Origin of the sequence: Pseudotabrizicola formosa, assembly GCF_002900965.1 — a bacterium.
Classification (GTDB): domain Bacteria; phylum Pseudomonadota; class Alphaproteobacteria; order Rhodobacterales; family Rhodobacteraceae; genus Pseudotabrizicola; species Pseudotabrizicola formosa.
Map to the genome: position 1 here is coordinate 1 of NZ_PJOM01000008.1, position 57671 is coordinate 57671.

Annotated in this window: 50 protein-coding genes and 3 pseudogenes (1 of these 53 running past the window's edge); 26 read left to right on the forward strand and 27 right to left on the reverse strand. The window is 62.3% G+C overall.

Annotated elements, in window-relative coordinates; translation table 11 throughout:
* Both CXR43_RS17205 and CXR43_RS17965 read right to left on the reverse strand, forming a co-directional pair.
* The coding region (locus CXR43_RS17205) for a transposase (RefSeq protein WP_146036551.1) at nt 1-175 on the reverse strand (175 nt) is incomplete at its 3' end.
* Nucleotides 176-300: 125 nt separating this feature from the next.
* Nucleotides 301-468: a hypothetical protein gene (locus tag CXR43_RS17965; protein WP_168219880.1), complete on the reverse strand. Its 168-nt coding sequence runs from the start codon at nt 466-468 to the stop codon at nt 301-303.
* Nucleotides 469-1257: 789 nt separating this feature from the next.
* On the opposite strand from CXR43_RS17965, the pseudogene CXR43_RS17210 reads away from it, so the two are divergent.
* Nucleotides 1258-1377, forward strand: a pseudogene (locus CXR43_RS17210) (IS5/IS1182 family transposase); the annotation flags it as partial.
* A gap of 101 nt (nt 1378-1478) precedes the next feature.
* Here CXR43_RS17210 and CXR43_RS17215 read toward each other — a convergent pair.
* The 3 genes from CXR43_RS17215 to CXR43_RS17225 all read right to left on the reverse strand — a co-directional run bounded on the left by CXR43_RS17215 (nt 1479) and on the right by CXR43_RS17225 (nt 4580).
* Nucleotides 1479-2684 carry a hypothetical protein gene (locus CXR43_RS17215; RefSeq protein WP_103336390.1) on the reverse strand — a complete coding sequence of 402 codons (1206 nt, stop codon included), beginning with the start codon at nt 2682-2684 and terminating at the stop codon, nt 1479-1481.
* Nucleotides 2685-2775: 91 nt separating this feature from the next.
* On the reverse strand, nt 2776-3144 hold the full coding sequence (locus tag CXR43_RS17220; protein ID WP_103336393.1) for an EamA family transporter: 369 nt from the start codon (nt 3142-3144) through the stop codon (nt 2776-2778).
* On the reverse strand, nt 3144-4580 hold the full coding sequence (locus tag CXR43_RS17225; RefSeq protein ID WP_168219881.1) for a UbiA family prenyltransferase: 1437 nt from the start codon (nt 4578-4580) through the stop codon (nt 3144-3146). Before CXR43_RS17225 ends, CXR43_RS17220 begins: the two co-directional genes overlap by 1 nt.
* A 210-nt stretch (nt 4581-4790) precedes the next feature.
* Here CXR43_RS17225 and CXR43_RS18275 point away from each other — a divergent pair, with 210 nt between their 5' ends.
* On the forward strand, nt 4791-5009 hold the full coding sequence (locus CXR43_RS18275) for a hypothetical protein (protein ID WP_103336399.1): 219 nt from the start codon (nt 4791-4793) through the stop codon (nt 5007-5009).
* A gap of 90 nt (nt 5010-5099) precedes the next feature.
* On the opposite strand, the gene CXR43_RS17235 is transcribed toward CXR43_RS18275, so the two are convergent.
* From CXR43_RS17235 to CXR43_RS17970, 5 genes are all read right to left on the reverse strand, one after another.
* The gene (locus tag CXR43_RS17235; RefSeq protein WP_146036552.1) at nt 5100-5342 is read right to left on the reverse strand and encodes a hypothetical protein; all 243 of its coding nucleotides are present in this window, start codon (nt 5340-5342) and stop codon (nt 5100-5102) included.
* A 301-nt stretch (nt 5343-5643) separates the two neighbouring features.
* Nucleotides 5644-5997 carry a CcdB family protein gene (locus CXR43_RS17240; protein ID WP_246831443.1) on the reverse strand — a complete coding sequence of 118 codons (354 nt, stop codon included), beginning with the start codon at nt 5995-5997 and terminating at the stop codon, nt 5644-5646.
* Nucleotides 5998-6020: 23 nt separating this feature from the next.
* Entirely contained in the window at nt 6021-7265 is a 1245-nt protein-coding gene (locus CXR43_RS17245; RefSeq protein ID WP_168219882.1) for an acyltransferase family protein, read from the reverse strand.
* 244 nt (nt 7266-7509) lie between these two features.
* Entirely contained in the window at nt 7510-8304 is a 795-nt protein-coding gene (locus CXR43_RS17250) for a metallophosphoesterase (RefSeq protein WP_103336407.1), read from the reverse strand.
* 15 nt (nt 8305-8319) lie between these two features.
* Nucleotides 8320-8469, reverse strand: coding sequence for a hypothetical protein (locus CXR43_RS17970; protein WP_168219883.1), 150 nt, complete (start codon nt 8467-8469; stop codon nt 8320-8322).
* A gap of 215 nt (nt 8470-8684) precedes the next feature.
* Here CXR43_RS17970 and CXR43_RS17255 point away from each other — a divergent pair, with 215 nt between their 5' ends.
* Nucleotides 8685-9896 carry a glycosyltransferase family 4 protein gene (locus CXR43_RS17255; RefSeq protein ID WP_103336410.1) on the forward strand — a complete coding sequence of 404 codons (1212 nt, stop codon included), beginning with the start codon at nt 8685-8687 and terminating at the stop codon, nt 9894-9896.
* A 9-nt stretch (nt 9897-9905) separates the two neighbouring features.
* Here CXR43_RS17255 and CXR43_RS17260 read toward each other — a convergent pair whose 3' ends face one another.
* From CXR43_RS17260 to CXR43_RS17270, 3 genes are all read right to left on the reverse strand, one after another.
* Nucleotides 9906-10631 (reverse strand): trypsin-like serine peptidase, encoded by a 726-nt coding sequence (locus CXR43_RS17260; protein ID WP_168219884.1) that lies wholly within the window; start codon nt 10629-10631, stop codon nt 9906-9908.
* A gap of 22 nt (nt 10632-10653) precedes the next feature.
* Nucleotides 10654-11688 (reverse strand): ParB/RepB/Spo0J family partition protein, encoded by a 1035-nt coding sequence (locus CXR43_RS17265; protein ID WP_103336417.1) that lies wholly within the window; start codon nt 11686-11688, stop codon nt 10654-10656.
* Nucleotides 11689-11849: 161 nt separating this feature from the next.
* A complete protein-coding gene (locus CXR43_RS17270) occupies nt 11850-13256 on the reverse strand; it encodes an AAA family ATPase (protein ID WP_103336509.1) in 1407 nt (468 codons plus the stop codon).
* Nucleotides 13257-13728: 472 nt separating this feature from the next.
* On the opposite strand from CXR43_RS17270, the gene CXR43_RS17275 reads away from it, so the two are divergent.
* Nucleotides 13729-14745: a replication initiator protein A gene (locus CXR43_RS17275; protein ID WP_103336419.1), complete on the forward strand. Its 1017-nt coding sequence runs from the start codon at nt 13729-13731 to the stop codon at nt 14743-14745.
* Between the two features lie 257 nt (nt 14746-15002).
* Complete coding sequence (locus CXR43_RS17280) at nt 15003-15623, forward strand: hypothetical protein (protein WP_103336421.1); 621 nt, start codon at nt 15003-15005, stop codon at nt 15621-15623.
* A 69-nt stretch (nt 15624-15692) separates the two neighbouring features.
* On the opposite strand, the gene CXR43_RS17285 is transcribed toward CXR43_RS17280, so the two are convergent.
* From CXR43_RS17285 to CXR43_RS17305, 5 genes are all read right to left on the reverse strand, one after another.
* Nucleotides 15693-16736 carry a glycosyltransferase family 2 protein gene (locus CXR43_RS17285; RefSeq protein WP_103336423.1) on the reverse strand — a complete coding sequence of 348 codons (1044 nt, stop codon included), beginning with the start codon at nt 16734-16736 and terminating at the stop codon, nt 15693-15695.
* 20 nt (nt 16737-16756) lie between these two features.
* Nucleotides 16757-18157, reverse strand: a complete 1401-nt coding sequence (locus CXR43_RS17290) for an O-antigen ligase family protein (protein WP_146036553.1) — start codon at nt 18155-18157, stop codon at nt 16757-16759.
* Nucleotides 18135-20264 (reverse strand): PKD domain-containing protein, encoded by a 2130-nt coding sequence (locus CXR43_RS17295; RefSeq protein WP_103336427.1) that lies wholly within the window; start codon nt 20262-20264, stop codon nt 18135-18137. Before CXR43_RS17295 ends, CXR43_RS17290 begins: the two co-directional genes overlap by 23 nt.
* 288 nt (nt 20265-20552) lie before the next feature.
* Nucleotides 20553-21107, reverse strand: coding sequence for a CatB-related O-acetyltransferase (locus tag CXR43_RS18205; RefSeq protein ID WP_103336430.1), 555 nt, complete (start codon nt 21105-21107; stop codon nt 20553-20555).
* A gap of 285 nt (nt 21108-21392) precedes the next feature.
* The gene (locus CXR43_RS17305; protein ID WP_103336433.1) at nt 21393-22766 is read right to left on the reverse strand and encodes an oligosaccharide flippase family protein; all 1374 of its coding nucleotides are present in this window, start codon (nt 22764-22766) and stop codon (nt 21393-21395) included.
* 377 nt (nt 22767-23143) lie between these two features.
* Between CXR43_RS17305 and CXR43_RS17310 the strand changes: the two genes are divergently transcribed.
* Both CXR43_RS17310 and CXR43_RS17315 read left to right on the forward strand, forming a co-directional pair.
* Entirely contained in the window at nt 23144-24319 is a 1176-nt protein-coding gene (locus tag CXR43_RS17310; protein ID WP_103336436.1) for a polysaccharide pyruvyl transferase family protein, read from the forward strand.
* A complete protein-coding gene (locus CXR43_RS17315; protein ID WP_246831444.1) occupies nt 24312-25169 on the forward strand; it encodes a glycosyltransferase family 2 protein in 858 nt (285 codons plus the stop codon). Before CXR43_RS17310 ends, CXR43_RS17315 begins: the two co-directional genes overlap by 8 nt.
* A 1-nt stretch (nt 25170) precedes the next feature.
* Here the strand turns inward: CXR43_RS17315 and CXR43_RS18210 are convergent, their stop codons facing one another.
* The 6 genes from CXR43_RS18210 to CXR43_RS17345 all read right to left on the reverse strand — a co-directional run bounded on the left by CXR43_RS18210 (nt 25171) and on the right by CXR43_RS17345 (nt 31695).
* Nucleotides 25171-25713 carry an acyltransferase gene (locus tag CXR43_RS18210; protein ID WP_103336442.1) on the reverse strand — a complete coding sequence of 181 codons (543 nt, stop codon included), beginning with the start codon at nt 25711-25713 and terminating at the stop codon, nt 25171-25173.
* 121 nt (nt 25714-25834) lie between these two features.
* Nucleotides 25835-27937, reverse strand: coding sequence for a hypothetical protein (locus CXR43_RS17325; protein ID WP_103336444.1), 2103 nt, complete (start codon nt 27935-27937; stop codon nt 25835-25837).
* Nucleotides 27937-28200, reverse strand: coding sequence for a spike base protein, RCAP_Rcc01079 family (locus CXR43_RS17330; RefSeq protein WP_103336446.1), 264 nt, complete (start codon nt 28198-28200; stop codon nt 27937-27939). The genes CXR43_RS17325 and CXR43_RS17330 overlap by 1 nt, the downstream gene beginning before the upstream one ends.
* 169 nt (nt 28201-28369) lie before the next feature.
* A complete protein-coding gene (locus CXR43_RS17335; protein WP_103336449.1) occupies nt 28370-29206 on the reverse strand; it encodes a CpsD/CapB family tyrosine-protein kinase in 837 nt (278 codons plus the stop codon).
* Between the two features lie 32 nt (nt 29207-29238).
* Nucleotides 29239-30804, reverse strand: a complete 1566-nt coding sequence (locus CXR43_RS17340) for a GumC family protein (RefSeq protein WP_103336452.1) — start codon at nt 30802-30804, stop codon at nt 29239-29241.
* 3 nt (nt 30805-30807) lie between these two features.
* Nucleotides 30808-31695: an ExeA family protein gene (locus CXR43_RS17345; protein WP_103336455.1), complete on the reverse strand. Its 888-nt coding sequence runs from the start codon at nt 31693-31695 to the stop codon at nt 30808-30810.
* A 65-nt stretch (nt 31696-31760) separates the two neighbouring features.
* Between CXR43_RS17345 and CXR43_RS17785 the strand changes: the two genes are divergently transcribed.
* The 13 genes from CXR43_RS17785 (at nt 31761) to CXR43_RS17400 (ending at nt 49681) form a co-directional block, all read left to right on the forward strand.
* Complete coding sequence (locus CXR43_RS17785; RefSeq protein WP_146036554.1) at nt 31761-32120, forward strand: hypothetical protein; 360 nt, start codon at nt 31761-31763, stop codon at nt 32118-32120.
* Nucleotides 32121-32236: 116 nt separating this feature from the next.
* On the forward strand, nt 32237-32929 hold the full coding sequence (locus CXR43_RS17350) for a sugar transferase (protein WP_103336458.1): 693 nt from the start codon (nt 32237-32239) through the stop codon (nt 32927-32929).
* 126 nt (nt 32930-33055) lie between these two features.
* Complete coding sequence (locus CXR43_RS18200; RefSeq protein ID WP_146036555.1) at nt 33056-35488, forward strand: tetratricopeptide repeat protein; 2433 nt, start codon at nt 33056-33058, stop codon at nt 35486-35488.
* A 197-nt stretch (nt 35489-35685) separates the two neighbouring features.
* Nucleotides 35686-36291: a polysaccharide biosynthesis/export family protein gene (locus CXR43_RS17360; RefSeq protein WP_103336512.1), complete on the forward strand. Its 606-nt coding sequence runs from the start codon at nt 35686-35688 to the stop codon at nt 36289-36291.
* 12 nt (nt 36292-36303) lie between these two features.
* The gene (locus CXR43_RS17365) at nt 36304-37542 is read left to right on the forward strand and encodes a porin family protein (RefSeq protein ID WP_146036556.1); all 1239 of its coding nucleotides are present in this window, start codon (nt 36304-36306) and stop codon (nt 37540-37542) included.
* Nucleotides 37543-37944: 402 nt separating this feature from the next.
* Complete coding sequence (locus CXR43_RS17370; RefSeq protein ID WP_168219885.1) at nt 37945-38517, forward strand: VPLPA-CTERM sorting domain-containing protein; 573 nt, start codon at nt 37945-37947, stop codon at nt 38515-38517.
* Nucleotides 38518-38723: 206 nt separating this feature from the next.
* Nucleotides 38724-40313: a VPLPA-CTERM-specific exosortase XrtD gene (gene xrtD / locus CXR43_RS17375; protein WP_103336469.1), complete on the forward strand. Its 1590-nt coding sequence runs from the start codon at nt 38724-38726 to the stop codon at nt 40311-40313.
* A 119-nt stretch (nt 40314-40432) separates the two neighbouring features.
* A complete protein-coding gene (locus tag CXR43_RS17975) occupies nt 40433-40591 on the forward strand; it encodes a hypothetical protein (RefSeq protein WP_168219886.1) in 159 nt (52 codons plus the stop codon).
* A gap of 397 nt (nt 40592-40988) precedes the next feature.
* Entirely contained in the window at nt 40989-41810 is an 822-nt protein-coding gene (locus CXR43_RS17380; RefSeq protein ID WP_103336472.1) for a glycosyltransferase, read from the forward strand.
* Nucleotides 41811-42033: 223 nt separating this feature from the next.
* A complete protein-coding gene (locus CXR43_RS17385) occupies nt 42034-43899 on the forward strand; it encodes a type I secretion system permease/ATPase (protein ID WP_103336475.1) in 1866 nt (621 codons plus the stop codon).
* Nucleotides 43896-45224 carry an HlyD family type I secretion periplasmic adaptor subunit gene (locus tag CXR43_RS17390; RefSeq protein ID WP_103336478.1) on the forward strand — a complete coding sequence of 443 codons (1329 nt, stop codon included), beginning with the start codon at nt 43896-43898 and terminating at the stop codon, nt 45222-45224. The genes CXR43_RS17385 and CXR43_RS17390 overlap by 4 nt, the downstream gene beginning before the upstream one ends.
* 168 nt (nt 45225-45392) lie before the next feature.
* The gene (locus tag CXR43_RS17395) at nt 45393-46856 is read left to right on the forward strand and encodes a TolC family protein (protein ID WP_103336481.1); all 1464 of its coding nucleotides are present in this window, start codon (nt 45393-45395) and stop codon (nt 46854-46856) included.
* Between the two features lie 125 nt (nt 46857-46981).
* Nucleotides 46982-49681: a PKD domain-containing protein gene (locus CXR43_RS17400; protein ID WP_210402122.1), complete on the forward strand. Its 2700-nt coding sequence runs from the start codon at nt 46982-46984 to the stop codon at nt 49679-49681.
* Nucleotides 49682-49802: 121 nt separating this feature from the next.
* Here the strand turns inward: CXR43_RS17400 and CXR43_RS17405 are convergent, their stop codons facing one another.
* Nucleotides 49803-50435, reverse strand: a complete 633-nt coding sequence (locus CXR43_RS17405) for a VPLPA-CTERM sorting domain-containing protein (RefSeq protein WP_103336487.1) — start codon at nt 50433-50435, stop codon at nt 49803-49805.
* 545 nt (nt 50436-50980) lie between these two features.
* Between CXR43_RS17405 and CXR43_RS17415 the strand changes: the two genes are divergently transcribed.
* From CXR43_RS17415 to CXR43_RS17425, 3 genes are all read left to right on the forward strand, one after another.
* A complete protein-coding gene (locus CXR43_RS17415; protein WP_103336492.1) occupies nt 50981-52150 on the forward strand; it encodes a nucleotide sugar dehydrogenase in 1170 nt (389 codons plus the stop codon).
* A 114-nt stretch (nt 52151-52264) separates the two neighbouring features.
* On the forward strand, nt 52265-52933 hold the full coding sequence (locus tag CXR43_RS17420) for a rhomboid family intramembrane serine protease (RefSeq protein WP_103336494.1): 669 nt from the start codon (nt 52265-52267) through the stop codon (nt 52931-52933).
* Between the two features lie 444 nt (nt 52934-53377).
* Complete coding sequence (locus CXR43_RS17425; protein ID WP_103336497.1) at nt 53378-53572, forward strand: hypothetical protein; 195 nt, start codon at nt 53378-53380, stop codon at nt 53570-53572.
* 196 nt (nt 53573-53768) lie between these two features.
* On the opposite strand, the gene CXR43_RS17430 is transcribed toward CXR43_RS17425, so the two are convergent.
* Together CXR43_RS17430 and CXR43_RS17435 are read right to left on the reverse strand one after the other, a co-directional pair.
* Complete coding sequence (locus CXR43_RS17430) at nt 53769-54980, reverse strand: response regulator (protein WP_146036558.1); 1212 nt, start codon at nt 54978-54980, stop codon at nt 53769-53771.
* Nucleotides 54981-55184: 204 nt separating this feature from the next.
* Complete coding sequence (locus CXR43_RS17435; RefSeq protein ID WP_103336503.1) at nt 55185-55574, reverse strand: hypothetical protein; 390 nt, start codon at nt 55572-55574, stop codon at nt 55185-55187.
* Nucleotides 55575-55855: 281 nt separating this feature from the next.
* Here CXR43_RS17435 and CXR43_RS18280 point away from each other — a divergent pair.
* The 3 genes and pseudogenes from CXR43_RS18280 to CXR43_RS17445 all read left to right on the forward strand — a co-directional run.
* Nucleotides 55856-55921, forward strand: a pseudogene (locus CXR43_RS18280) (hypothetical protein); the annotation flags it as partial.
* An 82-nt stretch (nt 55922-56003) separates the two neighbouring features.
* Nucleotides 56004-56477, forward strand: a pseudogene (locus CXR43_RS17440) (IS3 family transposase); the annotation flags it as partial.
* Between the two features lie 170 nt (nt 56478-56647).
* Nucleotides 56648-57671 carry the 5' portion of a tyrosine-type recombinase/integrase gene (locus CXR43_RS17445; protein ID WP_103336506.1) on the forward strand. 269 nt of this gene lie beyond the right edge of the window, so the window shows 1024 of its 1293 coding nt (coding positions 1-1024); its start codon is at nt 56648-56650; its stop codon lies off the right edge, out of view.

Here is a 57671-nt window from a genome sequence, read left to right on the forward strand (position 1 = left end):
GACCCTTCAGCCGCTTCGCCTCGCTGACATCCATCCCGCCATACTTGGCTTTCCACTTGTAGACCGTCGCATCGCTGACGCCGTGCTTGCGGCACAGATCGGCGACGGAAATCCCGGCCTCATGCTCCTTCAGAATGCCGATGATCTGATCTTCGGTGAACCTGCTGCGCTTCATCTCTGGTCCTTTCAGATAGGCCAGAGTCTATCTCAAACTGGATTAGGCGGAGGGGGCAACGTCACAACCCCTGCGCGATCTGCGCCGCACCGAATCCGCCTGACATAACACCCGTTGACGGAATCTCAGCTATCAGAGGCTGAATCGCGCTTGTCCTGAAGCCGCTCGGCCAGCAGACGGCGGGCCTCAATGGTAAGGCCATATCTGAAGGCATAAAGCGCCAGCTCCGCCTCTAAGGCCGCGATATGTGCTCGAAGCTGCGCCAGGTCCGAGGAGGTGGCGTTCTGTTGCATGTCGCGAACTTAACAAGTCCGCAAAAATTTTTGAGGACGATTAAGTATAGGCAAGGATCGCGCGAGATCGCCTCAGCCACCCCGCACGAGGGTAAGGGCGTCCACATACTGCGGACGCCCCTGCTTCTTATCTAACGGCGTGGTTAGTCTCCGCCACCCTCTGACTGGGTGTTGCCGCCTGATGTAGATGCAACACTTACAGTCACCGGATCGTCAGCGTCGAGACCGGCGCGCACCAATTCCTTAGTCGAGTAAATCACGCTTGCAGGCTCCTGAGTCGCGGATGCACCAGCAGCTCCGAGCGCTGGCGACGCGTTGTTCATTTGATTGACTTGAGCTGATGCTGCACCTGCAAAAAGGGCCAACACAGTTGAAGCTGCGATAATGATAGTCCCCTTGGTTTGTGGTCGAGAGTTGGTACAATCAAACCGCCTTGATCCGATGCAGATGAAATGGGCGCGAACTGATCGGTTGGAAAATCACGGATTTTTCACGCGACCTCACTCAAAAATATTGAGCCGCTGCGCAACTGTTCTAAAGGCCGAAAAATTACGTCAAACTGTTGAAAATCGGACTTCGACGGGTGAGTTTTGGGCTGTCATCTTTAGATGAACGCCTTCTGCGCATCCGTGAAATTGCTCGCTTTCATCCGATCCCGCTCCTCTCCCAGCCAGAAAAACGTAGCGGAAAACTCCAACCTCAAACGGTCCAGTTTGCGGGGATCAGATCAGGAGGCATCTGCGTCTTTGCAGAACTCTGATTGTGAAGCCAGGTGGTTGGAGGGGTGGCATAAGCAAGCTTTCTCCCGCCTGCTACTGCACAATGAACTGGTTCACCTATACAGCGGCGCTGCGCAGGCACGGGTCACTGCTGATCTGGCTGGACAAGAACATGACCTGGCTCGCGCCGTTAAAGGAAACTGCCCCAAAGTCTGCCAAGAGCGGCATGGGTGGTCCAATGATGTTGCGGCCGATTGTCATGGATCGGCTCCGGCCCGTGATGGGGACAATTCAGGAGCCTACCGTCAGACCCAGAAGGGTTTCGGCCATATCCAATGCCACCAGATAGGACATCGCATTGCTGATCATTGCCAGAACCACCACCGCCGCCACCAGCAGCCGCGCCCGGATCCAGCCCTGCATGAGCACTGGGGCCACGATGACCAAGACCAACGGGCCAACAAAATGCGCGAGATAGAGAAAGACCGTCTTACCATAAATCAGATGCAGCATGGTGTTCAGACCTAGAAAACCCACCGCTGTCAGCCAGATACGCCGCGCTGCCTCTTGGCCGACCAATGGGTTGCGGATCAGGGCCCAGCCGGCCCAACCGATCAGACCCAGCCATCCCACCATGGCGCTCTGACCCACCATGCCCATCGGCCAGCGGCCATCCGCAAGAAGCGCCGCATTCGCAACGCCCATATTGTTCAGGCCGATCTGACCGGGCATCACGGGAGAGCCAGCGACCACAGGCTGTAGCCAAAGGGTCTGCAAGCGCTGGATCAGGCTGCTGGCGTCGCTTTGGCCTACGAACTGGATCTCATTGGCCAGCGAAAAGGGGTTGAAGAACAGCCCCGCATCTCCAAAGAACGCATCTTGGAGCAGCGCCACCACCACGAGCACGCTCAGACCCAATGCTCCGCCCAAAAGCAGCGACGGGATCAGCTCGCGCCAACGAGACCCGGCGAGGACCAGTGCGACGGCACCCCCAGCCACAACCATTAGGATATTGGTAATTGTCATGCTCATGGCAAGCATGACCCCGGCGGCCCAAGGCATGGCCTGCGCCCATCGGCCAACCGGAGCCGGGACCCGGGTGATGATATATAGCGCCGCCATCAGGGTGGTAGCGCCAAAGGGAAAGGTTTCCGGCATCGGCAGCCAGAAGACAAAACCAGCTCCGGCGAGGCAGAGCGCCAGCAGCAAGGCCCGGTCCAACGGGCGCAGTCCCATCCCGTGACCCGTGCGGTCCATCAGAAAGGCAAAGAGCCCTGCATTGACCGCCAAGATCAGCGCCAAAGCCTGGTGCAACGACAGGCCTAGCGCCAGCAGGGCCCGGGTGGGCGGCAAAAGCACAATGGAAAAGATCGGATGCTTGAAGGTGGCGTTGTGGCCCTTTTCAATGATGGTCATATTGTTCACGACCCGGCCCACATCAGCGTCAAACCACAGGTTGACGGCGCTCCAGCCATAAAGGTCCGGCGCTATCTGCAAATTTAGCACTATGCACCACAGCCCTGCCAGGATTACCGCCGCCGCCGTCACTCGGTCACCCCAGCCACCCTGATCCGGTTGTGTTGGCCGTCTATCCACGCGTCACCATCACAATTCCTGTCAATATCAGCCCACAGCCCATTATCTGTCCCAGTTTCACCGTTTCACCCAACACAAGAACGCTCAGCCCTAGTACCACAACAAAGCTCAGACCCACCATCGGATAGGCCACCGACAGATTGACCTTGGACAGGACATAGATCCATACAAAGGCCGAACTGCCATAGAATAGCAGCCCCAGACTCAACTGCCACGTCATGATAAAATCACGCAGGAGCCCAAGCACCCCATCTTGGCGCGGCATGGCAAACAACCGTGTGGCCCCAAGTTTGAGGAACAATTGCCCCGTTGCCCCCAAGACGATGCTCAACAGCGCTGCGGCTAGGATTTCAATACGCATCAAGTCACCGCCGCTGCCACAAAGGTAAGCAGCATCAATCCACTCGCGATCTGGCTTTTTCGTTCAGTCAAGGCAAAGACGATGGGGTCTGCATGCATTTCGTTGCGCCGGACCGTGATCCACAGATGGCTTTGCCAATACAAGAGTAGCACGCAGACCAGGATCAAGAGCCGCGGCTCTCCATAAAGCTGCAGAGTCGCTGCATCCTGCAGATAGATCATCAACACGATGACAGCTGAAAAACCCGCTGCCACTCCGATCGCCGTCATAACCTGCAGATCGGCCACCTGGTACCCGCGCCGACTACTCATCTCGCGGTTGGCAGACAGATGCGTCACCAGTTCAGCGCAGCGCTTGGCGCAGGCCAGCGACAGGAAAATCAGGATGCAGAAGTTCAACAGCCAGGTCGAGATATCAATCCCCGTCGCTGCCGCCCCGCCAACAACACGGATCACGTAAAGCCCGGCCAGCCAGACCACATCCATTCCGGCCAGGGTCTTGATCCGTAGCGAATAGGCAAATGTCGCCGCGACATAGATCACCAGCGGCACGAGCAATGCAGGCACCAGCAACAGTGTCAGCGTCAATGAAGCCACCATCAGCGCAGCAGCTACCCCTGCTGCCCGATCTGCTGCCAGCGTTCCTGCCGCAATGGGACGAAACCGCTTCTTGTGATGGTGTCGGTCATCCTCAATGTCCAGCAGATCATTGACCAGATAGACTGCCGAAGCACACAGCGAGAAGGCCACAAAGGCCAACAAGGCCTCGCCGATCAGTGCCATCTCTCCCCAACGATGCGCCGCCAGAAACGGCAGAAATACGAGAAGGTTCTTGACCCACTGATGCGGCCGCATCGCCTTCAGCAGATGGCGTGGCGCATTCTGGGAAAAGTCAAACCGCTGCACCGGACGGCCTGCGAGGTGTCGCTGCACGCCAGAACGCGCATTCACTGTGCCCACCTCAGTTGCTCCCGCCCAGATCGGCAGATCGGCCGCGCTGTCACCCACATAGACAAAGTCGCGTGAGCCAAGTTCATGTCTGATCGCGGCCAGTTTAGCCGCGCCCTTCAGATTGACCTCAGCTGTGCTGCCCAAAACACCGGCAAACAGGCCCAGATGCTCGGCTATCGGCCGGACCACGCTCAAAGGCGAGGCTGATGCCAGATAAATTTTTCGTCCCTTGACGGCCTCACCGTGCAGCCAGTCCAGCAGCGTCTTGTTGTAAGGTAGCGTCGCAGGGTCAATGCGAACCTTTTCAAAAACTGTCTCTTTCAGTTGTTCGGGATGGCGATACTGAGCCAAAAGCGTACCTAAGGCCTGGAGCACCGACTGGCCCGCCAACTGGCACAGGCCCTCGACCAGCATATCGGTCTTAATCAGCGTACCGTCCAGATCTACTACGATGTCAGAAAGATCTGACTGGTTTTCATCATGCACCAAAACAGTCCCTCATTACATCACCATGAAATGGTTTTTGAAATCTGCGTGTTTCATATGAGGTTTCACACATTAGATCAAAGATTTCTAGCCAGGCGGTTGAGCTAGAGTGAGCTACCCCAAAAAAAATCGAATAGTGACGGAAGTTCCGATCTGAGGTCTGTTGATCCCCAAGACGAGGAGATCAGAACTTGTCGAAACGCAGGAACCATGACGCGGATCAAGGCGCGGGTTGCGTTGGAGGCTTTGAAGGGCGAGCGCACAGTGTCGGAACTGGCGACCGCTTACGAGGGCCATCCGACGATGATCCATCAGTGGAAGAAGGCGCTGTTGGAAGGTACCACGGGCATTTTTGAGCGTGGCGGTCAGGCTGTGGCCGTCGCCAACGATTTTTTGTCACGAAAGCTCAAGCCTTGGACCGGAAAGTGAGGCGCAGGATGATCGAACGAATTCATCCCAAACTGTCGGTCGTGGCGCAGTGCCAGCTTGGCGCATCTCCAACACACTGGAGGTCGAGTTCTACCTCGAGGCGCTGAACGAGACTATCCACGAGTTCGGACCGCCCGAGATCATGAAAACTGACCAGGGCTCGCAGTTCACATCCTTCGACTGAACCGACCGGCTGAAGCGGGCAAAATCAAGATCTCGATGGACGGCAAAGCCCGCTATCTGGACAACATCTTCATCGAGCGCCTCTAGCCTGCTGCCGGTTTCGTGAGCCTGCACCGCTAGTTCTGTCATGAACTTGGCGAAAACGTCCATCGGCAACATCCCACCCTCAGAAGCCGAAGCAAGCTTCTACAACGCTCTGGAAACTGAACCCATGGCCGCGTCACCAATGTCCAATCAGCCTCTAGAAAACCAGGCGCGGTTCACCTCTATGAGATAATTACGCCCGTAGAAACAGTGAAGTAGACTTGACACGCCGGATCAATCAGGCATGGACGGGCAGACTGCCCAATGCCATTGTCACCCTGCGATACTGGGTAGGAAATTCTTATGTCAAAGAGGCCAAACAGCAGGCCTCCTACCAGACTCATACGGCGCTTATGCCCAGATATTCTCACAGAAAAGGCCGCCGTGATGTGTCCCTAGTAGTGTCCGATAATCTTGCATTATCGGACATAAACCAGTGTGTGAAAAGGCAGGTGCCTATCTTGCAAATGCCATCGATCAGAATAGCCTGCGAAGGCTTCAATGCATCGCGATGCGGGATCAGCGTTCCGATCCGCTGGCTCATCTCTGGTGCGGACACCGCAGCCAGTTCCTGAACCCGGACAATCCATGCAGCCCCTTCTGCCTCGGCCATCGGGGGCGGCCCCGGAAAAGCAGCATAGCGCAAGGGTGCCACGATGCGCGACGCATCACTCCCAATCAGAGCAGTCTGGAGATCGACGACAGCAGCGCCAGTCAGCATGCATCGCCCTTGAAATCGGACGATTAAAGGGGGGGTAGAATGCGTCTGGAGGCAGAAGTTTGTTCTGGCCCTGTCTCAACAGGGACAGGGCGGAGTTTGACGCGGTGCAGCCCGAGGGCGAGGAGGAGAGTCACCACAAGTGTGGCCAGCGCGAATGTCGTGCTTTTCTCTGGAATCGACGTTGTCCTGGTAAGGATTGCCATGACCATAGGATGCGCAAGATAGATGGTGAGCGATAGATCGGCGCTCAAGCGAGCAGCACCGCTGTCAGAAAGGGCAAGGGCGAAGCAAAGCCAGAGTGCGCCAGCAGCGATTGCAAGCTGCGCCACCCCCGGCAGAAAGCCGCTGAAAGCAATTGCGGCCAGCATCGCCACCAAAACTGCACCCGCCGTCAGAAAACTGCCTCGTGGAGGTGTCTGTATCAGCGCAAACGCCACCCCTAATAGCACGGCAGGCAAGGCATAGGCCCATTGCGCGACAGGTATTGGCAGATTGACGCCCTGTCGCGCAAGCAGAGCGATGAGAGAGAGGCCCACACAGCCCGCCCCCAGACCAAACCGCGACCGTTCATTCATTCCCGCTGCGGCCTGAGCCAATGGCCAGAGCGCAAGACAGGCCGCTACGGCGAAAGGCAGAAACCAAAGATGGATCGCCGGACCTGTGAGCCACATCCAAGGCTCGAACTCCGTGGTCAGCGGTTCGCCCTTGACGGCCCCTTCTGCCAGTTTCAGCGCGCCATAAACTGCCGACCAGACGATCCAAGGACCCATCAATCGGCGGATGCGTCCGCCTGCATAGGCCCCTGCGGTTTCCCGCTGTGCTGCGGGCCAAGCAAGACAAATGAGCAGCATGAGAAAGAAGGGTAGCGCCGCGTAACCAATCCATGCTCCGGGCGCACCGGAGTGGAAAAACAAAATGCCGACGGCCGCGACAAGGCGCGCATAATCAAACGTCGCGTTGCGTGGTCGCTGTACGTTCAAGGAGATCGTGGCAGGGGACAGGTCGGATGTGGGCTCTATGTGCCGGACCAAGGATCTACGACGGAGGCTCATGCCATCCCTTCCACGATTTTGCATTTGCGCACTATTGTCAGCGTGACTGCTGGCTCGCCTCAAATCAATGACTACATACTTCCCCAGCGATTGGACCCCAAGAAGATCCGCAACTTTGCGGTCCAAAGTGGCTAATTTCCAGTGGCCTGCAGCCTGGCTCGTCAAAGTGATTATCTGGTTAGCAAAGCCGGTGCCACCCTTGCCGAAGCAGTCCATGGCGCGGCCTGTGCGGTCAACTGTCCCGCCGCGCGCTGCGCGCGCCCTCAGACCCATTCAACCAGCACGTCGCGACAGGATCGAAGATCTGCGTGCCTGCCCCGGCCACAATGTTTCGCGCGCGAAACATTTCGGTCATTGGCGGCCCATCCCCGGACAGGATGACAGGACCAGCGCAAGGTCTGTGCAAGCAGAGGTATTACCGAGCGGCAGCAGTGTCCTCTGGCTGCAGGGTTCAGTGGCGTCAGGGCTCTTCAGGCGGAGGGGTGGAGATGAACCGCAGGCCATCGGCGGCAAGGCGGGCGGCGGTCAGACAGCCCGTCTGCCAGGCCCCGGTATCCACCGCGATCCGGCCGGTGCGGGCCTCCGGGGTGCGGGTGATCACATGACCATGCGCCACCCAGAGCCCGTCGCGGCGCGGGCGGGTCAGGAAGGCGCGATGCCCCCAGAGCAGGCTGGTGTCCGACTGGGCCTCCATCGGACTGTCGGGGTCTGCGCCGGCATGGGTGATGACCAGCGGCCCGTCTTGCCAGATCAGCGGCCGCGCCCGGATCCAGTCCTGCAAGCCCTCGGGCAAGGCCGCCAGAAGATCATCGCGCAGCGCCACAAGCGCGCTGTCGGCGGTGCTGTCCGGCGGGCGGCGGTGCGGCGACAGGCCAAAGCTTTCCAGGGTCGCCTCCCCGCCATGCGACAGCCAGTGCGGCCCCTGTGTCACCGGGTCATCCAGAAAATCCAGCATCATGCGTTCATGATTGCCCATCAGGCAGTCCACCGCGGCAAAGGGCGCGGGGGCGTCACACCAGTCACGCACACAGGCCAGAACCCCGGCGCTGTCCGGTCCGCGGTCGATCAGATCGCCGACCAGGATCACCCGGGTCCGGCCCAGATGGGGGGCGCAGCACAGCTGCCGGACCAGAGTATCCAAAAGATCAGACCGGCCGTGAATGTCCCCGATGATGCAGATCGGGTCTTTCGGGGCAGGCAGGTCGGGATAGGGGGGCTGCGGCCTGAGCCGCTTCAGAAAACGCGAGATCGCCATGCCTGCTCCATGCGATCAGAACCCCACCCGGGCCCGGGGCAGCCGCAGGGGCCGCAGCTGTGCCAGCCCCCCGACCAGCTCTTTGGCCAGCTCTTTGGCCAGACAGGCCAAGGCAAGACCGGCCAGGGCAAGACGCCGCAACACCGTATTTTGCATATCAGACATCCCCCTGTCTCCTGCGCTGCTTTATGCGCCGCCCCGGAACAGGCCAGCTGAATTGTAAGGCACCGACCCGGCCTGAAGGTTACGCTTGTGACATCAGATTGAAGATATAGGCGTTTGCGGCAGGGCAAGGGGAATAATCTTTTCATGCTGCGCGTCTTTGGATATGGCTACCGAATAAAACAGTGATTTCACAGTGATGGTTGAACAGGACCCCAATGCAATTCAAACCCCCCCGCCGCGTTCTGATCGTTGTCGAGAATCTGCCTGTTCCGCTTGACCGCCGCGTCTGGCTGGAGGCAACCTCGCTGACAGAAGCGGGCTATCAGGTGTCGGTCATCTGTCCGATGGGCCGGGGCTGGACCAAGGCCCGGGAAGAGATCGACGGCGTCCAGATCTACCGCTATCCCGAACCGGTCGAGGCGCATTCCGGGGCCGTGGCCTATGCGAAGGAATATCTGCATGCGCTGTGGCACATGTTCCGGCTGGCCCGGGTGGTGCGGCGCGAACAGGGGTTCGATGTGATCCATGGCTGCAACCCGCCCGATCTGATCTTTCTGCTGGGCCTGCGCTACCGGATGTCAGGCGTGCGCTATCTGTTTGACCATCACGATGTCTGCCCCGAGCTGTTCGAGGCCAAGTTCAACAAGCGTGGCCTGCTCTACAAGGTGATGCTGATCTGGGAACGGCTGACCTTTGCCGTGGCCGATGTGTCGATGGCCACCAATGAAAGCTTTTGCCAGATTGCGATCCGGCGCGGCAAGATGGCGCCCGAAGATGTCTTCGTGATCCGCTCGGCCCCCAAGGTTGAAACCTTCCTGCCCGGCCCTGGCAACCGTGACTATCGCCGCGGAGCCGCCACGGTGATGGGCTATGTCGGGGTCATTGGCCAGCAGGAAGGCATGGATCTGCTGGTGCAGGCGGCCGAGCACCTGATCCGCAAGCTCGACAAGCGCGATGTGCATTTCGTCATCGTGGGCTTTGGCCCGACGCTGGAAGAGGTGAAGGCCGATGTGGCGGGCCGCGGGTTGGAGCGGTATTTCACCTTTACCGGGGCGCTGTTTGGCGATGACATGCTGGCCGCGCTGAACGCGGTCGATATCGGGGTCTCGCCCGACCCCAAGAATGCGATGAACGACATTTCCACCATGAACAAGGTCATGGAATACATGACCCTGGAAAAGCCGGTGGTGCAGTTTGACCTCACCGAAGGCCGCGCCTCGGCGGGCGATGCCTCGCTTTACGCCCGCGCCAATGATCCGGTGGATTTTGCGACAAAAATCGCCTGGCTGATCGACCACAAGGAAGAGGCGCGGCAGATGGGGCTGATGGGGCGGCAGCGCGTGCTGGAGACCCTGTCCTGGCAACATTCGGTGCCAAAGCTTCTGGCGGCCTATGCGCGGGTGTTTGACAAGCGCGGTCAGGCCTGAACCCTGCCGCTATTGTTTCGCGCGCGAAACATTTGCCGCCGTCACCCGGTCGCGCAGCCAGTCGGGCAACAGCACGGCCCAGGACCGGATCTCACCGCGGCCCGCAGCGGTGGCCGCCACCATCACGGCAGAGACCGACCCACCGCCCTCGGCGGACAACAGCACCGGTGCCCCGGAATTGCCCGATACCGCCGGGCAATCAAGCCCCAAGAGACCCGGCACCACCCCGACCAGACGACAGGTCACCTTGTCGCCCAGCTGATCCGGGGTCTGACGGTCGAAGGCAAACAGCTCAAACACCGTGCCCAAGGGCGGCAGACGGCCAGGCGCGGTCAGCGCAAGTGGCGCCACCTGATCCGGCATCACCAGCCGATTCAGCCGGATCAGAGCCACATCTGAGGCCAAAGCGGCCAGTCCGGGGCCGTCGGGCGCGTCGATCACCAGCACCTCGACGCCATGGCGCAGGTCAAAAAAGCGCCGGTCTGCGGGGCCAAGGCTGCGCCCGTCCACATCCTTGCGCCAGCCAAAATGAAACCGGAGGCGGGTCGGGTCCTTGACCGCGCCGCGCACGCAATGCGCCGCCGTCAGCACCAGATCGGCCGCCACCAGCGCGCCGGTGCAAATGCCGGATCCGGGCTGCACACTGGCCCCCTGGCTGATCCGGCCCAGGCCGGGCGGCGGGGTCTGTGCCGCCACCGGGGCCGCCAGAAGCCCGAGGCACCAGGCCAGGCCCATCACCGCAGCCCTGACCCCTGCCCTAGCCATGTGCGGCCAGCCAGCGTTCCAGCGCATCGCGGAAATCCGGGTCGACCCTTGGGCCAGACAAGGTGAGCACCGGGCGCGACCAGCCGCCCGACACTTCCAGAAACACCCCGGGCCGCATCTCCTTGACCGAAGGGGGCAGAACGCGGGGTTTCGCCGGTTCAGAGCCGGTTTTGCGCGACACAAAGGCTGCAAGCCGCGCCTGTTCGCCTGCCGGATCCGGGGCCGGGTCGGCGGCAAGGCCTTCGACCAGCGCCTGTGCCTCTGCCGGGCGCTGGTCCAGCGCCTGCGCCAGCGCCAGGCCCAGCCGTTCCGGCAGGGCGGCCGGGAAGCGCAGCACCTCATCCAGCAGCCGGTACAGCGACACAAAGCTGCCGATCTTGGACCGGCGCGACCGGCTGGCCGAGGCAAACAGCCGTTGCAGAGCCTGTTTTTCGGTCTCGAACACACCGGCATCCACGGCGCGCGCGGCAATGCGGGCGCGTTCGTAATAGGACAGGCCGAGGCGGATCTCGTTTTCCTCGACCATCGCGACATAGGCCTCCTGCGCACTGCCCGGCTGGCGCAACAGGGCCTGCACTTCGGCAAAGCGCGGCTCGCCGGTCTCGGCAAACAGCCGTGTCAGAGCCTGAATCCGCCGCCAGCCGGAAATCAGCCCAAACCGCCCCGAGGACAGTTCGACCACCTCGACCGGCGTGCGCTGGCCATGGCTGCGCAAAGAGGTCATCAGGGGCGCAAGTTCCTCTTCATCAAGGCCGATGCGGTCGCGCATCAGGTGGTCACAATCGATCTGGTCCAGCGCAAGGCGCAGCACCAGCCGCCCTTCGGCCCTGGCCCGCGCCATCGCATCCGACAGCTCGGTCAGCGCGGCCTGCGCCGAGGCTTCGGCCACCACCTGCGCGATCGGGGCTGGCGCGCCAAGGCCGGGGCGCAGAAAGGCCTTGATCTCCAGCGGGCCGTTTTGCGCCCTATCAGAGCCGCTGTCCTCGGCCAGAAACGGGGAAGATGTCAGACGTCTGCGCTTTGCCATGGGCAATCTCCGGAATGTGCTGCGCCAGTCTTTGCGCAAATCTTCTGGCCAGTCTGTGCGGCGATCCTTGCCATTCTGTCAGGCCAGCGTGCGGTGGCAAGGCTCGGATGTTTCGCGCGCGAAACATTTGACACCTGCCCCGGTCCTTCTGCCGCCGCCCCTCACTCTGCCGCGGCCCTGTCGCGGGCCAGCTCGTCGCGGCGCCAGATGCCGTAGAGCAGTTTCTTGAACTCGGCCCAGGTGGCGTCAAAGGTTTCGCGCCCGCGGATATAGGTGTCGCGGTTGAAGTCGCGGTAATCGGCCTCATAGATGCCGTTCACCTGTTCCCCCGCCTGCCCGATCAGCGCGGTGAATTCCTGCCGCTGTGGCGCCATGGCCCGGCCCATATAGGCCTGCATGAAGGCGGCAAGCTCGGCCTGCTGGCTGCTGTCATAGCGGGTGATGACGGTGCGCACCGCATCCCATTCAAAGGCCAGTTCGGGACGGCCAAGCGCGCGGGCGGCGATGTTCTCGCCTTCTTCGATGCTGGCAAAGGTCGAATGCAGCATGTCGAAGAACCGCCCCGTCGAATCGAATTCAAGGAAGGACGCGCCAAGCGGCACCAGAAGGATATCGGCGGCGGCCAGACCGTTGATGGTCAGGTAGCCAAGGGCAGGGGGGGTATCAAGGAAGATCAGGTCATAACGGTCCAGGATGCCACTGTCGGCCAGGGTATCCGACAGCGCATCCCACAGCTTCCAGCCCCGCGCCTGCATGCGCCAGACCGGAATCTGGAACTCGGCCCAATAGAGGTTCAGCTGGCTGCCGATCAGGTCGATATTGGGCCAATGGGTTTTCTGGATGATCTGATCCGGGGTGATCTTCAGGGCTTCGGTCAGGGTGGCATCCAAGGGGTGCGGTGCATCGCCCCGGTCGGCCCGGGCGCGGTTCTCGGCTTGCAGGTGGCGGGCGTAATGGCCGGCGATCAGCGGAAAGGCGGTCTGCCATTCATCGGCGACGCGCCCGCCAAAGATCGAGGTCATCGAGCCTTGCGCATCCAGATCGATCACCAGCACCCGGTAGCCATCCAGCGCCGCCGACATCGCCAGATGCGCACAGGTTGAGGTCTTGCCGACCCCGCCCTTGAAATTGGCCACCGCCACCATCTTGGCGGGCAGGCTGGCGGGGCGGTAGGGCAGATACTCCTTGGCTTTTGACCCCTCAGCCGCAAAGAAGGCGCGCAGACGCAGCACCTCATCCAGCGTGAACCATTTCGCGCCGCCTTCGGTTTCCGACCGGCCCTGCGGCAGGGCCGGATTGGCCTTCAGCACCCGGCGGAAATGCCCCTGCGCCACCGGGATCAGATAGCGGCAGATCTCCCAGGTGGAAAACTGCCGCAGGGTCTTGTGCCCGGCTTCGGTCATGCCGCGCGCTGCCAGCTCATCCCGGCCCTTGCCGGCCCGGTCTGCGATCTGGGCCAGATCCTGGGTGCTGACCGTGGACCCAAGCGCTGCCATCGCCGTATCGGGCGACAGGTTGAAATAGGGCGGAAGATCGGGGGATGGGTCGCGGCTCGATTCGCGGGCCATGGCTGCCTCATATGCGTTGTTTTCAGCAATATACACAAAAACACCGCACATGAAAGAAAAGGTGCTACCTATCCAGAAGTTCTATATTTTCCCTAGCATTATCAACATCTTGTTGGAGGTGCGTCGTCGCTTGGGCAGCGGGGCGCGAGTCACAGGACCAAGGGAGTTTTGTTAAATATGTGTTATTTCAATAGTTATGTGTCGACCTGGATTTTCAAGCCTATGATTCTGAAGGATAAAAATGCCACACTGGCACAGGGGGCGACTCTGAAACCCCGATCAGGCGATTCCGGAACCCCGAAGCGCCGACTCTGAAACCCCGATCAGGCCAAATTTCTGCTTGGTGCTGTGCGGGTCTGTGGATAAGTTGGGTGTTAATGAAACCACGAAGTTTCGATGGGCCCCGCAACAGGGGTGCCAGGCCGGCAGATCGAAGGATCGCAACCGGCCGGGCAAGGCAGAGGGCAGAGCAATGGCGGCGGTATTGGCGGGGCAGGGCGGTTTGCTGCCTGACAGGGTGCAGGCCCGGGGCGGCGATTTCTTCGTCTGCGATTTTCTGGATGCGCTGCCCAAGGATGACATGGCCAGCATGGAACATCCGCTGTTCTCGCTCTCGACCCGGACCGATCTGCGCATCCTGTCCTACAGCCACAATGGCATCGACATCACGGTCACGCCTTCGGTCCGGGGGCTGGCCACGCTGTTTGACAAGGACATCCTGATCTATTGCATCAGCCAGCTGATGGCGGCGCTCAATGCCGGGCGCGAGGTGACGCGGCATCTGCGGCTGACCGCGCATGATCTGATGGTGGCCACCAACCGCGAAACCTCTGGCGACGGCTATGCAAGGCTGCGCGAGGCCTTCGAGCGGCTGGCGGGCACAAGGATCACCACCAATATGGTGACGGGGGGGCAGGAGGTCACCACCGGCTTTGGCCTCATTGAGAGCTGGCAGATCGTGCGGGCCACCAAGGGCGGGCGCATGGTGCAGGTGGCGGTCACGCTGTCGGACTGGCTGTTCCGCGCGGTGCTGTCGAAATCGGTGCTGACGCTGAGCCGCGATTACTTCCGCCTGCGCAAGCCGCTGGAGCGCCGGGTCTATGAGCTGGCCCGCAAGCATTGCGGCCGGCAGGCCGAATGGCACATCAGCCTGGAGGTGCTGGCGCGCAAATCCGGCTCGGCCAGTCCGCTCAGGGTGTTTCGCAAGATGATGCGCGACATGATCGCGGCCGATCATCTGCCCGAGTATCATCTGGCCGAAGAGCCGGGCGATATCATTGCGGTGCGCCGCCGCGATATGGTGGTGGGGCCGGGGCAGGCGGGGCCGGTGCTGAAACTCGCCACGCTCGAGTCCGCCCGCGCCCTGATGCCGGGCTGGGATATCTATGCGCTGGAAGCGGATTGGCGCGAAATCTGGCACCGCTCGGGCCGGCCAAAGCTGCGCAGCCCCGATGCGGCCTTTCTGGGCTGGCTGAAAAAGCGCGGATAACGGGCGTGGCCTGGGGATTCGGGCGGTCCCGGCAGAGATCCTGTTTTTCGTTAATGTTTTTGTTAATATTTTCGGGGATGGTTGCGCAAATGGAAACAGCAACCGGCGTCAAGGGCGGCGTATCGCTTAACGGATAGGCGAAACCGTGAAGCTTGTGTGAAATAAGCCGGGAATGTTTCCATTTCGGAGGATGGCAACTTGCGTCTGGATGCCGTCGTGTTACTTGAACAAAAGACCATCAACCTTAGGGTATAGTTATGAAAAAGTTTCTTCTTTCCTGTCTTGCCGCGGCAAGCATTTCGGGGGCCGCGCATGCGGCGACCTATTCGGTTGATGTGACCGCCACGCCGTTCCGGGTTCCCGGTATGGCGGGTCTGCAGACCCGCGCAGTTGTTCTGTCACCTTCGGGACCGCAGAACTTCAACGGTGCCACCTACAGCTTTGACCTGACCAATGCAGGTGACAGCGCTTCAATGAATATTTACGGTCTGGTGCATTACGACGGGCCGCTTGACCCTGATGATCTGATTCCGCGCCCAAGCACCGCCACCTTCGACTTTGGTGGCACGATCGGCAGCCTCACCATTCTTGGTACAAGCTTTGGTGTTGCCGGCGCACCGGCAAGTGCCCTGGCGACCTTCATCAGCGGCATCATCAGCATTGCCCCCGGGCTTGGCATTCAGATTACCCTTGCCGATACCGTGTTCGGGACTGATGGCACGAGCTTCGTTCAGGGTCGGGCGGGTATCGGTTTTGTGAAAGCAACCTTCGAACTGGTGGCTGTCCCGGTTCCGGCGGCCTTTCCGCTGAGCCTGACCGCGCTTGGCCTGATGGGTTTTGTGGCACAGCGCCGCAAGTCGCGCAAAACCGCCGCCTGAAGGTTCAGCTCTGACCACATGAACAAGGCCCGGCATCACGCCGGGCCTTTTGCGTTTCTGTTTTGGGGATCAGAAGGCGCGCTTCTGCGCCTCGGGGGACAACCGTGCCCGCACCTGTGCCGAGGGCGGCAGGCCAAGGCTGGCGGCCAACACGGTCCAGCCCTCGACAGGATAGCCCTTGAGCAGCAACTGCCCCGCCTTGGCGAGGGAATACAGCAAGGCCGTCGGCACCCCGGCCGGAAAATGCCGCCCCATGAAGCGCAATCGCCCACGATGCTTGAAGTAGAGCGAAAACGGACTGGCCGGGCGCCAGGGTGTCGGCGATCCGATGGCCGTTCCGGCGCGGTGATAGACCACGCCGCCCGGACAATAGGCCAGAGGCAAAGCCCCGCGCTGCAGGGCCCAGTCCACCTCTTCGTAATACAAAAAATAATCTTCGGGCATCGGCCCCGCGGTCGCGATAAAGTCGCGGGAGGCGACCATGCTGGCACCGGTGATAAAGGCCATGTCTGCAGGATCAGGCTCTGGTGCCCCCGGATGCGGCCCCCTCACATTGAGATTGCCGGTCACGCCTGTCCAGCGGTTCAGGGTTCCGCCATCAATCTGGATCTGGTCTGGGGTGTCGAAATAGACCACCCGCCCCCCCATTAGCGCAAAGCCCGCCTCTGGCACCGATGCCCGGGCAAATGCCTGCGCGGTGTCCGGCGGCACCATGCTGTCCGGATTGAGGATCCAGAACCGATCGACATCGGCGTCCTGTGCCAGCACGGCGAGGGCCGCATTGACCCCCGCGGCAAATCCGCCGTTGACGCCGGTCTCCAGCAGCCGGACCCGGTGGGGCAGGTCGGGGCTGGCGGTGCCATCCAGCGGTATGGGCGCAACGCGCGCGGCGGGCGTGAAGGCAAAGGGGCAGTTTTCCGGTGCCAGATAGGCCTGCCGCCCCGCCGCCCAGTCGCGCAGGAGCGTGACGGTGTTATCGCCGGACGCATTGTCGGCGATGACGATCCGTAACGCGACCCCGGTGGAGGCCAGCAGGCTTTCCAGACAGTCCAGTATCACATCTGCAGAATTGAAGGTGCAGATCGCCACACCAAGGCAGGGAGTATCAGCCATGTGAAATCCAGTGTTGTTGACTAGGCAGGGTGCGGCGCATCACTCCGGTTCCGCTTGCCAAAACGGGTATAGGGCGACGCCAGGGCCTTAGGGTCTGCTGTGTCGCCGGAATGGAGTGTCGCAGCCTCTTCGGCTTCCTTGAGCGGGCTGGTTGTCATCAGCCAGACACCGGTGCCGAAGATGAAGAACACAAATGAGAATATATTTGACCAGACATAAACCGTGCTGAGGGTAAAGGACAGGCCAAGCATGGTAAAAACCCAGGCGCGCTGGATGTTGATCAGCGCCGGGTCGCCCTCGAAATTCCGGCGCATGACATGGAAGATCACGAGGATCATACCCAAGCTAAGCAAGATCAACCCAGGCATGCCATATCTGATGGCGGTCACCAGCCAGAAATTGTCCATGCTGCCGGAATACATGTACACCGGACGGACCCAGTCGTTCAGGCCGATCCCGAACCAAACTGCAGCCGGGATATTTTCTGCGGCGTCGCCAAAGATATTCTTGACGCCCCATTCAAAGATGATCCCGCGCCAATAGGCGTTGTGGGCGGAGAAGGTCGCATAACTCATGAAGACCCGGATCGGCGAGCGCGTCGAGAGGATGTCTATGACCACATAGGCGAGCACGAACAGCCCGACCAGCAACCACCACCGCCAGCGCACCCGCGCAAAGAGTGTCGCCCAGGTGATCAGCGCAATCTGCAGCACAACTGCCAGCAGGGCACCGCTCGACAGGGCGAGGAAGCCACACAGCATGATGATAAAACTGCTGATTACCCTGCGGGAGGCCGAGAACACATCCTTCAGCGCTACAAAGCACATGGAGAAGACCACAGAACAGAACAGGCCGTAATGGATCGGGTGGGCAAAGACCAGCTGAACCCTTTCCAGACCCATGCGCGGTACAGCGTATACAACCCCAACCGATGTCAGTCCCGGGATGCTGCGGATGGTCTCAACAATCAGCGGGTGCCCGGTGATCGTTTCGTGCAGGGCAAAGGGGAGCGATAGCAGCACTAGCAAGACCAGCCAACGGCACAGCGCCAGAAAGCTTGCCCGGTCCCGGATGTAGCACCTGCCCATCAGATAGCCGCCGATGAACTCTACACCGACAGAGCCGCTTTGGGTAATGACCTGCGCCGGTGTCGTGACCGCAAGCGCGACAACCATCCAGATCAGATGCAACAGGAACAGCCCGTCGGTCGGGATGAGTTTTCCAAACCGGCCCATGAACAGGCCGACAAGCATCGGGAGGACCATGATCAGCAGGACTATGCGGACCAGCGTCATGACGATGGGGCCCAGGTTGAACACGACCGGGAAGACCACAGCCAGCAGATAGAAGATCACCGGTAAGGGAAGACCGACCCGTGCGACCGGCATCTGCGCGGCTTCAATGTTCAACCGAGCTGCCATCTTTTCCAACCTTCAGAACCAAACGCGCCATTTCTCCCTGAAAGCTGGGGCGGCTTTCGAAAGCATGGCCCAACGAAAGCCCCCAATATTCAAGCGGTCGGAGCGGTCCCGAGGATCGCCCCTGTGCGACAACCTTCCCGTCCACCAGCACACGCAGCATCTGATCGCTGTCCGAATAGTCGATGGCCAGATCCACCCAGTCTCCGGCCAGAATGGGAAGTGGGGGGGTGCTGAGCTTCAGAAGGCGCGCGGTTTCAGTGGTGAACTCTACATCCACCGTGCCGCGTCCGCTGATCGTGACGAGCAGCGTCTTATGCAGATGAAAGACGACCCCTGCCGCCTTGTAGCTGCCATCCGTGCGCAGACGCGTCTGCAGGCTGAATCTGCGTGCGCCAAAAACTGGGAGCAGACTTTCGCGCGGCACTGTGATCAGAGCATTTCCGCCACCGAGCTTCAGGCTGCCAACCTGAACCGGAACGTCCAACGCCCTCGGGGTTTCTTCCACGAAGGAGGTGATGAGTCCGGTTTGTGGATCATATTCAATCACCTCCGGCCGACGTGGCGTGACGCGGGCTGAACTGGTCTGCACCTGACCGTCCGCCAGCGTCAGCGTCAATAAGACATTGACCAGGCCCGGCGTGTCGAATGTATGGCTGACGGTGCTACCTTCGGCACGGCTCCCGTTCCCAAAGTCCCAGACTGCCCGGGCACCTGTCAGATCCAGGCCGGCCTTGGAGCTGCCCTCGGCAATATCGAAGGTAAAGCGGTTGGGCCGGTCAGGGTCGGGCAAGGTGCGCACGGCGGGTCCCAGACCGGAGAGATCTACTTCCGGCAAAACGGCAGTCGAGGCATCGTCAAGCAATGCCGCCCCAAGCCCCGACCCGGCCAATGCGCCCCCCGGCAGATAGCGGAACGATCCGATGTCACGCGGATCGCCATTAATCGGGGATATGAACAGGGCATTGTAATGATTGGGTTGGTTTGCAAAACGGTCCTGAACCTCGAAATTGTTCCGGACGGTCCAGTCGGCCTGCCCTTCATTGCCGCTGATCTTGTGCAGCACGTTGTGTTCAATCCGCACATTGCGTGCCGTGCCGGCGACCCGCACCTGCGGGGTCCAGAGGTTGATATTCTGTCGTCTTCCGTCAGAGCGTGCATTATGCAGCACGCTGTTGTTGCGGATGATCAGCCCGTCGGTTTCGCCGACCGTGATACCATGCATATGGGCGTTGATGATCACATTGCCCTCGATGAGGACATCCTGGTAATACATCTCGGCACCGGCGCGGCCGGTATCCACCTCTTCGTTGCGCATAAAGATCGATTGCGTATACCCGCCCAGACCCGAATTCAGCACATTGTTGCGGATCGTGATGTCGCGGTTGGGGCGTTCGGTCTTGTTGGTCCAGAACTGGATCATGTCGGCATGATCATCGGAATCGAGGGCGCGCGTGAAATCGCGGATCAGGTTTTCCTCGATCAGGACTCGTTCGACCTGGGCAAGGTTCATACCGTCCATGCGCATGGAGTGGATGTCGTTGCGCACCACCGCCATATCGACCGTATCGCCGATTACAAGCCCGCGATAAAAATCCCTGATCTCGTTCGCTTCAAGCCGGATTTCGGCAGAGCGGCTGACCGCAACCCCGAAACCCGTGGGATAAGCGTCCCCCAGGCTGTCGTCAGGCACCCTGTCGCCGTCAAACAGGCTGTTGCGGATGGTCAACCCGCGGGAGGACAAGAGCCGGAACGGCCGGATATTGTGCTTGTCCCCGGCGCTGTAGCGATAGTCGAAGACCAACCCGTCCAGCACCAGATACGTCATCTCGTGCAGAGTGAGTTCGGAGAACCGGGCCGGATTGGCCGGATCGGCCGATCTCACAGTGACCGGCAGGGTGGGCTCTCCCCCCGCCCGTCTGACGGTCAGAGCACCATAATCGCCGCCTTCGAGTTCCAGAATATCCCCAGGTCTTGCGGCGGCAACCGCCTCAGCCAGATTGTCCCCCGGTGCAAGCCGCACGGTGCTTTGCGCCGATGCCACAGTCGGCAGGCATAGGCCAAACAGAACGGCCAGTGTCGCGATGATTTTGTTGCCAGCGCTCAACATTCCGCTGTCCTCCACATCTGCCCGCGAGTCGGAGCGCTTTCCAAGACTTGGAAACCTTATCTGATCGTTGCCTTGCAGATCATGTCTGCCAAGTCAATTTTTCCCAACCCCTCAGATGCCGCCAGTCTTGCAAAAGGCTGTTACTCCGCCGCCCCGGGCCCGTTGTTGCCGCAGCTTGCGCAGGGGCTGTGCAGGACGCGCATCCACACGCGTCGGCTGGGCGCAGGAAGGACCCTGGCCTTGCGGCAGACGGATTGCACTCTGATCAGGTTGTGGCGGTGGGGGCTTTTATTGAGCCGGGAGCGGGCTGTCCTGATCTGGTCCGAAAATGCCCGTGACCAGCGGCATTCTGATCAGATCGGCGATGCTCTGGGTCCACCATCTGCTCGCTTCCAGTTCCGCAATCCGCTCTGGGCCAAAGCGCATCCTGATCTGCCGTGCGGGGGTGCCGGCAACGATCGCATAGGCGGGGACATCACGGGTCACGACGGCTCCCGCTGCGATCACCGCCCCGTTGCCAATGGTCTTGCAGCCCGGAAGGATCAGGACACGATCGCCGATCCAGACATCATGGCCGATGGTCAGCGGGTTGTCATCGATGGCGGGGATCGTGTCCTGCTGCAGCAGACCCAGGCGGCTGTTGTAGAAGAACGGGTGCAGGAAAGGCCGCTCCAGCGGATGGTTGCGCCGCCGGACGATCAGTTGCATCCCCACCGAACAATAATGGCCAACAACGGTGCCGGGGGGCAGCAAGCCAGGCTTCAGGATATCGCCATAGCTGTAGCGGCCGATCTGGACGCCATGAAACTCATGCAGGATCTGGCGCCATGTCGCTGAATGCATCTGTCCGCCCTCAAGGCGCAGGCACAGTTTGTGGATGAGTCCCCGAAACCTTCTGATCTGGTAAAGGCGTCGCAGAAAGGCAGGGCTGCGTAGGGCAAGCGCGGCAGCCTGTCGGGCGCGGCGATCCGCATCAGGACGCCAGGGCGATGAATGCGGGCTATTGATATCTGGCAGCGCCGTCATGTCACCCCCCTACATCCGTTTTATTTACCTGACTGCCAGGCACACGGCGCGCGGTCTGATCCTGCCCTCAAGATGTGCTGCCTGCGCCTGCACCCCTTGACGTCACGGCCCAAAGATCGCGGTCTTCTTGGGTAAGGATGCCAGAATGAAGGTTAATAATGTAATAACGACCAACTCGACATAGGGTCTTTCCAGCACGACCAGAGTCAGGACGAGCAGTTGGAAGGTGACGCTAGACAGCAGGGTCGCAAGAGGCAGGTTGTGCCCCGGCAGACGCACGGCAAGCCATGACGAGACAACGAAGCCCAGAAACTCGGCAAGGATGGTTACAAGCAGGAGCAGCGTCAGATCCCCTGTCTGCACCGCGACACCGTAGGCAAAGGGCAGCAAGGCGACCCGGATCAGATTGGCAATCATCGGGTTCGAGGTCCGCCCATGTGCAACAGCCAGAGTCGATGGTCCGCCTTTGAAAATCCGGAAGCCCTGCTGAACCGCCATCAGGATCAGAAAGCTGTCGAGGGCAGCATATTTTTCTCCCAATGTGATGTGCACAAACAGACTGCCGAACAACACTGTTCCCAGCACCATCAGGTCACCGAACAGATAATGCACGGCGAACAGCTTGTGGGACAGTTTGTCCATGACAGGGGACCGGGCAGCCCCTTTGCGCAATTCCACACTGATCTTGGGCAAAAAGATGTTCTGCGCCGATTTCGCCAGCACCAGCGTCGGTGTCAGGGTCAGGGTGACGCCCATGGCGAAGATCGCCAGAGCCTCCATCCCCATGACCCGGCCGACGATCAGCTTGTCACCTTGGAACACCGCAAACATCAGCAGCCCATTCACCAGCAGCGGCCAACCAAAGCGCAAGGATCCTGCAACCACGGCCTTGTCCCATGTCACCCTGTAAGGCCGCTCTGCCATCAGATGTGAGGTCAGCACGCTGATCCCGGCCTGCGCCAGGATCGACCACAGCATCACACGCCAGTCACCGAACCAGGCCGACAGCGGCCAGACCAGCGCTAGCGCCACGACGGCAGGCATGGCACCTGTCATCAACAGCGGGCCAAAGCGCATCTGCCGGTTCAGGCGGTGGATGTCGAAATGCACCAGCGCATTCAGCACCGGCACAAGGGCCAGCACCTGATAGGCCCATATCACCTCGGGGATGCCCATGAACCGTGCCAGAGGTCCGGCCAGCAGGAACAGGATCACACCGTTTGCAACACCGCGCAGCAGCTGGAACCCCTGCAGCACCGCCTGAAAGCGCGGATCATCGCCGTTTTTCGACTGCACGATCTGTTGCTGCAGCCCGAAGGCCGACGCCATCTCGACCACGGCCATTGCCAGGGCAAAGGTAGCGGCAATGCCATAATCGGCCACCGGGATCATGCGGGCCACGATCAGATTGCGTGCCAGGAGCAGCAAAGAGGCCGCCGCATTGCCCGACAGAATCAGAAGTGCGGTGCGCAGCATGAAAAGTCCGACCCTGGAAAAGCTTAATGCCCGCTTCTTGACCCTTGGACTTTCAGGGTCAAGCGGGAAGCGAGGCCAGAACAGATTTGGGACTGGCGAAAGCGAGTAAAATCCGTCTTATAGGCAAATCTGTGTCTGTCAGTATGCAAAGTTGCGCCCAAAGCAATGCCAGTGGTCTCTTCCTCCCCATCCCGTGTCGCACGTGGCAATCTTTGTGTTGACTTGCGGCCTTGCGTCTGGTTGGCAGGCCTGTTCTCCGTTTTGGCGCGGGCGGATCTCTGCCGTCACCAGACAACATCCGCTGAAACGAAAACTGAAGACTTTCGCCGGAATGCTGCACCGCGCCTGGCGCACCCGAACCTGAACGGATATTCATAATGCCTTCCTATCCCGCCCGTGTCTGCCTGATCATGCATTCCACCCGGTCCGACAATCTTGGGGTCGGGGCTCTGACGGTGTCGCAGATCGCAATCCTGCGCGACATCGGCCGCCGTCTGGGGCGAGACATCGACATCACCGTGCTGGACTGGAAAGATGCCCGCACACCCTATGTCAGCGGCCCCGACATCCACATCATAGATCTGGACGGGCGGTTCCTGAAAAATCCGCGCGGGTTCTTTGCCACCGTGCGCCGCTCCGATCTGGTGATCGATATCGGTGCCGGTGACAGCTTTGCCGATATTTACGGCCGCGGTCGCCTGATCCGCATGTTCGTGATGAAATTCCTGACCCATCTGGCGCGCAGGCCGCTGGTGGTGGCCCCGCAGACCATCGGGCCGTTTACCAAAGGCTGGTCAAAAACGCTTGCCTTGCTGTCCTTGCGGCTGTCGTCGCTGGTCGTGACGCGGGACGCAAAATCCACCGCCGCCCTGCGGGAGCTTGGCTATCGCGCTGCGGCGATCGAAGCCTCGGATGTGGCGCTGCGTCTGCCCTATACCGCGCCGCCGCCCCGGGCAGACGGCCCGCCGCGCGTGGGCATCAATGTGTCTGGCCTGCTGATGGCCGGAGGCTATACCGGCAAGAATGAACTTGGCATCGGGCTGGATTATCCGGCCCTGATCCGCACTCTGATCCGGGAGTTTCAGGCCAAAGGGGCAGAGGTGCATCTGGTGCCGCATGTCATCGTGCGGTCGGGTGCCATGGTCAAGGAAGACGACTACCGCGCCAGTGAGGCCTTGGCGGCCGAATTCCCCGGCACCATCCTTGCCCCGGCGTTTGACAGCCCATCCGAGGCCAAGTCCTATATCGCGGGGCTTGATTTCTTCATGGGCGCGCGGATGCATGCCTGCATCGCGGCCTTCTCCTCGGGCGTGCCGGTGGTGCCCATGGCCTATAGCCGCAAGTTCGAAGGGCTGTTCGGGTCACTTGGATATACGCGTACGGTGGATTGCACATCTGAAAGTGCCACGGTGATCGAAGACAAAATCATGGCCGCCTATGAGGCGCGCGCGGATCTGGCCGTTGAGGCGTCAGCTGCCCTTGTCTTGGGTCGGGAGAAACTTCTGGCATACGAGCAGGGTCTCGAACATCTTCTGGAGCGTGCTGGTGCCTGATCCCGCCGTTATCATTCCGCATTACAACGATACAAAACGCCTGATCAAATGCCTGCACGCCCTCTTGCCTCAGCTGGCATCGGAGGCGGAGGTGGTCGTGATCGACAACGGTTCGACCGAGAGCCTGGACCAGATCCGTGACCTTTGGCCAGACCTGCGCATCGTGACCGAGGCCCGCAAGGGGGCGGCCAATGCCCGCAATCGCGGGGTGGCGGAGACCACGGCACAGACGCTGTTCTTTCTGGATTGTGACTGTATTCCGGCCCCGGACTGGTTTGCGACAGCCATGGCCGTCGCGGACAGGGCCGATGTCATTGGCGGCCGGATTGATGTCTTTGATGAAACCCCGCCGCCGCGCACCGGCGCGCAGGCCTTTGAGGCGGTGTTTGCCTTTGACAACCGCGCCTATGTCGAGACCAAGGGGTTTTCGGTCACCGCCAATCTGCTGACCCGGCGCGATGTGTTCGAGGCGACCGGCCCCTTCATCCATGGCCTGTCCGAGGATCTGGACTGGTGCCGCCGCGCGACGGCCCTTGGCTACCGGCTGGTCTATGCCCCGGAGCTGCGGGTGTCGCATCCGTCGCGCGGGGACTGGCCGGCGCTCGCACGCAAGTGGCGGCGGCTGACCGAGGAAGGGTTCGGGGTGAACGGGCAGGGGGGCATCGCGCGGGCAAAATGGGGCCTCAGGGCTCTGGCCATGCCGCTCAGCAGTCTGGCCCATCTGCCCCGCGTTCTGACCAGCCCGGCCCTGTCCGGCCCGGGCGAACGCCTGGGCGCGGCGGCAACCCTGGTCCGGCTGCGGGTCTTGCGGATGGTCTGGATGCTGGGACAGGCGCTGCGCGGGCGCTAGCTCAACTGCGCATCCGCAGCACCCGGGCTGGCACCCCAGCGGCGATCGCGCCGGCGGGAATGTCGCGCGTGACCACGGATCCTGCGCCGATCACACAGCCTTCCCCCAGGGTTACGCCGGCGGTGATGATGGTTTTGGTGCCGATCCAGCAGTCAGCGCCGATGAGGACATCGCGCTCGACCATCTCCTGATCGGTGATCCGGGTTCCGGCGGCCAGCCCGTAATCGGCCGCGGTCACATAGCAATTCGGACCAAAGGTGGTGCGGGCCCCGATCCGGATCCAGGAGGTGCTGCGGCCGGCCCAAAGGGCGGTATATTCGCCAAGCTGCACCTGATCCCCCAGTTCGATCCGTTCCCCATTGCGGAACGAGGTGTTGGGGGCCAGCCGCACATCGCGGCCCAGCCTCATCTTTTGCCGTTCCAGCACATGCGAATAGCCGTAGTAATGCAGCATCCGGAACGGATGCAGCAGCACCTGCGGATGCAGGAACGACCGGATCAGCCGCCCGATGCGTTTCGGAACCGTTTGTTTTTTGACGGCCATGCGATCCTCTGCCTCTTGCCTTGCCCTATCTGATGGCCTTCTACATCAGTATCCTTGCCCTTTGCCGGATTTTTTGCGCTGCAGCAGCCGGTTTGTTCGACACAAGCCACTCTCCTGCGCCTTAGCCCGGCCGCTGCAAGGCCCCCGCATGCCAGCCCTCGCCAAGGGCGCGGCCCAGCATGTCATGGCTGTGCGGGGCAAGGGCTGCGGGCACCGCGGGCAATGCGGTTGCGGCCCCCGGCGTGTAGTCGCCGCCACCCGCTTGCGTGCCGTCGAAAGAGGCGTCCAGCGCCCAATCCGGGGTCAATGGCGTGGTTTCGGTGCCATAGACTTCGCCCATGGGCTGCACTTCCCCCATCCAAGATCCGACACTGTAACCGTCAGTCTGGTTGGAACCGCGCAACCAGGCATTGTACCGCGAACTGACATTGTGAACAGCAGACCAGTTGCCGGTCAGGTTGGCATTTTCTCCGAAAACGTCCGTCTTGGTGTTGCGCGACCGCATGGCGTTGAAGGCAAGATAGCCAGACTTCAGCACCGTGACCGTCCCGGTATCCTGATAGAGATAGTTCAGGCGCGACCCGACAGTGGTATTTGCCAGCACAACCACGTTCTGCACGGCGTTCACGTTGTTGTCGGCGTTCACAGCAAAAGCAGCAGACGTATCGCCCCCTGCCGCCTCGACAACACACCCCACCACGCCAAACCCGCGCGGGCCGATGACCCCACCGACTCCAACCGTGTCGGCACCATTACCGGTATTCGTGAAATGACTGAACGCCGCCAGACACCCGGTTCCCTCAATCGTACCTGTCACTGCGCCGGGTTGGCTGAACATGTTCCCGCCTGTGACGCAGCGCGACCCAATGGCAGCGTAGGTGGTAGCCGCCGCCGCGAACGCTCCGTTGCAGCCAATGGCCTTGACGGTCTTGTTGACCGTGGCAAGCCGCGCGTTTTGCCCCAGAGGCGATACCTGTGTGCAGTTGATGAAATAGCCGTTGCCCGTGCGATAGATATAGCCGCTGTACCCGCCCGCCCCATTGGCGTCGAACACGCAGCCGTCAAACACCATGACGGGATCGTAGTTCAAGCTGGAAGCGCTGTTGTCATAGGCCACGAAAGAGCCGGTGACGCTGCGCTGAATGGTGAGGTTTTTGAACACGCAATGGTTCGGCACGCTGTTTTGCATGGTGCTGCCCCGGTCGCGCAGGACCGTGGTGGCAACCGCCGCAGGGTTTGCAGCCTCGACGGTGAGCGGCCACGCGGTCGTAACGCCCGCTGCACGGATCGGGGCGCTGAAGATATGGGTGCCTTCCAGCAACCGGATCACGCCACCATCGGCGAAATCGCGTCCGAAATTGGCGAGGTTGAACGCTCGCAGCGCCGTTGCCGCCGCGTCCAGCGTGCCATAGGGGTTCGCTGCCGCCGTGGCCGGATTGGTCGAAACGGTGGGTGTGGCCCCGGCCCCTGCCGCATCCACATAGGCATAAGCCGTGCCGAAAGCGCCCGTACGGTTGCACAGAAGGCGCAGCGTGGTCAGGTTCGGGCTTGGGTAGGCATCGGCGTCGGTGCTGATGGTAAAGGCCGTGCCCACCCAGGGGTAGATCACCGCATCCACCGTCAGCGTGGCCCCATTGGCAAAGCCCGACAGGTCCAGATCGGCAGCAAAATGCGGAACGGTGAAACCAGACGCTGAATAGGTGATGTTGGTCAGCCCAAACGCCATTTGCTCCACGGTCGTGCTGCCATCGGTGACGCGGAACCTGACCGCTGCCACCGGCCGGCCGTTGCGGGCGCAGGCGTGCGCCACAACCAGCCGCGCGGTATAGGTGGCGGCGGAGATGATCTCCTTGTCAGGTCGCAACCACTGCGCGATGGGGGCCGGATAGGGCCGGGTGCTGGCATTGGTCACCCCGGCGATCACGTCACCGGCATAGACGTAATCCGACAGCACCGCCGCGCCTGCCGTCAGACCGGCCTGATCCGGGAAAGGCCGCCGCAGCCGCTTGGTGCAGGTCAGCATCTCCGTCACCGTCACCGCCGCCCCGGCCGCATTGAACCCCTGACGCTGCACAGTGAGGGTCTGCCCCACCGCCGTGGCCGGGTCGGATGCGGCCACCGTCCAGCCGTCTGCCATGATGGTCTGGAACGGGGTTGCGACGGGGGGCTGGCCGCCCTGCTTTGGCAAGATGACGGGCACCAGCCCCAGCGACAGCCCCGGCATCAGCGCAACCCCACCAGGCCGCTGGCGGTGGTTCCGGTGGCCAGCACATGGCTGACGCGCAGCGGATAGATCATGCCGCCCAGCACCCCCGTCAGCGTGACCGTATCGCCGCTGACCATGGTGACCCGCAGAGTGCCGGGACCCCCGACATAGATCGCGCGGGTTGCAAGCGGCAGGGGCTGCGTGTCGCTGGCCGTGATCGGGCTTGCGGCTTCGGCCGGGGAATCCAGTCCGGCCTGATGGGACTTGAAAACATCTGACATATCGTTTGCTTCCTGATGGGGCCCGTTCGGCCAGTCAGGAGCAGAGGTCGCAGAATAAGACTAACGAAGCTGTCGGCCAGCGCCCAGTTGCTTTACGCACACTTAACGCTTTGCACAGGGGGCACCCTGCGCGTCACCTGCTGCCCGGTGCCGACAGGGGCGGTCAGGCTCAGCCGTAATAGCTGTAGCCGTATTCCTTGCCCATGAAGCGGCACTTGTTCAGCACGACGCCCATCACATTGGTCTGGGTGGCAAGCTCGCGTTCGCAGGTGTCGATTTCCTTGACCGTCGTGGCCTCGGCCTCGGCGACCAGCAGCACACAGTCAACCTGTCCGGCAAAGGCCATGGCATCGTCGCTGACCAGCATCGGCGGCATGTCGAAGATCATCAGATCGGGGGCATAGCGCGCCTCGATATCGGCCAGAATGGCCGGTATGCCCGTGCCATGCAGCAGTTCTGCCGGATTGCGCACCGCGGAATCGGCCAGGGCGAAGGCCAGATTGTGATTGAAGCACAGCGCGGCCTCGGCGAAATCAGCCTGCCCCTGCAGCACCTCGGCGCAGGTCCGGGCGGGTTTCTGGCCCAGCGTCCGCGCCAGAGACGGGCGGCGCAGATCGAGTTCGGCCACGATGGTGCGGATGTCGGGCTGCCGCGACAGGCTGAAGCCTAGGTTCAGGGTGATCGTGCTCTTGCCGCAGGCCGCGGTGGGCGAGGTGATGGCCAGCCTGCGCCATTTGTTGGCGCGCATGGTCTGCAACACCTTGGTGCGCATCACGTCAAACGGGGCGGCATCCTGCCCGCCCGTCAGCGTCAGGACCCGGGATTTCTTCAGCAGATCCGCATCGGGTGACAGGGACGACAGGGCAAGCCAGGCGGTGTCGACGGCCATCTCGGGGCTTGCCTGCATCGCTTCCAGCATCGCCTGCGGCTCGGATCTTGCGGGTGCGGGCTGGGCATCTGCGCGCGCGACGCGGGCCTTGGCCAGGGCTTCCTGTATCTTTTCCATCGTCTGTCTTTCCCTATGTCCCGCCTGCCGCCTCAGAAAAACCGCTGCATGGTCTGCTCCAGCAGCAGGTCAAGCGGCATGTACTGCACATGTATCACCCAGAGTCCGGCAGCAATCACCAGCAACACCAGCAAGACCCCGCCCCAGATCGTCACTCTGCGGCGCATCACCTCACCCTTGGTGCGCAGATAGGGCAGGGTGGCAAAGGGCGTGATGCCAAGTCCGGTGCTCAGATCCACCGGGCGGCGGATGCCGGCCTTGAACAGCTCGAGCAAGGCCACCAGCCCCAGCCCCAGGAACAAGCCGCCCCCGACACCACCGGCGGCAATCAGCGGGCGGTTCGGGCTGGTGGGTTCGCGCGGCGCAATCGCCTGTTCGATCACGGTGATCCGCTGGCCTTTGGACAAGGCCTCGATCATGTCGCCGGTTTCCGCCTTTGCCTTGTTCTGGACCGCCTCGTTATATTGCTGGCGCGTGGCCGCATAATCACGCTCCAGGGTTTCCAGCGACACGGCATTGCTGGGGGTTGCGGCAATCGAGGCCGACACGGCATCGATCTCGGCCTGGATCTGGGCCTTTTGCTGGTCCAGAAAGCCCAGCTGGCCATCCAGATCGGCAAGCTGGACGTCAAAGGCGGACAGCCGTTGACCATCCTCGCCGACAGCCGCTCCGGTGAGCTGCCCCTCCACCACGCGTTCCAGGGCCGCGATCTGGGCCGTCAGAAGCCTGACCCTGGGGTTGTCGGGGGACAGCACCGCCAAAGCCCCGGACATTTCATTGCGCAAGGCCTGCAACTGGGCCTGTTCGGGGGTGCTCTGCCCGGTCGGGGCCGTCTCATTTGCACCCGCAGCCGCTTCATGCAGCCGCACCAGCCTGGCCCGCCGGTCACGCAGCTCTGCCGCGCTGCGTTCGATCTGCAGCAACCGCTCCTGTGCTGCCGCCTGCTGGGTGCGGCGGAAATCAAGGCTGTCGGGCAGGGACGTCATGTTGCGCTCGGTGAACTCCAGGATCACGGCGGCCTTCTGCGCCAGTTCCCGGTCCAGCCGCGTCACCTCCTGCACGAAGAAATCCAGGGTCTGCCGGGCCACCCCGGTCCGCATCGCCACGTCTTCGCGCAGGATCAGGGTCACAAGCTCATTGGTCACGGCGGCGGCCAGATCCGCTGTCGGCGCGGTGAAGCCCACCGTCACGATGGTCGCCTGCACATCGCCGCGCCGCTGTGCCGGAGAGCTGCCGACCGTCTGGATGGAAATGCGCTCGCGCAGATCCTCGACGATCTCTTCGGCGCTCATCGGCTGTCTGCCCTCTGCCGTCCGCCCCGCATAGATCCCCAGCCGGTTGGCCATCTCGATCAGAATGTCGCGGGTCAGGATGCGCTGCTGGATGATCTGCAACTGCTCGGTGGCCTGGGTGCGGACCGTCGATGCCGCCAGCTCGTCGGGGATCTGCTCGGATTCCACCACCAGCCGTGCTTCGGCGGAATAGACCGTGGGCAGCATCCGCGCCAGCGTGATGCCAATGGCCGAACACAGGATGACGACCAGTATGAACCAATGCAGCCGCCGCAGAAAAAGCGTGGCATAGAAACGCAAATCCATTCCTCAGGTATCCTTTTGTTGGCTGGTGACGCTTTCAAACGCCGGGCCTTGCTCTACCAGACTGCCAGCAAAGAAAACGCCGTCATCCAGAACCTGCTGTACCGTCAGGCGCGACACCTTCAGGGTATTCTTCGTATAAGCATAGACCATTGCAAAATCACAAAGTTGATTGACCAGCCGCGGCACGCCGCCAGATGCGTCATAGACCAGATCGGCGGCGGGCAGGCTGAAAATATCGGGGGCACCCCCCGCAACCTCCAGCCGGTGCCGGATATAGGCCCTTACCGTCTGCGCATCCATCGCCGCCAGGTGAAAGGCGGCCGAGACGCGCTGTGCGAACTGGCGCAGATCGGGACGGCGCACGATGTCGCGCAATTCGGGCTGGCCGACCAGAACCAGCTGCAACAGCTCGTCCTTGTTGGCGTTGATGTTGGTGAACATCCGCAGCTCTTCCAGACTTTCCCGGCTCAGGTTCTGGGCCTCGTCGAAAATCAGGATCACCCGCTTGCCGGCCGCATATTCGTCGATCAGATACTGCTGGAACCGTCCGAACAGATCAACATAGGTTTCCCCCGGCAGGGCGGGCTGGTCCAGCGCCAGCAGGACCCAGCGCAGCAGCTCTCCGCGGTCGCCATGGGCATTCGACACCAGGCCGATGCGCACATCTTCCGAAACCGTCTTCAGCAGATGGTGCAACAGCGTGGTCTTGCCGGCACCGACCTCTCCGGTGATCAGCGTGATCGGCGCACGGGTCAGGATGCCGTATTCCAGCATGGAATAGGCACGGGCATGCGGCTTTGACCAATACAGGAAATCCGGATCCGGGACGAGCGAGAACGGGCGCTCTCTGAGCCCGAAAAACTCTGTGTAGATGTTCAAACTGCTGCTCATGCCCGCCCGGTTACCACTTCACCACTCAAATGCCTTGCAGATCCTTAACGATAATAACGGCCAGCATGTGGCAATCAGAAGAAAAGGCGGCGCCGCCGCGACAGCGTCAGACCAGAATGGCGCACGGTGTTCTGCTGCAGTGCAGTATACTCAAACAGCCTCAGCGACAAGAAAAAGCCACCGCAACCAGAGCGGGATTCTTGGAAATTTATTCACCGCAATCTATGGCGGGCCTCATTTTCAGGCGCCTCGATCAAGACTGCGCCGATGGGCCCTACGATTGCGCAGGAAGTGGAAACAATATCGGCTGCCAGCTTTTATTATTCTTTTTCAAAGCTAAACGGATGTTCTATGACAGGGGGAAAGTGACGAAAGGATTGTTGCCAAGTCTAAAAGTGTGTAAAGAAAGAGACGTTGTTGAATGAGATTCGAAAGGTTGATTTCAGCAGGCAGCGCCTGAAAGTATGTGTGTCCGCGGCGCGGGAGCTTATGAGTTTACAGTCGCTTGTGCTGCGTTGCAGCGACATTTGAGGCATTTATCATGACTGCGCATTATCATAACATTTCCAGATCCACCGACACTGCCCAGCCCGTGCTGCCAGCGCTGGAGGCCGCGCCGCACCGCCGGCGGCTGTACCGCAGGGTCGGCAAGCGCCTTGTCGATGTGGTGCTGGTGCTGATGGCGGCCCCGGCCGTTCTGCTTGTGGTCGGCCTGCTGGCCTTGCTGGTCGCGCTGGATGGCGGGCGGCCGTTCTATTTCCAGAAACGCGTTGGCCGCGGTGGCCGCATCTATACGATGTGGAAGCTGCGCTCGATGGTTGTCGATGCGGACAGCCGGCTTGAGGCGCATCTGCGCCAGAACCCGGTTGCACGGATCGAATGGGACAGCACGCAGAAGCTGAAATCCGATCCGCGGATCACCGCCTTTGGCCGGTTCATCCGGAAATCCTCGCTGGACGAGCTGCCCCAGCTCTGGAACGTCTTCAAGGGCGACATGAGCATCGTGGGACCGCGCCCCATGATGGTCAGCCAGCAGGAGCTTTACGCCGGCAAGGATTATTACGCCCTGCGCCCCGGCATCACCGGGCTTTGGCAGGTGTCGGCACGCAATGACTCCACCTTTGCCGACCGCGCCCGTTTTGATGCGGAATACAACCGCAAGCTTTCCTTCGGGACCGACATGCGGCTCATTCTGGCCACGGTGCGCGTTGTGCTGCGGGCAACAGGCCACTGATTTCACAGCAATGTGCGGAAGGCCGAACGGCTTTCCGGAAATCCTGTATTTTGTGAATACTGTCTTGTGCTATGTGCATGAGCATCAGGCCCGCAGCGGGCCCTTCCAGGAAAGACGGACCTTCTCATGCCCATGTTGCGCGCTTCCGCCCTGCTTCTGACCACGCTTCTGGTCCTTGCCGGGTGTCAGAGTTCCGAAGAACGGGCCGAGGGCTATTTCCAGTCCGGCCTGACCCTTCTGGCCGCGGGCGATGAAGAGCGGGCGCTGGTCGAATTCCGCAATGTGTTCAAATACGACGGCTTCCACAAGGAGGCCCGCAAGACCTATGCCGACATTCTGGTAAGCCGGGGCGAGCTGCGCGAGGCCTATGGCCAGTATCTGCGGCTGATCGAGCAATACCCCGATACGGTCGAGGTCCGTCAGTCTCTTGCCGAAATGGCTCTGGCGCAGGGCAACTGGGACGAGGTTGAACGCCATGGGCGGGCCGCCCTGCAGCTGACCCCGGAGGCCGCCCAGGTGCAGGCCCTTGGTCTGGTGCTGGACTACCGCGCGGCCATCATCGCCCGGGATGCCGCGACGGAAGCCGAGATCACCCGCAAGGCCGAAGCCCTGCAGGCAGAGCTGCCGGACAATCTGGTCCTGCGGCGCATCCTCATTGACCATAAGATGCGGGGCCCCGATCCGCAGTCTGCCCTGCCGCAGATCGACGCGGCTCTGGCGCAAGCGCCAGAGAGCCTGGAGTTTCACAGCATGCGGCTGAGCCTTCTCGGACAGGCCGAGGATGGCCCGGGGGTCGGGGAACAGCTGAAAACCATGGTTGCCCTGTTCCCGGAAAACGAGGAGCTGCGCGCCTCGATGATCCGCTGGTTCATGGTGCAAGGGGATCTCTCCGGGGCCGAGGCGTTTTTGCGCGACCAGGCGGGCGCCTTGACGGCGGATCCGAAGGGCCATCTCGAGGTGGTTTACCTGCTCAGCACCACCAAGGGCCGGGAGGCGGCGCGGGCCGAGCTTGCGCAGCTGATCGCGGCCAATGCCGGGTCGGCGAATGCGGATCTCTATGGCGCCTTTCTGGCCACCATGGATTTTGAGGACGGGCAGACCGAGCAGGCCATTCAGGCCCTTGGCACCATTCTGGAAACGGCCGAGCCTTCGGATCAGACCCGCAAGCTCATGGCGATGCAGGCCCGGATGCTGGATGATACCGGCGCCCGCGACCAGGCTGAGACGCTGGTTGAAAAGGTCCTGACCGAAGACGCCAGCAACGTCGATGCCCTGAAACTGCGGGCGTCCTGGCATATCGCCGCCGACCGGGCGGGATTGGCCATTCAGGATCTGCGCACGGCCCAGGGCCAGGCCCCGCGCGACCCGCAGATCATGACATTGATGGCCGCCGCCTATGAACGGGACGGCAGCCGTGATCTTGCTGCCGAACAGCTGGCCAAGGCCTTTGATGTTTCGGGGGCCGGGCCGGACGAATCGCTGCGCTATGCCGCGCTGTTGCGGCAGCAGGGGCGGCCACAGGTGGCAGAAACCGTGCTGACCGATGCCCGCCAGGTGTCTCCGGCGCATGTCGGGATCTTGCAGGCCCTGGCCGAGGTCTTGCTGGAAAATGCGAAATGGCCGCAGGCGCGGGAGGTGGCCGATACCTTGCGCCAGTTCGGCACCCCGGAAACCCTCGGAGCCGCCGAGCGGATCGAGGCGGCCATCCTGTTCGGGCAGGACAGGATGGAAGAAGGCCTGGCCTTGCTGGAATCCCAGGCGCTGGCCAGCGGTGATGATGTGCGGCCTTCGGTTGTGGTGGTGATGACCCAGATCCGCGCCGGCCGGCATGCGGAAGCCCGCAGCTTTCTGGACGAGGCGCTGACAAAAACACCCGATGATCCGACCCTTCGCGTGCTGAGCGCCAATGTCGATGCCATTCTGGGCAAGACCGCCGAAGCCGAAGCGGTCTACCGTGACCTGATCTCCGAAGATCCGGCGGCCGATCTGCCGGTCCGCATGCTCTATGGGCTGCTGGTCAGCGAAGGCCGCGAGGCCGATGCCCGCGCGGTGCTGGAGGCCGGTCTGCAGGCGCAGCCCGACAATGAAAGCCTGCTCTGGACGCAGGCCAGCCTGCTGGAACGCGACGGCAAGATCGACGAGACGATTGCGATCTACGAAAAGCTCTACGCGCGCAACAGCTCGAACATCGTGGCCGCCAACAACCTTGCCAGCATGATCACCACCTATCGTGACGATCCCGAAAGCCTGGAGCGGGCCTATGCCATCGCGCGGCGCCTGCGGGAAAGCCCGGTGCCTGCCTTTCAGGACACCTATGGCTGGATCGAATACCGGCGCGGCAACGCGGAGACGGCGCTGCGCTATCTGGAGCCCGGCGCAAAAGGCTTGCCTGACGATCCGCTGGCACAGTTTCACCTTGGCATGGCCTATGCCGATCTGGGCCGCAAGGACGAGGCCATTGCACAGTTGCGCCGCGCTCTGGAACTTGGCGAGGGCCGAGACCTGCCGCAGCTGCGTCAGGCCGAAGAGAAACTGACCCTGCTGACCGCAACGCCGTAACCGCGGCGCAGATCCTGCAACACTCTGTGGATAAGTTGTACTCCTGCCACGCTGCGCCGCGCAGATCGCTCTGGCGCAGCTTCCTTGCCATTGTCACTTTCCGGATTTTAAGTTTCCGTTTATAGCGGAAAACAACAGCTTTGCCCCATCACGGACCGGCCGTGCCGCAAGGACAGGCCCCCGCAGGAGAACCGATCATGCCACGACAAATCTTCGCCCTATGTGCAGGCACCCTTGCCCTGCTTGCCGGTTTTGTCTCCGAAGCCATGGCCCAGGACGGCTACCGGGTGCGCAATGGGGATACCTTGCGCGTCGAGGTGCTGGAAGATCCGACCCTCAACCGGGCGGTCCTTGTGGCGCCCGACGGGCGCATCGCCCTGCCGCTGGCAGGCGGCATCCCGGCCGCGGGCCGCACATTGGAAGCGGTGCAAGGCGAGCTTGCCGCGAAACTCGCGCCGAACTTTGCCGCCCCGCCCACAGTCTTTGTCGCGCTGGAACGCCAGCGCGACATCATTCCCTCAACCGGCGCGGCGACAGAAGCCGTCATCTCGGTGTTTGTGATGGGCGAGGTGGCCCGACCCGGCAAGCTGGATCTCGAACCCGGCACCACTGTCTTGCAGGCCTTTGCCGAAATGGGGGGCTTTAGCAAGTTTGCGGCAACCAAGCGGGTTCAGCTGCGGCGCGGGGCCCAAAGCTGGACGCTGAACTACAAGGCGATCGAGGCCGGAACCAGCACTGCGGGGGCCACCATTCTGGCAGAAGGCGATGTCATCATCGTCCCGCAGCGCAAATTGTTCGAATAAGGTCAGATGGATATGGCCCGCTTCCTGCCTGCGACCCTTGGCGCGGCCTGTCTGATGGCAGGGGTCGTCCTGCCTGGCTTTGCGCAAGAGCAGGGCGGTCTGCGTCTGACCTTCGGCATCAATCAGGGCCTGGACTGGCGCGACAATCCCGATCTTGAAACGCCGTCTTCGGGCAGTGAGACCACCAGCCGCACCCAGCTGCGCCTTGGCCTGATCTCGGAAACCCCCACCCAGCGTCTGGCCTTCGATCTTGGCGGAACGGTGGTCGCGGGCAGCGGGTCGGAAAAAGGCCTCAACACGCCTTCTGCCACGCTGGCCTATCGCCTGGAAAGCGCCGCGTCAGCCCTGGAGCTTGAGGCGTTTTTGCGCGAGGCCGATGTTGATACGCTGGATTTCATCTTTGGCGGTGACGATCTGAATGCACCTGTCGTGACCGCGGTCACCGGCTCGGGCACCCGCCGTCAGACCGGGGCCACGGCCTCGATTGACTTCGGCCGTGACGCGCCCTTTGGCGGCAGTTTCTCTTTGGGGCGCACCGAAACCGATTACACGGCCACCACGGACCCCAGCCTGATCGACAGCCTGCGCACCACGGCACGGCTGGCCCTGCGCTTTGATCTGAGCCCCGTCACCAGCGTGACCACCTCCCTGTCCGCCTCCCGGCTGGAAGAAGAGGGCGCTTCGCCCGAGGACAGTGAAACCCTTGCCATCGGCCTGACCCATAGCCTGCCCACCGGGGCCTATACCGCCAGCATGACCATCGGCCGCACCGAAGAGGGCACGCGCGAGTCGCTCAGCTTTGGCCGGAGCCTTGATCTGCCGGCCGGGCAACTCTCGGCCACCCTTGGCCTCAGCCGCCCGGTCACGGGCAAGACCCAAGGCATCGGCACGCTGAACTGGCAACAGGACCTAGCGAACGGCAGCTTGCAGCTGGGTCTGGCCCGCTCTGTCACCGGCAATGACCGGGATGAAGAAACCCGCGTCTCCCGCCTGTCCATGTCCTATGCGCAGGAGCTGACCCCCCGCCTTGGGCTGAGCCTGTCAGCGGGTCTGCAGGACAGCCGCGAAACCCAGACCGGCCTGTCCTCGCGCACCACCAACCTGAGCGCCAGCCTGCGCCAGGAGCTGACGGAAGACTGGGGCCTCAATCTGGGGCTCACCCACAGGGTCAAGGATGAAGACGGCGCCGGACGGGTCAGATCCAATGGCGTGTTCCTGTCTGTCAGCCGGGATTTCGTGTTCTTCCCCTGACACATCCGTCCTGACCGGGGTTTGCAGGGTCCGCAAGGCCCTGATGCAGGCCGGCCTTGCCAAAAGACAGCCGCACGAATCAGCCGCTGTGACGGCGTTCGGGCCGGGCCGCTGCAGTCCAGCGCACAGGGCCGCACATTAGCGCGATCACACGGCCCGGCAGAGCGGTTGTCCACAGTTTGCGCGCTGCGCGGGACGGACCCGCAGGACTGTCCGCCAAACAGAAACAGTGCGGCCCAAAACCCTTGAAAACAAAGTCGTTCACGGCGGGATTTCGCCAGTTTTCGCTTGAGTTTTCGGCAAAATAAAGGCAATGTTAATGCAAGTTAACGGACTCGCGACAGCAGCAGAACCTGTCGCCAGACGGAAACAGTGATGTATTTTCCATTAGGGAGCTTAACTATGCTTGATTTCATTCGCACGACAGCCTTGGGCGTTGTCGCAGCGCTCGCCATCGGCGCAACCTCTGCCGGCGCTGTCACCTTCACAGGCGAGACAAACGGCGGCAGCGGTACGTTTGTCGACAACGGCCCGAACGCGTTCTATGATTTTCAGCTCACGCTGACCAGCAACGACAACGGCACACCCAACATCTTCACGACCGGCAGTGCCGTGGCAGATCAGGCGTACAAGGTCAGCGGCGTATGGACTTTTCAATCACCTGATCCAGGTGGCTCAAGCTTTGACCCGTTCGGCTATTTCATCGACTCGGTTTTTGTGGGGCTGGTCCAGCTCTCTACCAATGGCTTGATTGTCCCAGCGATTCATAATGGAACCTTCGAGTTCATCGTTGCTGCGGGTCAGACATTCGGCTTCTACGCCCTCGCCACAGATGGCATTCTCGGATCGTCCACCAGCGTTGCTTACGGAAACGTCTCACAGGTTCCAGTGCCGGCAGCCGGCCTGCTGCTTCTGTCCGCTCTGGGTGGGGTTGCGCTGGTCCGTCGCCGCAGCAACAAAGCTGCAGCAGTCTGATCGCTTCGCTATCACAGATCTTTATGAACAGGGCACCTTCGGGTGCCCTGTTTGTTTTGGCCTGCTGGTGCGATGCGCCCGGACCACGGCTGCGCCGCAACGGTAAACATTGTGTTTCCTGCGCCCGTGGCTGGTGTATCCTGCTGGCAGGGCAAAGCTTTTTCGCCTAGAGTAAGCGCGATTTCATTCCAGTTGCGGATAGTGCCATGACCTTTTCCACCAGTCAGACTCCCTCCTTTGCCGTGAACCCGATCGGCCTTGGCTGGTTTGCGCTCCTGGTCGTGGCGGCCATTCCGGTGTACTGGATCGGCTTTGTCTCGCTTGGGGCCGCATGGATCACCCCCGAATACAGCCACGGACCGCTGATCCCGCTGATCTCGCTCTATCTGTTCCTGCGCGAATTGCGCGACTCGCCGGCCCCCGCCCAGCAAGGCGACATCAACCGCAGGCCCGGCATCGCGGTGATCCTCTTCGCCTTGGCCTTCGGGATTTTCGGCAACCTGATCCGCATCCCCGATGTGGTGACCTATGCCTTCATCATCTGGGTCGGCGGCGTGGTGCTGACCGTGATGGGATGGGAGCGTGGCAAGCGCCATCAGCTGCCGGTGCTGCACCTGATCTTCATGCTGCCGCTGCCGCAGATGCTGTTCTGGCAGATGACCATCTTCCTGCAGCTGGTGTCGTCCAACATCGGGGTCTGGTTCATCCAGCTGATGAACATCCCGGTGTTCCTGGAAGGCAATATCATCGACCTCGGGGTCTACAAGCTGCAGGTGGCCGAGGCCTGTTCGGGCCTGCGCTATCTGTTCCCGATCCTGTCGTTTTCCTATCTGTTCGGCATCCTGTACCGCGGGCCGTTCTGGCACAAGGCGGTGCTGTTCCTGATGGCCGCCCCGCTGACCGTGCTGATGAACTCGTTCCGCATCGGGATGATCGGGGTTCTGGTCAACAGCTATGGCATCGGTCAGGCCGAAGGATTCCTGCATTTCTTCGAAGGCTGGGTGATCTTTGGCGCCTGTATCGCGATGCTGTTCCTGACTGCCATTGCCCTGCAGCGCCTGACCCCCAACCCGATGCCGCTGTCGGAAACCATCGACCTTGATACCGCGGGCCTTGGCGCGCAGATGCAGCGCATCACCACCCTGGCCCCGGCACGCGGGCTGGCCGTGGCCGCCCTGCTGACGCTGGCGATCGGGGCCGCCTTCGTGCTGACGCCCGAGCGTCCGGTGCAGACCGTGGCGCGCGAAGGCTTCTCCGGCTATCCGCGCGATCTGGGCAATTGGTCCGGCGCGATGCAATCCCTGGAACCTGAGGTTGAACGGGTGCTGGGTGCCACCGATTACATCAATGCCACCTATGTGGCGGCGGGCGAACGCAGCTATGTGAACCTGTTCTCGGCCTGGTATGAAAAGCAGACCGAAGGCTCTGGCATCCACTCGCCCGAGGTCTGCCTGCCCGTCGGCGGCTGGGAGATTTTCTCGCTGACCCAGCACACGGTCAACCTGCCCGACACGCCTTATGGCAGCTTTCCGGTCAACCGTGCCGTCATCCAGAAGGGCCTGTCCAAACAGCTGGTCTATTACTGGTTCGAACAGCGCGGCAAGCGCCAGACCAATGATTATGCCGCCAAGATCGGCGTGGTCTGGGACAGCCTGACCATCGGTCGCAGCGACGGGGCCATCGTCCGCTTTGTCACCCCGATCGAGGAGGGCGAGAGCGAGGCCGAGGCCGAAGCCCGCATTTTGCGCCTGATGACCTTGGCCCTGCAGGGATTGCCCCGGTTCATCCCGGAATAGGCGTGCAGCGCATAAGAGAAAAATTGTTGTATCTTTAGGCATTTCCTGCCGTTCTCTCGCAGGTTCTGGCACCGGTTTTTACCTCGGGTGGCACCGACACATTCGTCTTCCACGGGATCGTGTCGGATACGGCGAATATCGCTTCGATCCGGTTTGGCGGCGACCTTCTCGTCTATGCGCCAGTCATCGCCGCCGTTTCGCTCCCCGCTTGGGGTCTTTTGCTGATTGGTGCCCTTGGTGGCCTTGCCGCCCTGCGCCACCGCAAGATGATTGCCTGACCCTCACCCACGCGGATCTGACCGTAGCAAAGTCCCCGATTTCCGGGGACTTTGCGTACAAGGAGCGCCCGGCCTGCACGCTAGATGTGCGGAGGCGAGCGGAACACAAAATCGGCAGATCAACATTCGCAATCAGGGCAAACGAATCTGATCCCCCGCCATGAGGGCGGACAAGGCCGACATACGGCATTAGGCAGCGTATCTGTTTTGCACTTTTGCAGTCTCACCCACCACAAGATCATCTTTATGACAGCGGTTGCCGGCTCCTTCGGGCCTGAAACACACTAAGCGCTTGACATCGATCATCGGCGCATGGTCTTCGCGAAACAAACTCCGGTCTTGTCCACCTTGCATTGAATAGTTAGAGTTTTTTTAATTATTGAGGTCTGTCTGCTCCATGTTCAGCTATGTTATCATGACGCGGTTCAACTTGGCCACGCCTGGAAAGGAAGCCGCAATTCGGACACAAGCCGGCTGGCTTGAAGGCAGGTTTCACCTGTTCGAAACCTACTGTCTCCCCTCGGTTGCGGCGCAACGCAACACGGCTTTTAACTGGATCATCTATTTCGATGTCGACACACCCGATATCTTCAAGCACCGCATCACGGCCTTGCAAAAGATTTTCCCCTTTCACGCCTATTACACGCCGCTCTTTCGCGGCGAAGGGTGGAACCGCTCATTGCGAGAAACCTATCCGTTGCAGGAAAAGCTGCTGCTGACCACGCGGCTGGACAATGACGATGCCCTGCCGGTTGATTTCACCGAACGGCTGCAGGCGGCGGTCCAGGCAAACCAGTTCAAGCCCGGGGCCTATAATTTCCGCAATGGCCTGATCCGGCAAGGCGATGCGCTCTATGCCATTGAACACCCTAAAAATGCCTTTTTCAGCCGCCTGGAACCCGTCGATGGCGATCTGCGCCCGGCCCCGGCGATCCCGCACATGCAACTCGATGCTTATGGGCCAATCAATCAGATCGAGGGTGCGCCAGGCTGGTTGCAGATCGTGCACGAGACCAATGTGTCCAACAAGGTCCGCGGTAAACGCGTTGCGCCCGATCCTTACCTGAACCTGTTCCCGCAGCAGGTCATGGAGGGTCTGTCGCACCCATCTTCCTTCGACCTTATGGCGCAGAATTTCATTCAGACCCCGCTCTGGTCCCTCCGCGATCGCATGGTCGAAATCTGGCGAATGAAGGGGTCACGCCGCAAACAGGGCTAAGGCAGACTGGTGCCGATACTGCGCAGGTCCTGTCGCGCAAGGTGCAGCAGTGGGTCCCACACTGCTATGCGGAGCCGATCAAGCCCAGCCGCAGAGATCACAAACCTTTTTGCGCAGCTCTGTGATTGTTTCCATTGCGGCCACAACCCTGCCGCAATTCCCACTCCAAACTGCCGTTTTTCCCGATCAACACTCGCCCGGAATCCACTGATCCGGGGCCGATATGACTGCCGTTTTCCCCTCCCCTTACCGTGATGCCCTGCGCAGCCTGCGTCGCGGGCTGATCATGACCGCGGGGCTGTCCGCCATCATCAGCGTGCTGATGCTGACCGGGTCGATCTACATGCTGCAGGTCTATGACCGGGTGCTCAGCTCCGGGTCGGTGCCGACCTTGCTGGCGCTTTTTGCCATTGTCGTGATGCTCTACAGCTTTCTGGTGGTGTTTGACGGGGTGCGGATGCGGCTGTTGTCGCGGCTGGCGCTGCAGCTGGATGACCGGCTGTCGGGTCTGACCTTCCGCGCCGATCTGGCCAGCGCGCGCAGCGGAAAGCCCGGCAGTCTGGGCCGCGATCTGGAAACCCTGCGCGGTTTTCTGGCCGGTCCGGCCACGCTGGCGCTGTTCGATCTGCCGTTCACGCTGCTCTTTGTCGGGGTGCTCTTCATGATCCACCCGACCCTGGGCTGGCTGACGCTGGGCGGCATGGCGCTCGCGGCCGTGCTGGCGGCGGTGAACCGGCTGGTGCTGAAAGCCCCCACCGCCCAGGCCCAGCAGCCCGATCTGGCGCAGCAGCGTCTGGCCGAGGCGGCGCGGCGTGGCGCGGCCACCGTGGCCGCGCTTGGCATGGAACGGGCCGTGCTGGGCCGTTGGCTCGGGCATCACCGCCAGACCCTTGGCCATCAGCAACGGGGGGCCGAGCCCTCTGAAACCCTCTCGGCCCTGTCGCGCGGGTTGCGCATGCTGTTGCAATCGGCCCTGCTGACGGCGGGGGCCTGGCTGGTGATCGGCGGGGCGATTTCGGCCGGCGCGATTGTTGCCGCCTCCATCCTGTCGGGGCGGGCGCTGGGTCCGGTGGATCAGCTGATCGGCCAGTGGCGCAGCCTGGCCCAGGCCCGCGCCGCCCATGACCGGCTGGCAGGCTTGCAGGCCCCGGCCCCGGCCGCGATGGACCTGCCCGCGCTGACCGGCGCGCTGGAGGTACAGGATCTGATCTGCCTTGCGCCAAAGCGCGAGGATGGGGCCGCCCCGGCAAAGCTGCTTGACGGGGTGTCCTTCAGCCTGAAGCCGGGCGAGGGCTTGGGGCTGGTCGGGGCGTCGGCCAGCGGCAAATCCACCCTGGCCCGGGCGATTGTCGGCGCGCTGCGCGCCGATGCCGGTGACATCCGCTTTGATGGTGCCAGCCTGCGGCACTGGGATGCCGACCGTCTGGGCCGCCAGATCGGCTATCTGCCCCAGCGCATCGACCTGATGCCGGGCTCCTTGCGCGACAACATCGCCCGCTTTGACCCGCAGGCCACCGATGCCGCAGTGATCGCCGCGGCACAGGCGGCGGGGGTGCATGACATGATCCTGCGCCTGCCCGGCGGCTATGCCACCGATCTGAGCCAGAGCGACCTGCCGCTGTCGGGTGGCCAGATCCAGCGCATCGGGCTGGCCCGCGCGCTTTATGGTAGCCCACGGCTTCTGGTGCTGGACGAACCCAATGCCCATCTCGACATGGCCGGCGAGGCGGCGCTGACCCGCACCCTGACCGCCCTGCGCGCAACCGGGGTCACCGTCATCGTCATGGCGCACCGGGCCGGGGCGCTGGCCGCCGTGGACCGGCTGATGGTGATCGAAGACGGGCGCATCATTCAGGATGGTCCGCGCGATGCGGTGCTGACCACCCTTGGCGGCCCCCGGGCAATCCCTGCCGGAGCCGCGCCTGCCGAGCCTGCCGGAACCGTGCCGGCCAAACTCACGGTCCGCGCGACGCCCCCCCGCACAGCGCCGGCACAAGCCACCGGCTTTGCCGCGCAAACCCCCACACCCTCCGCACAAAGCACCCGGGCGATGCTGTTCCGGGTCCTGCAGGAAAGAAGCGTATCATGACTGCGATGGCCCCTTCCGCGCTTTCCGCTGCCGCCCCGGGCTTTGGTCCGGTGACCCAGACCGCCCCGCTGATCCGGGCCGGGGCCCTTGGCCTTGCGCTGCTGGTGGGGGGGCTGGGGGTCACCTCTGCCCTGATCCCGATCGACGGGGCCGTCATCGCCAGTGGCCAGCTGATGGTTCAGGGCAAGGCCCAGCCGGTGCAAAGCCTTGATCCGGGGATCGTCACCCGTGTTGCGGTCCGCAACGGCGATCATGTGGCGGCAGGGGCAGTGCTGCTCTCGCTCGATCCCACGGTGGCACAGGCAAGGCTGGACATCGCGCGCGACCAGCTTGCCAATGCGCTCGCCGAAGAGGCCCGGCTGATGGCCGAAGCCAATGGTCTGGATGCCCCCGATTTCACCAGCCCTGCCCTGCCCTTTGACGCGCCCGATCTGACCCGCGCCATTGCCCGCCAGCAGGCCATGTTCACCGCACGCAAGGCCCAGAGAGCCGAAGCGGTGGCGCGGCTGGCCGAAACCGATGCCCAGCTGACCGCCCAGATGGCCGGGATCGCCGCCCAGACCACCGCCGCGCAGGAGGAATCCCGTCTGCTGCAAACCGAACGCGAACGGATGGCCACATTGGTGGCGCAGGGTCTGGCCCGGCAATCACCGCTCAGTGACATTCTGCGTCAGGAAGCGGCGCTCACGGGGCGTCTTGCCGGGCTGAAGGCCGAAGCGGCCGGGCTGGAAGCGGCGCGCCGCGATGCGGTCCTCGCGCTCAACCAGCAGGACCGCCAGACCGCGGCCGAAGTGGCCGAAGGGCTGCGCGACAGCGGGGCCCGGATTGCCGAACGCACGGCGGAAATCCTGTCGCTGACCGAGGCCCTGCAGCGCAGCGATCTGCGCGCGCCGGTGGCAGGTGTGGTGCATGAACTGGCGGTCACCGCGCCGGGGGCGGTGATTGCCGCCGGGGCCACGGTGATGCAGATCGTGCCCGCCGACCGCGGAATGGAAATCGAAGTGGCGGTCGATCCGCGCAGCATCGAGACCGTCCATCCCGGCCAAAGCGCCGAAATCATGCTGGGCCTGACCAATGCCCGCGCCCTGCCCCGCCTGCCGGCCCATGTCACCCATGTGCCCCCCGGGGCGATCACCGATGAGGCCACCGGGCGCAGCTTCTATCGTGTCACCCTGACGCTGGATGACACGGCCCTGCCGCAAGACCTGCAGCTGGTGCCGGGCATGCCGGTCGAGGCTTTCCTTGCCACCGGCGAGCGGCCCTTGCTGTCCTGGCTGCTGGCCCCGTTGCTGCGCCCCATGGCGCATGCGCTGCGCGAGGACTGACGGACGCGTCCGCAGAAGTGGCACGGCAAAGGCACATTGTCTGGCAAAATTGCAGCCCGGTGGCGGGTCTGCTTGCCTTGCCACAGCAGCGGCGGCATCCTGCCTGTGATTGGCGGCACCCGGCGCAAGACCGGCCCGCCCTCACGAGCAGGTGCCTGACAGGTGGCAATGACATGGATCTTTCCGCCCTGGTTCAGGGCGGGTGTTTGGCCGCAACCGGCCAGCCTGCGGCCTTGGGCCGGGGGTCTGGCCTTTTGCCTGCTGACAGCCTGCGCCCCTGCGACAGACGGGGCAGCCCCCAGCTTTGCCTTTGCCAAGGCCTGGCAGGGCAAGACATCGGGTGCCCCCCGCCTGATGGACAATGCCCTGTGGTGGCAGGAGTTCCGCGATCCCACGCTGGAGGCGCTGATCGCGCGCAGCCTGCGCGGCAGCCCCGATCTGGCCGCGGCCCAGGCCCGTGCCACAGCCGCCCTTGCCACAGCCCGGGGCGTCCCCGGAGCCTTCTCGGTGACCGGCGACGGATCGGCGCTGGCAACCGGCGGCAACGGGGCGGCGGGGAATGGCACCCTGTCGGCCACGGCGGGCTTTGATCTGCTGTTCGATCCGGGGCGCGGGCGCGACGCCGCGCGGCGCGGCGCAAGGGCCGGCGCACGGCAGGCCCTCGCCGAGGCCTCTGGTGCACGGTTGTTCCTGATCGGCACGGTGACGGAAACCTATCTGTCGCTGCGCCATGACCAGCGGCGGCTGACCCTGTCGCAAACCGAGGCCGCGCGGCAGCGCCAGACGCTGGATCTGGCGCGCACACTGGCGCGGGCCGGGGAAGGCACGCAGATTGAAACACTGCGCAGCGAGGCGCGGCTGGCCAGTCTGGAGGCCGCGCGCCCGGAGCTGGAAGCTGCCGTTGCCAAGGGCATCCTCCAGCTGTCGGTTCTGGCCGGCGATGCGCCCGGGGCCTTGCCGCCGGCTCTGAGCGCAAGCCTGCGCAGCCTGGGCCCACAGCCGCGCGCGCGGCTGGCCCCCGACCCCGGCATCCCGGCCGATCTGATCCGCAACCGCCCCGACCTTCAGGTGGCCGAGGCCCGCTATGAGGCCGCCCGCGCCGCCCTAGGGCAGGCCCGGGCCGCGTTTTTCCCGCAGCTCTCATTGTCGGGCACCATCGAGGCGGGCCGCACCCTTGGCGCTCCCGGAACCGGCGGCCGCGGGCTGGTCTCGGTCGGCCCGTCGCTGCGCCTGCCCAGCCTGCCGCAAGGCCCGGCCCGCGCCCGCGCCGATGCGGCCGAGGCAGAGGTGGTCGCCGCCCATGCGGACTGGACCGCCGCCGTGCTGGGCGCGCTTTACGAGGTCGAGGCCGCCTTGGTCGATTACCAGACCACGGCAAGGGCCGAAGCCGCGGCAGAGCGGGCGGTCGGCCTGCATGCCAGGGCCCGCAGCCTGACCCGCGAGGCCACCGCCGCCGGCGAGGCCACCCTGAGCGACCTGATCGCCGTCGAAGACGCCCTGTCAGCGGCGGACTCCGCCCTGGCCAGCACCCGCCTGTCGCGCGCCCTGGCCTTTGCCCGGCTCAACCAGCGTCTGGGGGCGGGGGGACGCCCGCCGCTGCCGGCTGAGGAATTGGCTTTTTCCGGGAACTGATGCCCCGTTCCTGAGTTCATCTTCTTCGGGTCTGCCGCAGGTCTGTCTTAATGGCAGCATGCTTTGGTCATGTTTTGACGGGAATGCTTGATCTCCGAAGTGCCCCTCATACGGATCCTTGCATCATGTCAAAAACCATCACCGTCTCGACTCACGCCGAGCTGATCGCTGCCCTGGGCACTGCGACCGGGGGCGAGATCATCCTGCTGAACCCGGGACAATACGGCGACCTGAGCCTGGTCGACAAACCGAAGTTCGATCTGGATTTCACCGCACCGGTGACCATTGCTGCCGCCGACCCGGGCAACCCGCCGGTTGTCTCCGGCTTGAAAGTGCATGGCGCAACAGATGTGCATTTCCAGAACATCCTGTTTGACTATACGTATCAGGATGGCCAGCCGGGCTGGTACAAACCCTTTTTGGTCTCCAGCAGCGAAAGCATCAGCTTCACCGGCTGCACCTTTGATGGCGATGTGGCGCGCGGCTTATCTGCCGCAGACGATGGCTACCCAACAGGCTTTGGTCTGAATGTCACTGGAACCAATGGTATCACGGTCAATGACTGTGAAGTCCGCGGCTTCTATAGAGGCCTTGTTATTGGAAACGGCGACGATGTGCACGTCACGAACAATGACATCCACTCCGTCCGCATGGACGGCATGAACTTCGCGGCCGTGCAGGGCGTGCTGATCGAAGGAAACCACATTCACGACTTCCTCCGGTCACTGGACTCCGACGATCATTCCGACATGATCCAGTTCTGGACAAGCGGAACGACCCGTCCCTCAACCGACATCATCATCCGCGACAATATTCTGGACATCGGCGACGGTCATTTCACCCAGTCGATCCTCATGCGCAATGAACTGGTCGACAAGGGCCTTGCCGGCGAAGAGATGTTCTACCAAAATGTTACCATCGAGGGCAACATCATCGTCAACGGGCATCTGCATGGCATTACCGTTGGGGAAACCGCCGGGCTGATCATTACCAACAACACGGTGCTGCATGATGACGGCGCTGATCAGGACGGCGCAGATGCTGTGGTCGAGATCCCGCGGATTTCCGTCGCGGCCTCCTCGACCAATGTGACCATCACCCATAACGCCACCTCGATGATCGTGGGCCACAGCGGTCAGTCAGACTGGTCGGTGGGGATGAATGCCTTCGTGCAGGATCAGAACCCGAACGCCCCCGGCTGGTATGGGGATGTGTTCATCGCCTCGACCCTGACCAGCCCTGGGGGGGCAAAGGACATCAAGGCGCATCCGGAGGGGATGCTGGTCCATCTGAATGCCGGGGCCTATTGCACCATGCCAGAGCGCGTGCCGTCCAGCCTGGATGCGGCCTTCCACAGCAGCGCGGAGATCATCGGCGGAAAAACGGTCACTTTCGATGCGTCCCATTCCACCGGCCCGCAGCCCGAGGGCACGAAATATCTCTGGACCTTCGGCGATGGCACCACCGCCACCGGCACAACCGTGGCCCATACCTACGCGGATGGTGGAAAATATGACGCCCAACTGACGGTGATCCTGCCTGACGGCACAACGGACACGGCCGTGGCCCGCGTTGTCGTCAATGACACCGAGCTGGTCTCGCTTGCGGGCAAAGGCAGCTTTGTGGCCTCTGTGGCCGGAACCGATACGGTGCTGACCACGATCAGCACCGTGGATGCGGCGGGCGGTATCCAGCTCGGCGGGCCGGGCGTTTCGGCCAGCGTCGCCCGGACCTATCTGACCCCCATCTTCGGCGCTGATGATGTGACGATCTCGCTGCGTCTGGATGCCGATGCCGCCGGCGCAACCGGCGAGGTCCTCCGGCTGCACAACAGCTTCATCGTCTCGGTCAATGGCAAAGGGGAAGTTGCGGTCCGGGCCTGGTCGTCAGAAGGCGAAGCCGTCACGCTGACCTCCACCGGCATCCGGGTGAACGACGGCAACAGCTATGACATCGACCTCCGGCTGGAAGAAGGCCGCCTGTCACTCTGGGTGGAGGACAAGATGGTGCAGGACGCCGCCTTCAACGGCACCTTTGCCGATGTCGGCACCCATAATCTGACTTTCGGCAACCCCTGGAACAGCGGCTTTTTCAAGGGCGATGTCACCGGGTTCTCGATTGCGGCGAATGACGGGCCGACCCTCGCGGATCCGCTGGGCGCGGTGGCAAAAGATGCGGTCGCGGCACCGGTTGCCCTTCCGCCTCCCCCTCCCCCTCCGCCGCTGCTGCAGCTGAACGACAGCGGCACATTTGTTGTGACCCAAGCCGAAGCCCAGGACATCCTTCAGATTTCCGGTCCGCTGGATCGAGAGGGTGGCCTTCAGCTTGGCGGGCCCGGGATTTCGGCCAGCGTGGCAAGAACACATCTTGCCCCTGTTCTTGACAGCGAAGATGTCACCCTTTCGCTGCGCCTTGATGCCGATGCCGCCGGAACAACCGGCGAGGTTCTGCGCCTGACCGGCAGTTTCATTGCCTCGGTCGACCACAAGGGGGAAATGGTGGTCCGGGCCTGGTCCTCGGAAGGCGATGCCGTCACGCTCGCCTCCAAGGGCATCCAGGTGAACGATGGCAGCAGCTATGACATCGACATCCGGCTGGAAGAAGGCCGCCTGTCACTCTGGGTGGAGGGCAAGATGGTGCAGGACGCCGCCTTCAACGGCACCTTTGCCGATGTCGGCCGCCATGACCTGACCTTCGGCAACCCTTGGCACAGCAGCTTTTTCAACGGCGACGTCACCGAATTCGCGATTGCGGTGAATGACGGGCCGATGATCCCCGATCCGTTCAGCCTCCATGCGATGGATATGGCGGCACCGCTGATGTGATCAGGCCGCAAAGAAACCTGTATCCGCAGTGCCCGACAGGGGCTGCGGATACATCGTCAGACTGTGCAATCATGGCTTGCCGGTCAGGCACCCGCGTCAGACGGCCGGTCGGGCAGCCGGGTCAGGCGGCCTGAGCGCGCCGGCGGCGCAACAGGCCCAGGCCGAACAGCGCCCCCGCGAGCAGCGGCAGCCCGGCAGGCAGCGGAACAGCGGCCACCGTCAGATTGGCATATTCCAGCGCGGGCTTGCCGGCCGAGAACACCAGCCGGTCGAATCTGACACCGGTCACTTCGGTAAACACCGACAAGACCCCGGTCTGCGCCTGCGGGACAGCCCCGGTCAGCACCAGTTGTGACACGCCACCCAGAAACAGCTCTGCCCGGTTCAGCACCCCGGGCGTGCCCCAGACAAAGCTGAGACGGCGCATGACCGTGCCGAAATCGAAATAGGCACTGGCCGGGTCTGCCGTCGTGCTGCGGATCGCGGAATAGACCGACGTGGCGGCCAGCGGGTCCAGCGTGGAATTGGCCGCCGCCCAGGGGCTGGTCCGCTGGTTGAGAATGGAGCCGGTCACATTCTCATCCAGCACCGCCGACCCGCCCAGAGTGCCGTTGGCGATCAGGTTGAGGGAGGCCATCCCCGGCAGGGTGGTGGAATAGGTCACGGTCGCGGCACTGGCCACACCAAGGCTCAGCACCAGGGCAAGGCCACTGGCCACAAGCGGCCGGATGAAGCGGGATAGGAAAGCAGACATGCACTGATACTCCTGAACTGAAATGTACTCTGCGTCAAAATCCCATGATTCCGCGCCTTATCGCGGTGCAATATACGCGCGCGCGCCCAGCCGGGCAAGCCTGTGCCCCCGCCGCCAACCCCCTGCCCGGCTCCGACCGCGCTTGTCCGTCTGCGCCGGGGCAGGGCGCAGGGCCTGCATTTCTTTTCAGCCTTCCTCTTGCCCAGAGCATGGCCGATGGCGTTCATTTGCCCGGGGTCTGCCTGCCGGTCGGCGGCAAAAAGATCTTCTTGCTTGACCCGCACCGGTCAACATGGCTGGTACCGCCTATGGCAGCTTTGACCTGACCCGTTGCGTGATCCGGACAGGGGAGTTGAAACAGCCGGTGTTGCGGGTTCGGACGGCGCGGCGGGCGCCAGAAGCGGCACCGGTGCGTTTTACCCCTGATCGGTCCACAGAGCGCCGGGGCCAGTGCGCCTGCCTGATGCGGCATCCGCCGCGCCCTGCAAGATCTGCCGCAAAGCGCCCCTGCAACCGGGGAGAGCGACCATCAAGGAGCGTCAAGAGTGTCGAAAATCGTTGTCGTCGGACTGGGCTATGTCGGCCTGTCAAATGCCATCCTGCTGGCGCGCCAGAACGAGGTCGTTGCGGTCGATGTGATGCAGGCCAAGGTCGACAGGATCAATGCCGGCACCTCCACGATCATCGATCCGGAATGCGAAGACTATCTGGCAAAGGGTGGCCTGAACCTGAGCGCAACCACCGATGCCGCAACGGCTTATCGGGGTGCCGATTACATCGTGATCGCCGCGCCCACGAATTATGACGTGCAAACCAACCGCTTTGACACCAGTGCTGTGGAATCGGTGATCCGCGACGCGATGCAGCATGCGCCGGAGGCGCTGATGGTCATCAAATCCACCATTCCGGTCGGCTATACCCAGGCCACCAGCGCCGCCCTTGGCACCAAAAACCTGATCTTCAGCCCCGAATTCCTGCGCGAAGGCCGCGCGCTCTATGACAACCTGCACCCCAGCCGCATCGTGGTGGGGGAAGACAGCCCGCGGGGGGCCGCCTTTGCCGACCTCTTGCGCCGCGCGGCCCTGAAGGCGGATGTGCCGGTGCTGCTGACCGGCCCGGCCGAGGCCGAGGCGATCAAGCTCTTTGCCAATACCTACCTTGCGATGCGGGTCGCCTATGTGAACGAGCTGGACAGCTATGCCCTGTCGCGCGGGCTCGACAGCCGCCAGATCATCGAAGGCATCGGGCATGATCCGCGCATCGGCATGCATTACAACAACCCCTCCTTCGGCTATGGTGGCTATTGCCTGCCCAAGGATACCAAGCAACTGCTGGCCAATTACAACGAGGTGCCGCAGACCCTGATCCGCGCCATTGTCGACGCCAATGCGACCCGCAAGGATTTCATCGCCGACACCATCTTGCAGCGCAATCCGCAGGTGGTGGGGGTCTACCGGCTGACGATGAAGACCGGGTCGGACAATTTCCGCGACAGTTCCATTCAGGGCATCATGAAGCGGATCAAGGCCAAGGGGATCGAGCTGATCATCTATGAACCCAGCCTTGAGGCGGCAGAGTTCTTCCGCTCGCCGGTGATCCGCGATCTGGCCGCGTTCAAATCCCGCGCCGATGTGATCATCGCCAACCGTCACACGGCAGAACTGGCCGATGTGACGGACAAGGTCTTTACCCGCGACATCTTCGGGTCGGACTGAGCTTTTGCTTGCGGACCTGCCCCGTATCAGGCACCGCTTAAGGCCTGTCGCGTTTCATCCGAACCGGATACCCCTGACCGCGACAGGCTTGAGGGCAAACAGAGGCCAGGACGCATGACACCGGGCACAGAGCCGCCACAGATCCCGGAAGACCCTGTGGAAAAGGCCTGGCACATCCCTGCCCTGCTGGCGCTGTTCGGGCTCTGCCTGCTGCCCGAACTGGTGCTGTCGGGGGCCGACTGGGGGCTGTGGGGCAGCCCGCGCTGGCGGATGCGGGCGCTGCAATATGCCGGGTTCTGGGCCGGGCTTTTGGACAACTGGCGCCCGCACTATGCGCTGCAACCCGGCACCATGTTTCTGACCTATGGCTTTCTGCATGCCGGAGCCCTGCATTTCGCCGTCAACATGGCCACCCTGTTCTCGCTTGGCCCCAGCCTGATCGGCCGCTTCGGACAGCGCTGGTTCTTGCTGCTCTACGCCCTGTCGATCCTTGGCGGTGCCATCGGCTTTGCGCTGCTGTCGTCGCAGGTGCAGCCGATGGTGGGGGCCTCGGGGGCGTTGTTCGGCCTGGCCGGGGCCCATGTGGGCCTGCACGCGCGCGAACGGCGGCACACCAAAGACACGCTGGTGCCGGTGGCCAAGGCGGTGCTGGGGCTGATGGCGCTGAACCTGGTGCTGTGGTGGGCGATGAACGGCCAATTGGCCTGGGAAACCCATCTGGGCGGCTTTGTCGCCGGCTGGATCGCCGCCGTGGTCATTGACCGTCGGCTGGGCCCGCTCTGAACGGCCCGGCTGATCCGGCACCGGTGCCGGGGCCCGCGTGCCAGAACCGCCGTTTTCGGTGCATCGTTTACGTTTTGTAAACGACTACGCCCCAAACTGCTGCCGGACAGGACTCTGACGGCACGGCCCTTGCACCACGCCACAGGACCGAAAAACCGGGTCTGGCGTTGGCAGGCCGCTGTTCCAAAGGGTCCGACGTCGATCGGCGCAAAACCGGGCAAACCCCGGCGCGCGCGCAAATGTGACGGGCAATCGCTTTTTGGCCCGGCCAAAACGGGGTATCGTTTCCAGAAAGGCCAAGACCCAAGGGGTAAACCGGCGCAAAGCAGAGAGATCTGCACCCTGGATATGCTGCCGGGCCGCCTTGCCACGCTGTGACCCGCGTTCTGCCTTTTTCGCGCCACAAGGCGGCGGGTAAATGCATCAAGAAGGAAAAAAGGATCTATGCAAGTGTTGGCTCTGCTCGCTCTCGCCCTTTACACGGTCATCGCGGTCTTCTCGGTCTACATGACCTTTCAGGAACGCCGCCGCGCCGGATCTGCTGGCGTGGTCTACACGCTGGGCGGCTATGTGCTGTGCCTGATCTGGCCCCTGACCGTCCTCGCCATCCTGATCTCCCCCCGCCTGCGCGCGGCCTGAGCGGCCCTGTGGTCGCGGGATCCGGTCGCGGGACGGCAACGCCCCTTTCCCCCGAACAGACATCGCTCAACCGCGCGACGGAACGGCCCGCGGCACCTTCTCCAGACAGCTGAACCTGTCCCCGGATCAGGTTCGCCGCTGCGACAGCAAAAAGGGGGGCCATGGCCCCCCTTTGGCATTCGCTTTGTGCAGCCCCTTATGACCGCAGGCCACCAAAGGCGCGGGCCACTGTCTTGCGGCCGGCCGCGCGGCTGGCCGAGAGGCGCAGGGCGCTGTCGATGGCGGTTTTGGCGCGCAGGGTGCGGTTTGATCCGGGGCGGACCGCCATGCCGACATTGATGGTCAGCGCAGAGGCCAGAGTCGCGCCGCTTTGCATGCGCAACGCATCCTCGATGCTGCGTTCCAGCGCCGAAGGATCGGGCATGTTGGTGCTGTTGGACACCACGATGAACTGCCCGTCGCCGGCATAAGACATCACGCAAGGCTGCTGGGCAAAGGCGGCGGTCACGGCACCCACCACAGGGGCCAGGTCCACCGGCCCCTCGGCCTCATGTTCCACCCCGACCGCCAGAACATAGGCGCCCGACAGCGCCACGCCCGAGAGGCGGACCAGATAGTTCTGCAAGGCGGCATGCTCGATCAGGGTCTCGACCCCGGCCATCGCGCCGGGGGCCGGCACGACCCAGTCTTCATCCTCGCGCAGCGCAGCCTTGGCGGCAGCGCCCGCCTGATCGGCCTGCTCCATCTGCGCCTGCAGGATCTTGTCCTGAACATTGCGCAGGCAGGTGCCGAAGGCGATCACGTCAAAGGGTTTGGAGATGTAATCCGACGCCCCGGCGCGGAAGGCGCGGTCCAGATGATCCAGATCCTTCATCGCCGTCAGCATGATGATCGGCGTGTCGCGATAGGCCGCGATCTGGCGGATGCGGCCACAGAGCTCGATCCCGTCGATGCCCGGCATGTTGATGTCCAGCAGCAGGCAGTCATAGGGGCGGAACGACTGTTCCAGGATCGACAGCGCCTGCGCGCCCGAGCTGGAAATCGTGGTATCGGCGCAGCCCACCTCGGCCGCGATGCGCGGGATCAGACCCAGGATGATCGGATCGTCATCCACCGCCAGAATCCGCATCCCGCCTTGTGCCAGAAAGGCCTGCGGTTCGGCGGCCGCGCTCACCGGGTCGCTGACAGATCCGGGGGCAGGATCGGCCGCCGACAGGTCCTGCGGATCTTCTGCGCGGCCCGCCGCTTTTTCGCCAATAATCATCGGTATCACGGCGGCGACCAGAACCGAGGCCGCGCCCACCAGACTGTAGAGCATCAGGGCAAACCAGAAGGACGCGCCCATGAACAGGGCGGTTGCAAAGCTCAAAGCTCCAGCCAGAATGCCGATGGCTACGAAAGCGATCATTTTCTTGGTCACCCTTACAGTCGTGTTCAATCAGGGACAGCATCAAAGATACCTTTCCCAACCGTTAGGGGAGCAGTAGGGCAAAATAATGGCAGGCGCGGGGCAGGCCTGATTTCCGCACCAAGGGGGTCCGGGCGGGGCAAAAGTGCCCTGGCACCGGCCCGCGCAATCTTGCGGGCTGTCCGGCGCGCCCCGGCCGGGATTTTATCGTCCGAACAGCCGGAAGATCCGCCGCTTTCGCGGAGGGGGGCCGGTCAGCAGGGCGGTGGCCTGCTGGCGCCAGCGGTCGCGGTCTTCGCGCAGATCGGCGATCAGGCTGTCCTTTTCTGCCAACCGCGCCTGGGCCGCGTCCAGCCGGGCCTGCACCTCGCGCAGCGCCGCCTCCGCACCGCTGTCTTCCGGGGGGCGCGCAGAGGCGGGTTTGTGTTCGGTATAGACCCTGCGGGGGTAGATCCGGTGCAGCTCGGACGGGTCGATGTGAAACATGCCGGTTGCATCCTTCCGCGCCGCAATACGCCCGCTTTTTATGGCGGCACAGATCGTCGACCTTGATTTTCCGGTGGCCTGTTCGGCCTCGCCCAAGGTGTACACCATACACTACTCCTGTCACTCACACGGCACACGCACACAACCGCGATTTTGACCGGTTTGCCGCTCTGCGTCCAGTGAGCTACCCCCCAAAAAAATCGGACAGTGACGAAAGCTATGATCTGAAGTCTGCTGGTCTCCAAGAATGAATAGCCCCTAGATTTGTAGACGCCTTGCTTGGTAATTTTGGAAGCAAGGAGGACGAAATGTCCGGAGCCAAATTCACAGACGCGTTCAAGCGCGATGCGGTGGCCTAGGTCGAGGATCGGGGCTACCCGGTGCGCGAGGTGGCCGAGCGATTGGGGGTCAGCACCAAGTCGATCTACACATGGCAGAAGCAGTTTTCGCGGCCCGCAAAGGTGATCCAAGAGGTGGATGCGCAAGCTGACGAGATCCGGCGGTTGAAGCGGGATCTGCTGCGGGTCACAGATATCCACCTACATCCGCACCCACGAGGGCTTCCTTTATCTCGCAGTCGTCATCGATCTGTTTTCTCGGCGCGTTGTTGGGTGGTCCATGCAAGGCCGCACATATACCGATTTGCCGTTGCAAGCCCTGTTGATGGCTGTCTGGCGCCGCAAACCGAAGACCAAAGTCCAGGTGCATCCCGACCAAGGCTCACAGTTCACCAGCTATGAGTGGCAGGCGTTCCTCGAACAGCACAATCTGACGCAAAGCATGAGCCGACGCGGCAACTGCTGGGACAACGCCGTCGCCGAAAACTTCTTCAACCTGCTCAAACGCGAACGCATCCGCCGCAGAAAGCATAAAACCCGCCAAGAAGCCCGCCAGGACGTGTTCGACTACATTGAGTTCTTCTACGACCCGCAGCGCAAACACGTTAGGTACGGAATGCTGTCGCCGATCGCATTCGAGCAGCAGCAAAAACTGAAGCTGAACGGTGACTAGGAAACTAAGGGCTATTCAGACTGTCGTAGCCCAAAAACTGACCGGAGAGGATGTCTTTGACGCCCAATTGGCTTTAGGTCTTTTAGCTGTCGCTTTGGCCCACATACTCACAGAGCGTAAACATTTTGCAAGACGAAACGCGGTTGCGGCTCCAACTCTCAGGAAAAAGAATGCCTTCAAAGCGCTACATGAATGCAGGCCTCTTTCGAAGAGGCACTGGTTGGAGCCTGCGGCGCAACGTGCCAAAGCGCTATGCAGGAATCGAAACACGAACCGAAATCTGGATGGCACTGTCAGCCCGTTCGGAAGCAGCGGCGCGCAAGGAAGCGGAAGGCCACTGGCGCCGTCTTCTTAGTGAGTGGGAAAATCGATTAAAGGATCAGCCCGTACCTTTCGAGATGTCTCGCCGGAAAATGGGTGAGTATGCCCGCAAGCTTGGCTTTTCCTACGTGTCGGCCGAAAACGTTGCGAAGCTTCCAACCGATGAGTTCGAACGTCGTACCGATTTCGTCATGGCCAGCGAAGCAAACGGTCTCGACATGATGACCACTGCAACCGCGATTTTGGGAGGACTAAAGTCACCTCAGAAGCTGTCGCATGTCCTTGCTGCATTCTATGAGTCAGAGCGCATTGCACACCTCCACATGAGTTCTGCCCAGCTCAGACAGTACCGCAACAGCTACAACCTTCCCATTCATCGCCTGATCAACCACTTTGGCGACATCGATATCCAGCAGATCAGCGAACAAGACTTTGCCGAGGTTGTATATGAAATCTGGCCAAACGAGGGCGATTCAGGCATCCAACCCCGCACGGTGAATGGCCGTCTTTACCGGCTGCGGAAGATTTTCCGGACTGCCAAGTTCTTTCATGGAACCAAGCTTCCATTCGACGTTCAGACCTTTATTGCGCGTCAAAGTCCGGGCTTGGGGCGACCTTACTTTTCCACCGAATGGATCCGGGATCGTATTCTTGCTCCGGGCAGCTTGTCAGGATTAGACAGCGCGCACCGCTGCATCATGTTGGCACTGATCGACACAGGCATGCGGATAATGGAAGCGGCCAATCTGATGCCGGACGAAATCCTCCTGGATGGACCCATTCCGTATCTCCATCTCCAGGGGGCATTTCGGCCGCTGAAGACCAAGAATGCCTACCGCATGATCCCGTTGACCAAAGTCAGCTTGGAAGCGT

Coding starts and splice junctions, on each gene's coding strand:
- CXR43_RS17965 (WP_168219880.1), bottom strand. CDS start 468: ATGCAACAGAACGCCACCTCCTCGGACCTGGCGCAGCTTCGAGCACAT.
- CXR43_RS17220 (WP_103336393.1), bottom strand. CDS start 3,144: ATGCGTATTGAAATCCTAGCCGCAGCGCTGTTGAGCATCGTCTTGGGG.
- CXR43_RS18275 (WP_103336399.1), top strand. CDS start 4,791: ATGACGCGGATCAAGGCGCGGGTTGCGTTGGAGGCTTTGAAGGGCGAG.
- CXR43_RS17235 (WP_146036552.1), bottom strand. CDS start 5,342: ATGGACGTTTTCGCCAAGTTCATGACAGAACTAGCGGTGCAGGCTCAC.
- CXR43_RS17240 (WP_246831443.1), bottom strand. CDS start 5,997: ATGCTGACTGGCGCTGCTGTCGTCGATCTCCAGACTGCTCTGATTGGG.
- CXR43_RS17245 (WP_168219882.1), bottom strand. CDS start 7,265: ATGGACTGCTTCGGCAAGGGTGGCACCGGCTTTGCTAACCAGATAATC.
- CXR43_RS17250 (WP_103336407.1), bottom strand. CDS start 8,304: ATGGCGATCTCGCGTTTTCTGAAGCGGCTCAGGCCGCAGCCCCCCTAT.
- CXR43_RS17970 (WP_168219883.1), bottom strand. CDS start 8,469: ATGTCTGATATGCAAAATACGGTGTTGCGGCGTCTTGCCCTGGCCGGT.
- CXR43_RS17255 (WP_103336410.1), top strand. CDS start 8,685: ATGCAATTCAAACCCCCCCGCCGCGTTCTGATCGTTGTCGAGAATCTG.
- CXR43_RS17260 (WP_168219884.1), bottom strand. CDS start 10,631: ATGGGCCTGGCCTGGTGCCTCGGGCTTCTGGCGGCCCCGGTGGCGGCA.
- CXR43_RS17265 (WP_103336417.1), bottom strand. CDS start 11,688: ATGGCAAAGCGCAGACGTCTGACATCTTCCCCGTTTCTGGCCGAGGAC.
- CXR43_RS17270 (WP_103336509.1), bottom strand. CDS start 13,256: ATGGCCCGCGAATCGAGCCGCGACCCATCCCCCGATCTTCCGCCCTAT.
- CXR43_RS17275 (WP_103336419.1), top strand. CDS start 13,729: ATGGCGGCGGTATTGGCGGGGCAGGGCGGTTTGCTGCCTGACAGGGTG.
- CXR43_RS17280 (WP_103336421.1), top strand. CDS start 15,003: ATGAAAAAGTTTCTTCTTTCCTGTCTTGCCGCGGCAAGCATTTCGGGG.
- CXR43_RS17285 (WP_103336423.1), bottom strand. CDS start 16,736: ATGGCTGATACTCCCTGCCTTGGTGTGGCGATCTGCACCTTCAATTCT.
- CXR43_RS17290 (WP_146036553.1), bottom strand. CDS start 18,157: ATGGCAGCTCGGTTGAACATTGAAGCCGCGCAGATGCCGGTCGCACGG.
- CXR43_RS17295 (WP_103336427.1), bottom strand. CDS start 20,264: ATGTTGAGCGCTGGCAACAAAATCATCGCGACACTGGCCGTTCTGTTT.
- CXR43_RS18205 (WP_103336430.1), bottom strand. CDS start 21,107: ATGCATTCAGCGACATGGCGCCAGATCCTGCATGAGTTTCATGGCGTC.
- CXR43_RS17305 (WP_103336433.1), bottom strand. CDS start 22,766: ATGCTGCGCACCGCACTTCTGATTCTGTCGGGCAATGCGGCGGCCTCT.
- CXR43_RS17310 (WP_103336436.1), top strand. CDS start 23,144: ATGCCTTCCTATCCCGCCCGTGTCTGCCTGATCATGCATTCCACCCGG.
- CXR43_RS18210 (WP_103336442.1), bottom strand. CDS start 25,713: ATGGCCGTCAAAAAACAAACGGTTCCGAAACGCATCGGGCGGCTGATC.
- CXR43_RS17325 (WP_103336444.1), bottom strand. CDS start 27,937: ATGCCGGGGCTGTCGCTGGGGCTGGTGCCCGTCATCTTGCCAAAGCAG.
- CXR43_RS17330 (WP_103336446.1), bottom strand. CDS start 28,200: ATGTCAGATGTTTTCAAGTCCCATCAGGCCGGACTGGATTCCCCGGCC.
- CXR43_RS17335 (WP_103336449.1), bottom strand. CDS start 29,206: ATGGAAAAGATACAGGAAGCCCTGGCCAAGGCCCGCGTCGCGCGCGCA.
- CXR43_RS17340 (WP_103336452.1), bottom strand. CDS start 30,804: ATGGATTTGCGTTTCTATGCCACGCTTTTTCTGCGGCGGCTGCATTGG.
- CXR43_RS17345 (WP_103336455.1), bottom strand. CDS start 31,695: ATGAGCAGCAGTTTGAACATCTACACAGAGTTTTTCGGGCTCAGAGAG.
- CXR43_RS17785 (WP_146036554.1), top strand. CDS start 31,761: ATGTGGCAATCAGAAGAAAAGGCGGCGCCGCCGCGACAGCGTCAGACC.
- CXR43_RS17350 (WP_103336458.1), top strand. CDS start 32,237: ATGACTGCGCATTATCATAACATTTCCAGATCCACCGACACTGCCCAG.
- CXR43_RS18200 (WP_146036555.1), top strand. CDS start 33,056: ATGCCCATGTTGCGCGCTTCCGCCCTGCTTCTGACCACGCTTCTGGTC.
- CXR43_RS17360 (WP_103336512.1), top strand. CDS start 35,686: ATGCCACGACAAATCTTCGCCCTATGTGCAGGCACCCTTGCCCTGCTT.
- CXR43_RS17365 (WP_146036556.1), top strand. CDS start 36,304: ATGGCCCGCTTCCTGCCTGCGACCCTTGGCGCGGCCTGTCTGATGGCA.
- CXR43_RS17370 (WP_168219885.1), top strand. CDS start 37,945: ATGCTTGATTTCATTCGCACGACAGCCTTGGGCGTTGTCGCAGCGCTC.
- xrtD (WP_103336469.1), top strand. CDS start 38,724: ATGACCTTTTCCACCAGTCAGACTCCCTCCTTTGCCGTGAACCCGATC.
- CXR43_RS17380 (WP_103336472.1), top strand. CDS start 40,989: ATGTTCAGCTATGTTATCATGACGCGGTTCAACTTGGCCACGCCTGGA.
- CXR43_RS17385 (WP_103336475.1), top strand. CDS start 42,034: ATGACTGCCGTTTTCCCCTCCCCTTACCGTGATGCCCTGCGCAGCCTG.
- CXR43_RS17390 (WP_103336478.1), top strand. CDS start 43,896: ATGACTGCGATGGCCCCTTCCGCGCTTTCCGCTGCCGCCCCGGGCTTT.
- CXR43_RS17395 (WP_103336481.1), top strand. CDS start 45,393: ATGACATGGATCTTTCCGCCCTGGTTCAGGGCGGGTGTTTGGCCGCAA.
- CXR43_RS17400 (WP_210402122.1), top strand. CDS start 46,982: ATGTCAAAAACCATCACCGTCTCGACTCACGCCGAGCTGATCGCTGCC.
- CXR43_RS17405 (WP_103336487.1), bottom strand. CDS start 50,435: ATGTCTGCTTTCCTATCCCGCTTCATCCGGCCGCTTGTGGCCAGTGGC.
- CXR43_RS17420 (WP_103336494.1), top strand. CDS start 52,265: ATGACACCGGGCACAGAGCCGCCACAGATCCCGGAAGACCCTGTGGAA.
- CXR43_RS17425 (WP_103336497.1), top strand. CDS start 53,378: ATGCAAGTGTTGGCTCTGCTCGCTCTCGCCCTTTACACGGTCATCGCG.
- CXR43_RS17430 (WP_146036558.1), bottom strand. CDS start 54,980: ATGATCGCTTTCGTAGCCATCGGCATTCTGGCTGGAGCTTTGAGCTTT.
- CXR43_RS17435 (WP_103336503.1), bottom strand. CDS start 55,574: ATGGTGTACACCTTGGGCGAGGCCGAACAGGCCACCGGAAAATCAAGG.